Source organism: Nocardioides sp. T2.26MG-1 (assembly GCF_950101795.1).
Taxonomy (GTDB): Bacteria; Actinomycetota; Actinomycetes; order Propionibacteriales; family Nocardioidaceae; genus Nocardioides.
Genome location: NZ_CATNLZ010000007.1, coordinates 57672 through 99691 on the forward strand (window position 1 = coordinate 57672; position 42020 = coordinate 99691).

Sequence of the window (42020 nt, forward strand, 5' to 3'; positions counted from 1 at the left end):
CGGCCCGGCGGGGTCGTGCTCTACGCCACCTGCTCGCCGGTGATCTCCGAGACCCGCGGCGTGGTGTCGTCGGTGCTCGAGACCCGCGACGACGTCGTCCTCGAGGACGCCCGGGCGTTGCTCCCGGACGTCCCCCAGTGTGATGGACCGATGCCGGGCACCGTCCAGCTGTGGCCGCACCGCCACGGCACGGACGCGATGTTCCTGGCACTGCTGCGGCGTACGGCCTAGGGGCTCACGCTGCCCAGATCAACGCGGCCCCGACCTGGTCGACTTGGGCCTGGGTGCTGCCCGGGGCGGGCTGGACGGTCGCGAAGAACTCGCCGTGGACCTCGCTGACGAACGTGTGGACATGCGGGAGCACGTCGGCCTTGTCGGGGTCCTGGTAGTCGGCCCAGGTGTCGGCCGACCGCCAGTTGACGATCACCGATGCCGCACCCTGGGAGCAGCTGAACTTCTCGTCCAGCGGCTTGTCGCAGCGCCAGTCCGCCGAGTCGACGTACACGGGACCGCGCTCGAGCATGCGCAGTGCTCGTGCGTGGGCCCGGGCTTCCTGGGCCGGGCGCTGGAGCTGCTCGTCGGTCCGGGTCGACTGCGCGGAGGACGGGTCGGTGGCCAATCCCGGGTCGTGGCGGGAGGCGCCGGTCGGGTCACCCGAGCCGCCGATCATCGCCACGCCCACGGCGACCGCGGCGACCGCGCCGGCAGCTGCGAGCGCGACACCGGCCCGGCGCCGCCGGCGGATCCGGGTGCCGGCCCGGGTCGAGACCCGCACCAGCTCGTCGAGGTCCGTCCACTCGTCGTCGACCCGGTCGTGCAGCGCGGTCGCCAGTGACGTGTCGTTCATGATGCGGTCTCCTCGGTGAGGTCGGCGTCGACCAGCGGCCGGAGCCGCTGGAGCGCGCGACGGGATCTGGTGCGGACGGCGGTCTCGGTGAGGCCGAGGTCGCGTGCGGTGTCGGCGACCGACCGGTCCTCCCAGTAGCGCAGCACCACGACCGCCCGGTCGAGTCCGGAGAGCGTGGTGAGCGCGGCCAGGAGGTCGAGACGGGTCGCCGGGTCGACCGGGGCCGAGTCCGCCGGGCCGATGTGGTCGAGGTGAAGGTCGCGGGGCACCTCGCTGGAGCGGCGCAGCCGCCGGTGCGAGAGGAACGCGTTGAGCAGCGTGGTGCGTGCGTAGGCGAGCGGGTTGTCGGCCCGCGACACCCGCCGCCACGAGGCGTACACCTTGGCGTAGGTCGTCTGGGTGAGGTCCTCCGCCAGGTGGTGGTCGCCGGTCAGCAGCAGCGCCTGGCGGTGCAGCTGGGTCCCGGTGGCCCGCACGAAGTCCCCGAAGTCTTCTGCGTCCTTGCTCGTCACACCCTTTTGACTCCTCGTGTGGCCCTCGCGTTGCGTCCCTGACGGGTCAGTCCAGCACGTGGCGCAGGTAGCGGCCAGGCGCGTCGAGGTAGGCCTTCCAGTGGTAGACCAGCTCGAGCTCCGCCCAGGTGGTACGCCGGATGCCCCAGTCGCCCACCTCGAGGATCGTCGCGCCGGGCATCGCCGCGAGCACCGGCGAGTGCGTGGCGCACAGGACCTGGCCACCGCTCTCGACCACCCGGCCGAGCGCCCCGATGAGCGCGAGCGTGGACGAGAACGACAACGCGGCCTCGGGCTCGTCGAGGCAGTAGAAGCCGGGGGAGTCGAAGCGGGTGCGCAGCACCTCGAGGAACGACTCGCCGTGGCTCATCTCGTGGAACAGAGGCGCTGTTCGATCGCGGAACGGATTCACCTGCTGTTCCTCGAAGGTGTACCACCCGTGCATCGTCTCGGCGCGCAGGAAGAAGCCCCAGCGGCTGGCACCGAGTCCGCGCTGGAGGCGCAGTGATCTCGTGAGCGGCGACTCGGTGGCACGAGTGGAGTGGTGTCCCTGGGCCGACCCGCCCTCCGGCGACAGGCCGTAGGCCGCGGCGACGGCCTCGACGATCGTGGACTTCCCGGAGCCGTTCTCACCGACCAGGAACGTCACGAACGGCGAGAGCTTCAGTCCCTCGCCGGCCAGCTGCGCCACCGCCGGGATCGTCATCGGCCACTCCTCGGGGTCGAGCGGGTGCTCGCGGTCCACCGTCACCGAGACCACCGGCGGCTGGTCGAAGTCCATGGCGGGAACCTACGACCTCCCACCCCCTAGAGTCGGCCCCATGCCCGCCGCCAAGCCGCCCGCGGTCGAGATCGAGGTCGACAACCGCGTGGTACGGGTGAGCAACCCCGACCGGGTGTACTTCCCGGAGTCGGGGGCCACCAAGCTCGACCTGGTCGAGTACTACCTCTCGGTCGGGCCCGGCATCGTCAACGCGCTGTTCGAGCGGCCCTGCATGCTGCACCGCTTCCCGAAGGGCCTGGCGGGCGACAAGGTGCACCAGAAGCGGCTGCCGCAGGGCGCTCCGCCCTGGGTGGAGACCGTGCGCCTGTACTTCCCGCGCTGGGGACGCACCGCCGACGAGCTGTGTGTCACCGAGCTGGGCTCGGTGATCTGGGCGGTGCAGATGTCCACCGTCGAGTTCCACCCGTGGAACAGCCGCCGCGAGGACACCGAGAAGCCCGACGAGTGGCGCATCGACCTCGACCCCGGCCCGGAGTGCCCCTACGACCGGGTCCGCCGGGTCGCCCACGTCGCCCACGAGGTGCTCGACGAGCTCGGCGCGGTCGGCTTCCCCAAGACCAGCGGCAGCAAGGGCCTGCACGTCTACGTCCGCATCAAGCCCGAGCACGGCCACAAGGACGTACGCCGGGCGGCGCTCGCGTTCGCCCGCGAGGTCGAGCGGCGCCTGCCCGACGACGTCGACCTGACCTGGTGGCGCAAGGACCGCGACCCGACCACGGTCTTCGTCGACTACAACCAGAACGCCCGCGACCACACGATCGCCGCGGCGTACTCCGTGCGCGGCCTGCCCGACGCCCGTGTCTCCACCCCGATCCGCTGGGACGAGGTCGACGACGCCGACCCCCGCGACTTCACGATCTTCACCGTGCCCGCCCGGTTCGCCGAGCTCGGCGACCTGCACGCCGACATCGACGACGGTGGCGGTCGGGGGCCCTACGACATCACGCCCCTGCTGGAGTGGGCCGACCGCGACGAGCGCGAGGGCGCGGAGCCGCCCGCGGACCCCGAACCCTAGGATCGGTCCGTGGGCATCCAGATCACCCCGAGCATCCTCAACGCCGACTTCGCCGCCCTCGGGGCCGAGGTCGCGCGGATCGGCAGCGCCGACTGGGTGCACGTCGACGTCATGGACAACCACTTCGTCCCCAACCTCACGTTCGGCCCGACGATGGTCGAGGCGCTGGCCCGGTCGACCGACGTGCCGCTGGACGCCCACCTGATGATCGAGGACGCGGACCGCAGCGCCCTGGCGTACGTCGAGGCCGGGTGCGGCTCAGTGACGTTCCACGTCGAGGCGGCCAAGGCCCCGGTGCGGCTGGCCCGCGAGATCCGCTCCCACGGCGCCCGCGCGAGCATGGCCCTCCGGCCGGCCACGCCCGTGGAGCCCTACGAGGACCTGCTGCCCGAGCTCGACATGCTGCTGATCATGACCGTCGAACCCGGGTTCGGCGGCCAGCGGTTCCTCGACCTGTGCCTGCCCAAGATCCGCCGGGCCCGCGAGCTGATGGACAAGCACGGCATCGAGACCTGGCTCCAGGTCGACGGCGGCATCAGCCTCGACACCATCGAGCGCTGCGTCGAGGCCGGCGCGGACGTCTTCGTCGCGGGCTCCGCGGTCTACTCCGCCGACGACCCCGACCGAATGGTCGCCGAGCTGCGCGCGAAGGCCGAGGCCGCTGCCCGCTGACCCTCCACGCTCGGGCCCCGGGCCTGGAATCCCTGTGGTTTGGTCACCAACGACGGCATTTCTGGGTGCGTCCCTGTCGTTGGTGACCAAACGGCGCCTGTGGAGGAGCGGCGGAGTGGCAGCCCGGCGCTGCCGGTGCCGGGGCCGAACGTCTGTCGTTTGGTCACCAACCGCGGCACGTCGGGCCGCGTGTTGTCGTTGGTGACCAAACCGCAGCTGTGGAGTAGCACCGGGCCGCCGAGGGTCACCCTCACGGTCTCGGCCCTCGCCCGGCGGGACTCCAGCCTGCGGAGGCCTGGCAGCCACAGATCAACGCGACCCGCGCCGACCGACCGGGCACACTGCGCCGCGTGCTCCTGACCCTCTCGGCGACGCCCGCGCCCGCCCGCGACCTGGGGTACCTGCTGCACAAGCACCCCGACCGGGTCCAGGAGTTCACCCAGTCGTTCGGGGCCGCGAGCGCGACACCGGGCGCAAGGGCAGCCTCGCCCTGCGCGAGCACGGCCTCGGGCTGGAGTCGCTGAGCCTCTTCGTCGAGGGCGCGCCGCTCTGGAGGGTCCACCAGGTGGTGTTCGCGGTGCTCGCCCTCGAGTCGGAGCCGGTCGACCCCCGTCTCTAGAGGCCCGGCGTGCGCGGGCGTCTCGCTCTGTGGTCCGGCTCACGCCTGATCGCTTACGTCGCTGTGGCACACTCGACCTCGACGAGTTCTCGAACTCGCGTGCTCTGGGGTCGGTGTAATTCCGAGCCGGCGGTGACTGGGTGAGAGCCCAGAAGTCCGCGACCCGGTCACAGCCAGTGACCGGTTGACCAGGTGAGATTCCTGGACCGACGGTGAAAGTCCGGATGGGAAGCGCACGCAGGTGTCGTCCCCACGTGTCCGCACGTGCGGGTGACCCGTCGGCCCCGGAGTCCGCGAGCGGACATGAGGGGCACCGAGATGGCATTCACCGCGGCCGAGCAGGCGGCGATGTCGCGCGCCCTCGAGCTGGCGGCCACGCCGGGCGTCCCGCTCGGCCCGAACCCGCGGGTCGGGTGCGTGCTCCTCGACGCCGAGGGCCGCACGATCGCGGAGGGGCACCACCGCGGCGCCGGCACGCCGCACGCGGAGGCCGACGCCCTCGCCCGGGCCGGCGACCGGGCCCGGGGCGCCACCGCGGTGGTCACCCTCGAGCCGTGCAACCACACCGGCCGCACCGGCCCGTGCGCCGACGCACTGGTGGCCGCGGGCGTACGACGCGTGGTCTTCGCCCAGCCGGACCCCAATCCGGACGCGGCCGGTGGTGCCGCCACCCTGGCCACCGCGGGCGTCGACGTCGAGTCGGGACTCCTGACGGTCGAGTCGGGACTTCTGAACCGCTTCTGGACCTTCGGCCTCGAGCACGGCCGCCCGTTCGTGACGTGGAAGTTCGCCACGACCCTCGACGGCCGCAGCGCCGCCGCCGACGGCACCAGCCGCTGGGTGAGCTCCCCGGCCGCCCGCCTCGACACGCACCGGCTGCGCGCCACCTGCGACGTGATGCTGGTCGGCACCAACACGATCGCCGTCGACGACCCACTGCTGACCGTCCGCGACGAGCAGGACCGGCCGCCCGCGCACCAGCCGCTGCGCGCAGTGATGGGGGAGCGCGACCTCGACGCCGGGCGGCGCGTGTTTAACGCCGACGCGCCCTCGGTGCGGCTGCGCACCCGCGAGCCCGAGGAGGCGCTCGCCGAGCTGTTCGCCCGCGGCCGTCGGCACGTCTTCCTCGAGGGCGGTCCCACGCTCGCCGCCGCGTTCCTGCGCGCCGGCCTCGTCGACGAGATCGTCGTGTACGTCGCACCGATGCTGCTCGGCGCCGGCCGCAGCGCGGTCGCCGACCTCGGAATCACCACCATCGCCGACGCGTTCCGTCCTCGCGTCACCGACATCACCGTGCTCGAGGGAGAGGAGCCGAACGTGCGGCTCACCCTCGCACCAGGGAAGGACTGAGATGTTCACCGGAATCGTCGAGGAGCTCGGCACCGTCGCCGCGGTCGAGGACCAGGGCGACGCGATCCGCCTCACCATCCGCGCCTCGACGGTGCTCGAGGACGCCGGTCTCGGCGACTCGATCGCCGTCAACGGCTGCTGTCTCACCGTGGCTGCGCGCGACGGCGACACCTGGACGGCCGACGTGATGCAGGAGACGCTCGACAAGACCAGCCTGTACGGCGTACGCCCCGGCGACCGGGTCAACCTCGAGCGCGCCGTCACCGCCGACAAGCGGCTGGGCGGCCACATCGTCCAGGGCCACGTCGACGACGTGGGGACGGTGCTCAGCCGCACCCCGAGCGAGCACTGGGAGGTCGTCGAGATCTCGCTGCCCGCGGGACTCACCCGCTACCTCGTCGACAAGGGCTCGATCACCGTCGACGGCGTCAGCCTCACGGTCGTGGAGGCCCACGACGAGCGGTTCACGGTGAGCCTGATCCCCGAGACCCTGGCTCGCACCACGCTCGGCACCCGGCAGCCGGGCGACCGGGTGAACCTCGAGGCCGACATCCTCGCCAAGCACGTCGAGAAGCTGCTGGCGTACCGGAGCGAGGCGACGGGCGTGGGGAGCGACTGATGCTCGACTGGCTGCTCCACGGCACGATCCAGGTCGGCGACGGCTACCTGTCGGTCCGCGAGGTCGTCGGCAACCTGTTCGGCCTCGCGAGCGCCCTGTTCGGCATGCGGCGCGTGGTCTGGGCCTGGCCGGTGGGCCTGGTCGGCAACGTGCTGCTGTTCACGGTGTTCGTCAGCGGCGAGCTCAGCAACGCGGCCTCGGAGCCACTGTGGGGCCAGGCCGGCCGGCAGGTGATGTTCGCGGTCGCGAGCCTGTACGGCTGGTGGCGCTGGTCGCGGCTCCGGCGCGACGGGGGCGCCGCCGACGGCGGGGCGATCTCGCCGCGGTGGGCGACCGGTCCCGAGCGCGTGGCCCTGGTCGCCATGGCCGCCGCCGGCTACGCCCTCGCCTACGCGCTGCTGCAGCAGATCGGCTCGTGGGGTCCGCGCACCGAGGCCTGGATCCTCGCCGGCTCGCTGCTGGCGACCTACGGCATGGCCCGCGGCTGGGTGGAGTTCTGGCTGGTCTGGGTGGCCGTCGACGTCGTCGGCGTGACCACGCTGGTCCGAGCCGGCTACTACCCGACCGCGGGGATGTACCTGTTCTACGGCGGCTTCTGCGTGATCGGGTTCGCCGCCTGGTGGCGCGCCGAGCGCCGCACCACGAGCGCGACCCGGGCCGACCGGCCCGTCGAGCTCACCTCGAGGCAAGGAGCATCAGCATGAGCCAGCCAGGGAACCCCGTCGAGCCCGTCGAACGGGTCCGGCTCGACACGGTCGAGCGGGCCATCGCCGACATCGCCGACGGCAAGGCGGTCGTGGTCGTCGACGACGAGGACCGCGAGAACGAGGGCGACATCATCTTCGCCGCCAGCAAGGCGACGCCCGAGCTGATGGCGTTCACGATCCGCTACAGCAGCGGGGTGATCTGCGTCCCGATGCCGGCCCCGATGCTCGACCGGCTCGAGATCCCGCTGATGACCCCGCACAACAAGGACCGGCTGCGTACGGCGTACACGATCTCGGTCGACGCCCGCGACGGCGTCAGCACCGGCATCTCCGCGGCCGACCGGGCGCACACGGTGCGGGTGCTCGCCGACTCGGCGACCGAGCCGTGGGAGATCACCCGCCCGGGTCACGTGTTCCCGCTGCGCTACCGCGAGGGCGGGGTGCTGGTCCGCCGCGGGCACACCGAGGCCGCGGTCGACCTGGCCCGCCTCGCCGGGCTGACCCCCGCCGGCGTGCTCGTCGAGGTCGTCAACGACGACGGCACGATGAAGCGCGCCCCCGAGCTGCGGGCCTTCGCCGACGAGCACGGCCTCGCGATGATCTCGATCGACGACCTGGTCCGCTACCGCCGCCGCCACGAGAACCTCGTCGAGCGGGTCGCGGAGACCCGGCTGCCCACCCGGCACGGCGACTTCACGGCGTACGGCTACCGGATCACCGTCGACGACTCCGAGCACATCGCCCTCGTGCACGGGGACATCAGCGGACCCGAGCCGGTGCTGACACGCGTGCACTCCGAGTGCCTGACCGGCGACGTGTTCGGCAGCCACCGCTGCGACTGCGGGCCGCAGCTCGACGAGGCGCTGGCGCGGATCGTCGAGGAGGGGCGCGGTGTCGTGGTCTACCTGCGCGGCCACGAGGGACGCGGGATCGGCCTGGTCGCCAAGCTCCAGGCCTACCAGCTCCAGGACGGCGGCCGCGACACCGTGGACGCCAACCTCGACCTGGGGCTGCCCGCCGACGCCCGCCACTACGGGACCGCCACCCAGGTGCTGCGCGACCTCGGCGTCACCAGCGTCCGGCTGCTGACCAACAACCCCGACAAGGTGAGCAACCTCGAGGACTTCGGGATCGGTGTGGCCGCCCGCGTCCCGCTCACCCCGCACCCCAACGACCACAACATCGCCTACCTGCTCACCAAGCGCGACCGGATGGGTCACGATCTGCCCAACCTCGCCGATGGTGTTCCCGAGACCCTCGCCCAGAACGGAGCCTGACCCATGACCGGACACGGAGCACCCGTGCTCGAGACCGTCGACTGCAGTGACCTCCGGGTGGCGGTCGTCGCCTCCAGCTGGCACACGCAGGTGATGGACGGCCTGGTCGCCGGCGCCGAGCGTGCGCTGGACGACTACCACGTCGGGGAGCGCAAGCTGGTCCGCGTGCCGGGAGCCTACGAGCTGGCCGTCGTCGCCGACGCGCTCGCGCGGCAGGGGTACGACGCCGTCGTCGCCCTCGGCGTGGTCATCCGCGGCGGCACCCCACACTTCGACTACGTCTGCCAGGCCGCCACCGAGGGCCTGACCCGGGTCGCGCTCGACCGCGGCATCCCGGTGGGCTTCGGGGTCCTCACCTGCGACGGCGACCAGCAGGCGCTGGACCGGGCCGGCCTGGAGGGCTCCAAGGAGGACAAGGGCTACGAGGCCACCTCCGCGGCGCTGCTCACCGCGCGGACCCTGAGGGAGCTCGCCGCCACCGCACCGTAGGCTGACCGGGTGAAGACGTTCGACGAGCTCTGGACCGAGCTGAGCGAGAAGGCCCGGTCCCGCCCCGAGGGATCCGGCACCGTGCGCGAGCTCGACGCCGGCGTCCATGCGATCGGGAAGAAGCTGGTCGAGGAGGCTGCGGAGTCCTGGATGGCCGCGGAGCACGAGGGCCGGGACCGGACGGCGGAGGAGATCAGCCAGCTGCTCTACCACGCCCAGGTCCTGATGCTCGCGACCGGCATCGAGCTCGACGACGTCTACGCCCACCTCTGAGGAGGAGCCTCCATGGCACTGCTCCGCATCGCGGTCCCCAACAAGGGGTCGCTGTCCCAGTCCGCGTCCGAGATCCTGCGCGAGTCCGGCTACCGCCAGCGCGACGACGCCAAGCAGCTGACGCTCACCGACGCCGAGAACGGCGTGGAGTTCTTCTACCTGCGCCCGCGTGACATCGCGCTGTACGTCGGGGAGGGCACGCTCGACGTCGGCATCACCGGCCGCGACCTGCTCAAGGACTCCGGCGCCAAGGCCGAGGAGGTGCGCGGCCTCGGTTTCGGGCGTAGCCGGTTCCGGTTCGCCGGCCCGCGCGGCTCGTTCACCGACCTCACCCAGCTGGCCGGGACGCGGATCGCCACGTCGTACGTCGGCGTGGTCCGCTCGTTTCTCGAGGAGCGCGGCATCGAGGCGACCGTGATCCGCCTCGACGGCGCCGTGGAGACCAGCATCCAGCTCGGCGTCGCCGACGTGATCGCCGACGTCGTCGAGACCGGCAGCACCCTGCGGCAGGCCGGGCTCGAGACCTTCGGCGAGACCATCCTCGACTCCGAGGCGGTGCTGATCACGCGCAGCGGGTCCGTGCCCGAGGGGTTCGAGATCTTCCGCCGCCGGGTCGAGGGCGTCCTGGTGGCCCGGACCTACGTGATGATGGACTACGACATCCCCTCCGACCGGGTCGCCGACGCCGTGCGGCTGACGCCGGGCATCGAGAGCCCCACCGTGTCGCCGCTTCATCGGGCCGGGTGGTCGGCGGTGCGGGCGATGGTCCCGCGCGACGGCGCCCAGCGTCTGATGGACGAGCTCTTCGAGATCGGTGCCCGCGGCATCCTGCTCACCGACATCCATGCCTGCCGGCTCTAGCGGCGCGCCGCCGCTGCCGCGCACCTGGCGCCCGCTCGGCGTGCGCGTCGCGGGGATCGTGTTCGGGGCCGGGCTGCTGGTCTGCTTCGGCCTGGCCTGGATCGGCTTCGACCAGGAGACGCGGGACAAGTTCACCGCGTTCCAGCTAGGCACGCTGGCGTTCCTCGGGCTGCTCGCGTTCGCGGTCTGGTTCGCCCTGGTGCGCTGCCGGGTTGTCGCCGAGCCGGAGCGGCTCGTGGTGGTCAACGGCTACAAGCGCCGCGAGCTCGCCTGGGCTCAGGTCGTCGGCGTGCACATGCCGCGGGGAGCGCCGTGGGTGACGCTCGACCTTGCCGACGGGTCGACGTTGTCCGCGATGGGCATCCAGGGCTCGGACGGCGACCGTGCCCGGCGGGCGGTCCGTGAGCTGCGGGCGCTCGTCGAGAGCCAGACCCAGGTCTAGGCCAGAGCCCGGATCCCCCACGACGCGGCGAACTCGTCGCCGGGGGACCCCGCCGGCGCGAGCGTCACGAGATCGGTGCCGGTGCGGAACGCGTCGGCCGGCGCCGTCATCGGCTCGACGGCCAGCGACCGGCGTCCGGTGACCGGGACGTCGTCGGCGCTGAACACCTGGAGCCAGCGGTGCCGCTCGTCGACCCACATCGCGGCGCCGCGGCCGCCGGCGGGGTCGGTGAGCAGGACGGTGGCCACGCCGTCGGCGTCGCGGGCCAGGTCGGTGAAGCCGTCGTCGAAGCCGACGTCGCGGATCGGTCGCGCGACCCGGAAGTCGTGCGCCGTCCCGGTCACGTCCTCGTGTCCGGTGGGCAGCAGCCGGTCGTCGACGAGAGACCGGGTCGACGCGGGCAGCCTCAGCTCCCAGCCGTCGACGGGGCCGGGACCGGCCGTGAGGTAGGGGTGCGCGCCGCTCGCGTACGGCGCCGCCGTGGCCGCCAGGTTGGCCGCCGACTGGGTGACGGTCAGGCCGTCCGCCGACACGTCGTACACGACCCGGAGGTCCAGCGTCCACGGGAAGCCGGCCTGCGCCATCAGCCGATAGCCCAGGGACACCGTGTGCGTCGTGTGCTCCTCGACCGACCACGCGGCCCAGCGCACCAGCCCGTGCGAGGCGTTGTGGAGCGACGGCTCGTTGAGCGCAAGCTGGTGGTCGCGGCCGCCGAAGGAGTAGGCGCCGTCGCCGATCCGGTTGGGCCAGGGGACGAGCAGCTGCCCGCGCGCTCCCGGGGCCACCGCGTCCTCGCCGAACCGGTCGATCAGCGGCACGCCGTCGTGCTCGAGCACCCGCAGCGTCGCGCCGCTCTCCGTGACGACCGCTCGGTAGCCGCCGCCGGTGATCTCGAACTGGTCACCACTGGGCGGGAGCATGGCCGACAGACTATGGCCGACCCGTGGGGGTTCCGACGGCCAGGTCCGCGTGCTCCCGCGCGCCGGTCCGGGCGAGGTGCACGAGCTCGTCCCGGGCCCAGCGGCGCAGCTGGGGCTCGAGCGCCGCACCGTCGCGGGCGATGGTCCGGGCGAGCCGCTCCTCGGCGGGTGCGTCGAGCCAGACCAGGAGCGTGACCAGGGCGGCGTACGCCGGATCCCACGAGCCGGCGCCCTCGAGAACGAGCAGCGGGGCCGGGTCGATCGTCACGTCCTCGGCGTACCGTCCGGCCGTCCAGTCGTAGCGCCGGTAGCCGCCCGGCCGGCCCTCGGCGAGCGGTGGCAGCAGCGTCGCCAGCTGCTCGTGGACGCGGGGCAGGCCGTCCCAGCCGTCGTACAGGTCGTCCATGTGGATCACGCGGTGCTCGATGCCCGCCGCGGCGGCCTGGGTCCGCACCGCCTCGGCCAGCGTGGTCTTGCCCGCCCCGGACGGTCCGTCGATGCACAGCAGTCGGCCGGCGCCGAGGGTCGGTGCCCGCTCCTGGAGCCGGGCGAGCACGAGCCCGGCCTCGGGTCGCATCAGAATGCCTGGCCGCACCCGCGGTAGCTGGGCGCCGCGTCGACGAACCGACTGCCGGAGAGGAGCTGGACGGTGGTGGCGTGCTCGAAGGGCTCCCCGGACTTGGCGTGCCGGAACCACACCAGGTCGCCGATCTGCAGCTGGTCCGCGGGAGAGCCGGACAGTGGGGTCTGCACCTCGCCGGCGCCCTCGAGGCCGGTCAGCCGCAGGCCGGCCGGAGCCCAGGGGGTCGGCAGCCGGTCCGGACCGGCCGGACCGGAGGCGACGAGCCCGCCGCCGTGCACCGTGGCCACCCCGGGCGCGGGCCTACGCGTGACGGGGACGCCGAAGAACGCCGCCGGCACCGGCCGGAAGGACCGGTAGTGGTCGAAGAGCGTGGGGACCAGCAGACCGGAGCCCGCGGCGACTTCGGTCACCACCGGGTCCGCGGCCGAGTCCTCGACGGAGCCGGAGCCGCCGGCGTTCCAGAACTCCAGGTCGGCGAGCTCGTGCAGGGCGTCGGCGATCTCGCGGCGTCGTACGGCGAGCTGGGTCAGCGACAGCGCCTTCAGGCGTCGCACGACCATCGATCGCGATCGGGCCGTCGGGACGGAGTCCGGCAGTCCGGCCACCTGGCCCTCGTAGGTCATCGCGCCCACCAGCCGCAGGCCTTCTCGCGCGACGATCGCGCGGGCCAGGGCGACCACGGCGGCGGTGTCGTGCAGGGGCGAGCGCTTCGGCCCCACGTGCTGGCCGGCCACCCGGAGCCCCGCGTCGACGTCGATCGCGACCCGGACCGGCACGGCGGGGGAGGAGCGGACCGCGTCCACCAGGTCGAGGTGGGCGACGTCGTCCACCATGATCGTGATCGCGGCGGCTGCAGACGGCGAGGCGACCAGCTCGGCGAGCGCGCGGCGGTCGACCGTGGGGTAGGCGACGACGATGTCGTCGCAGACGCCGTTCGCGTGCAGCCAGAGCGCCTCGCGCAGCGTGTAGGCCAGCACTCCCTGGATCCCGTCACGGGCCAGGGCACGGGTGATGAGCGCCGGCACCCGGACGGACTTGGAGGCCAGCCGGATCGGCGTGCCTGCGGCGCGGCGCACCAGGTCGGTCGCATTGGCGTCGAACGCGTCCAGGTCGACCACGAACACCGGCGTCGGCAGCGGGGCGTCGTGCTCCTGCACGGCCTGGTCGAGGCGGGCCCACAGCAGGTTGCGGTCCGACACGCTCGGGGACCCGGAGCCGGAGGCGCGCGAGCCGACGGGCAGGCGGCCCATCAGTTGATGCCGCGCTTGCGCAGCAGCGCCTCGATCTCGGCCATCCCGTCGTCCTGGCCGTCGTCCTGCCTGCCCCCGATCGCCGGCGTGCCCTTGCGGTTGTCGCCCTTCTGCAGCCGCCCCTTCGATGCCCGGCCTCCGCCGGTGCCGATGCCCCGCGACCGGAGAGCGGTGGAGACGGCGAACAGGGCCCCGGACACCCCGGCGACGACGATGCCGGCCCAGGTGGTCGGGTTCCAGGCCAGGTTGAGCGCCCAGTCGCCGACCGCGTCGAAGATCCGGGTGAACATCCGCAGCGTCTTGGTGAGGTAGGCCGCCAGCGGCAGCAGCGTGACGGCGAGAGGGCGCAGTGCGGAGACCAGGCCGCGCCGGCGGAAGGTCAGCCACGTCCAGATCCCGCCGAGCACGGTGAGGCTCAGGGTCAGCGCTGCCCACGAAGCGTCGTCCACGAGGTCAAGCGTCCCACATCGCCGGTGAGCCAGGGATTGGCCTCGGCCCGGGTCCGGCCGGGACAATGGTGCGGTGACCGAGCACCGCACCACGATCCCCGACCCGGGGTTCGCCGGCGACGACGGCTCCGTGGACGAGCGGGTCTCGGCCGCCCTGGCCGCATGGGCGGCCGGCGAGGCGACGTACGCCGACGCGCTGGCCGCACTCCAGGGCACGCGGCTCCTGGTCCCGGTGGTCGCGGTGCTGGGAGAGGTCGAGCACGACGAGGCGGGCCTCGCGCACGACAAGACCAGCGACATGGCCACGGTGCTGCTCCAGGGCGCCGACGGCCGGCTCGCGCTCCTGGCCTTCACCGGCACCGGCCCGCTCGCCACGTGGAACTCCGACGGCCGGCCGGTCCCCGTCACCGCCACGGTCGCGGCCCAGGCCGCCCTCCAGGACGGTGCCGCCGCGCTCGTGGTCGACATCGCGGGCCCGACCAGGTTCGTGGTCGAGGGTGCGGACCTCGAGGGCCTCGCGCGCGGCTGGACGCTGACGCGCGTGGGTGAGCGGACCGCCTGGATTCGGCCCGACGGGGAATCGTCGGCTACGATTCAGCGTTGACCGATCAGTTCCGCCGTGCAGACGGTGGATCGGATCACGCAAGCGGAGGCTCGCACGATCGCCTCCCACCCGCATCGGCCGCCCCAGAAATGGGCCAGCACCACAGGCCGTCGGGTCCGGTCACCGAAGGCCGAGGCCTCGGAGCGTACGCCGTACGCACCGCGAGCCGGGGTCCTCGGAGGCGAACCCACCCGTGGGGGGCGTCGGACTGGCTTCCGCTTGCAGACAAGCGGAAGCCTTTGTTGATTTCGCACCACCCTTCTCGGGGGGTGTCGAGCGGCAGAGACCTCCGGCCACATTGCCACCAGGAGGACACATCAGCACCGAGCTGCGAATCAACGATCGGATCCGGGTTCCCGAGGTCCGGCTCGTTGGACCCAACGGGGAGACCGTGGGCATCGTGCCCACCGATCAGGCCCTGAAGCTTGCGCAGGAGGCGGACCTCGACCTCGTCGAGATCGCCCCGCAGGGGAAGCCACCCGTCTGCAAGCTCATGGACTACGGGAAGTTCAAGTACGAGAACGCCCAGAAGGCTCGTGAGGCCCGTCGCAACCAGACGAACGTGATCATCAAGGAGATGAAGCTTCGTCCCAAGATCGACGCGCACGACTACGAGACCAAGAAGGGCCACGTGGTGCGGTTCCTGCGCGCCGGGGACAAGGTCAAGATCACGATCATGTTCCGCGGCCGCGAGCAGCACCGGCCCGAGCTGGGCTTCCGGCTGCTCCAGCGCCTCGCCGAGGACGTCAGCGAGCTGGGCTTCGTGGAGTCCTCGCCCAAGCAGGACGGCCGCAACATGATCATGGTGCTCGGCCCGCACAAGAAGAAGGCCGACGCCAAGGTCGACATGAAGGCCGAGAAGGAGACGCGGGCCGCCGAGCGGGCCGCGCTCGAGGCGGAGGAGCGCGCCGAGCGCGACGCCGCCCACGCCGCTGGACCGGTCGCACAGAAGAAGGAGCGCGGACGCTCCGAGAACCTCGATCCCGAGATCGAGGCCTAGAACACCCTCGGGGGCAGAGGCCCCCACCGCGCGGTGGCCGAACGAGACCACCACGGCGGACGAGGTCGACGAGAAGACCACGCCCAGCAGGACGAGAAGAGAGAGCAGAGATGCCCAAGAACAAGACGCACTCCGGTGCGAGCAAGCGTTTCCGGGTGACCGGCTCCGGCAAGATCCTTCGCGAGAAGGCCGGCAAGCGCCACAACCTGGAGAAGAAGGCCTCCAAGGTCACCCGCCGGATGTCCGGCACCACCGAGGTCGCCAAGGCCGACGTCCCGCGCGCCAAGAAGATGCTGGGTCTCTGAACCAGCCCCACCCGTCGGTGTCGAGTCCCTCGTGACCCGCCGCCAGCGGTGGTCGAGCCAGTCGAGACCCCCGCACCGAACTTTGAGCAACAAGGAGTAAACAAGTGGCACGCGTCAAGCGGGCAGTGAATGCCCAGAAGAAGCGCCGGGTCGTCCTCGAGCGCGCCAGCGGCTACCGCGGGCAGCGCTCGCGGCTCTACCGCAAGGCCAAGGAGCAGGTCACCCACTCGCTGGTCTACAGCTACAACGACCGGCGCAAGAACAAGGGCAACTTCCGCAAGCTGTGGATCCAGCGGATCAACGCCGCGGCGCGCGCCCAGGGGATGACCTACAACCGGTTCATCCAGGGCCTGAACCTCGCCGGTGTCGAGGTCGACCGCAAGATCCTCGCCGAGCTGGCCGTCAACGACGTCGCCGCGTTCAACGCGCTCGTCGAGACCGCCCGGGCCGCGCTGCCCGAGGACGTCAACGCACCCAAGGTCTCGGCCTGAGCGTCGACGCGCTGTCCGCGGGCAACGCCCGCATCAAGCAGCTGCGCCGGTTGAGCCGCCGTTCGGAGCGATCCGAGCGGCGGCTCTTCCTCGCCGAGGGCCGCAATGCCGTCGAGGCCGCCCTCGAGGCGGGTGTCGTGGTCGAGGTGTTCGCCAAGCCGCACACGCACTACCTGCTGCCGGACATCCCCGACGGTGTCCGCCTCACGTTCGTCGACGAGCGCGCGCTCAAGGCGCTGAGCGACGCGGTCACCCCCGCCGGTGTCGTGGCCCTGTGCCGGTTCGTCGACGTCCCACTCGAGCAGGCGCTCGTCGGCGGGTACGTCGCGCTGTGCGCCCACGTCAGCGACCCGGGCAACGCCGGCACCGTGATCCGGTGTGCGGACGCCGCCGGCGCCGGAGGCGTGGTGCTCGCCGGCCACTCCGTCGACCTCTACAACGCCAAGACGATCCGCGCGAGCGCGGGCAGCGCCTTCCACCTGCCGGTCACCACCGAGGTGGGTGCCGAGGAGGCGGTCCTGGCGGCCCGCAGTGCCGGCTACCAGGTGCTGTCCACCGAGGCCGACGGCGACGTCGACCTCTTCGACGCCGACGAGGTCCTGGCCCGGCCCACCGTGTGGCTGCTGGGCAACGAGGCGCACGGGCTGCCGCCCGAGCTGGCGGCGCTCGCCGACCACCGGGTGCGGATCCCGATCCACGGGCGCGCCGAGAGCTTGAACCTCTCGACCGCTGCCGCGCTCTGCCTCTACGCGTCCGCCCGCGCCCAGCGGCACGCTTGACCTTCGGGTGACCTGAGGCTCGAACGTGGTGCCGTGACCTCTCCGCCGCTGCTCACCATCGGCGCCTTCGCGCGCGCCGTCGGCCTGACGCCCAGCGCCCTGCGCCACTACGACGAGTGCGGGCTCCTGGTGCCGGCCGAGATCGACGACGCCACGGGCTACCGCTACTACACCCCCCAGCTGGCGGAGCGGGCTCGGCTGATCGTCGGGATGCGCGAGGCCGGGGTCCCCATCGAGTCCATGCGCCGGGTGCTCGACGCGTCGCCGGACGAGGCAGCACGGCTGCTCTCCGGTCTGGTCGAGGAGCGGGCCGCGGACGCGGCCCGGGCGCAGGCGGCGCTGCGCGAGGTGCTCACCGCCGTCGCGAGCAGCCCGCCGGTGGAGACCGCGCACGTCCGGCTGGCCGGCCCCGTCCTCGCGGCGGCGATCCGGCAGGTGCGGGTGGCCGCGGACGGTGACGCGACCTCGGCGCTGGGCGCCGTCCTGCTGGACGCGTCTCCGGCGGGTCTGGACGTCGTCGCGACCAACCGCTACTGGATGGCCGTCCGCACGATGGAGTCGGCCGAGCCGTCGGGGGAGGGGCGGGTGGTCCTGGGCCTCGGCGAGGCCGCGGGCGTGGCCCAACGGCTGGACCACGCCGGCGAGGTCGTCCTCGATCTCGCGGGCGACCGGCTGCGGGTCGCCGGCGCGGACGACCTGACGGCCGGGCGCGACACGCCGTACCCCGCCCACCGGCTGCTGGTCGCAGGCCTGCCGCCCGCCAGGGCCACCGTGGTCGTGCACCGCGACGACCTCCTCGAGGCGATCACCCGGGTCGGTCGGGCCGAGGTCACGCTCGTCCTCTCCGCCGACGGGCTGGGAGTGGGCGGGGACGGACCCCCGACCGTCGCGGTCGGCGGCGCGGTCCGGGGGGACGAGCAGACGGTCCGCATGGGCAGCGCGCTGCTCAAGCGGGCGCTGGGGGCCTGCCTCGGCGCGCACGCGCAGCTCGCGGTCGCCGGCGAGCACGAGGCGGTGCGGCTGAGCTCGCCGTACCAGCCGGGGTTCGTGGCCCTCGTCATGCCGTCGCCCCGGTGACCCGACCCCGGCCGTTCCGGGTCTGGCTCGCGGCCGCCACGGTCTCCACGACCGGCGACTCGGTCTCGTTCTTCGCGCTCGCCTGGTTCGCGACGGCGTACGGCCCCGGCGCCGCCTCGCTCGTGCTGACGGTCGAGAGCATCCCGCTGTGCGCCCTGATCCTGGCCGGAGGAGCCTTCGCCGACCGGTACGGCGCGCGCCGCATGATGATCGGCTGCGACGCGGCCATGGTCGGGGTGATGGGGCTCCTCGCGCTCGCGACCGTGCGCGGCGTCCCGTTGTGGGCGCTGGTGGTCGGCGCGGCCCTGGCCGGCACCGCGGCGGCGCTGCGGCGTCCCGCCGAGGGGGTGTTCCCCCGGCTGTTCTCGACCGGCGACGAGCTCGCCCGGCGGATGGCCGTTGTCGGCGGGTGCCTGCAGGTCGCGCGCGTCGCGGGCCCGGGCCTCGGCGGCGTCCTCGTGGCGGGTGCGGGCATGCCCGGTGCCGCCGCCTTCGACGCGGTCACCTTCGTCGGCGTGCTGCTGGTCCTCCTCCGGGTGCGTCCCCCGCGCGAGGCCGACCATGTCGCCGGTCCGCGTGGGCGGACGTGGGCCGCGATCGCTGACGGGGTCCGGGCAGCGGCGGCCGCGCCCCGGGTCCCGACGACGGTGCTCGCGGTGATGGGCCTGGCCTCGTCCGTGCTGCCGCTGGTGATGTTGTGTGTCCCCCTCCTCGGCCGCGAGCGGCAGTGGAGCCCGGCCGCGGTCGGGATCGTGTCGGCGGCCTGGGTCGCGGGCGGCCTCCTCGTGACGGTCGTCGTCGCCCGGCGGGGTGTGCCCCGCGCCCGGGTCGCGGCCGCGGGCCCGGTCCTGGCGGCGACCGGGGTCGTGCTCCTCGCCGTGGTCGACGACGTGCTGCCCGCCGTCCTGGCGCTCGCCACGGTGGGAGCCGGTGTGACGCTGGTGACCGCCCGGCTGCTGCCGGCGTTCGTGGAGCGGACCCCGCCCGACATGCTCGCGCGGTTCCAGTCCCTGCTCGGTCTCGCACAGACGGGTCCGGTGCTGGTGGCGACCCCGCTCCTCGGGTTGGTCGCGCACGGCGCCGGCCTGGGGTGGGCGCTCGTCGCCGTCGCGGCGCTGCTCGTGGCCACCGCCGTTCCGGTGGCTCTGCTGGGCTGACCCGCGAGCCTCTAGAGTGGCGCGAGTGACGCGCCTCGACCTCGACGCACTCGCGGACGGCGCCGTACTCGCCGGCCCCGACGGCACGGTCACGGCCGTCAACGTCGTGGCGGCGCGGTTCCTGGGAACGGACCCCGAGGAGGCAGTCGGACGTCGCCTCGGGCAGGTGCTCGCCCTCCGCGACCAGGACGGCCGCGACTGGTGCACGGTCAACCACCCCTACGACGGGCTGCGCACGCGCACCGCCATCCCGGAGCAGAGCTGGCTGCTGCCCGACGGGACCGAGGTGCTGGTCGTCGCGCGGATCCATCGGCCGGCGCTCGACCGGCCCGTCGAGCGGGTCGCGGTGAGCCTGCGCTCGGGCCGTGGGCGCGCACGGCTGGACCGCGAGCGCTCGGACCTGGTCGCCACGGTCGCCCACGAGCTGCGCTCGCCGCTGACCGGCGTGAAGGGCTTCGTGCAGGCCCTGCTCAACCGCTGGGACAAGCTCAGCGACGACCAGAAGAAGCTGATGCTGACCACGGTCAGCGCCGACTCCGACCGGCTCAGCCGGCTGATCGCCGAGCTCCTCGACGTCGCCCGCATCGACACCGGCCGGCTGCAGCTCTACCCGCGCCCCTCCGACCCGGCGATGCTGGCGAGGCGGGTCGTCGACTCCGTCGGTGCGAGCACCAGCCGGCTCCTGGTGCTCGAGGCGGCCGCGACCGTGCCCGAGGTCCTGGTCGACCCCGACAAGTACACCCAGGTCGTGACCAACCTGGTCGAGAACGCCGTCCGGCACGGGTCCGGGACGGTGCGCATCCGGATCGAGCCGGTGCCCGGCCCGGATCCCGCCACCGGGGTGCGCCTCGTCGTCGAGGACGAGGGCGACGGGATCCCACCCGAGCTCCGACGCCGGGTGTTCACGAAGTTCTGGAAGGGCGGCGCGACCGGCGGCTCGGGTCTCGGGCTCTACCTGGTCAACGGCCTGGTCGACGCCCACGGCGGCACGGTCACGATCGGCGACACCGAGGTCGGCGGCGCCCGGATCACCGTGGTGCTGCCGGTCGAGCCGCCCTCGTAGGAGCCGCCGCGGGGTCCCGGCCGACTCAGCGAGCGGGCGGCCGCCAGCCGGCGTCCCGGCCGTACCAGCCCAGCAGCCGGTCGTACGCCGGGGCGTCGTCCGCCACCGGCACGACCGGGCCGAACGGCATCGCGTCGCGCGGCTCCGCGGGCAGGAAGCCCCGGATCGGCCCCAGGCAGGCGGCGGCGAGGTCCTGGTCGAGGGCGTCGACCCGGTCGAGCGCTGCGGCCAGGTCCCAGCCGTGGGCGGCCAGCTCACCGGCGTACACCGCGAGCGCCAGGGGCGCGGGGACGGTGCCCAGCGGGTGCGCGACGTCGCGCTCCAGCACCCCCGGCTGCTCGAGCACCTCGGCGAGCCGCGCGGCCGAGGTGCGCCAGGCGGCAGCCCAGGCGTCCTGCTCGACGTCGGTGACCTGTGAGGGGACGTCGAACGGGTGGCCGCCCTCGACGATGTGGGCGATCCGCCGCTCGACCGCGACCAGGTGGGCCAGCAGGCCGCGCACGGTCCAGTCCGTGCATGGGGTCGGTCGGCCCAGGTCGGCCTCGGTGACGCCCTGAACGATCGGGGTCAGCTGCTCGATGGCGCGGCGGACCGTCGGGCGGGGGTCGGCCGCGGGAGAGGTGGGCGTGGCGGGTGTCTGAGTCGTCATGGCACCAGCCTGCCGGCCAAACCTGACACCTTGTGTCAGGAAAAGATGGCAGGATCGTCGCCGTGCGCGCCGACCGACTGCTGCAGCTGCTGCACCTCCTGCAGCGGCACGGCCGGCTGCCCGCGCGGCGTCTGGCCGAGCTGCTCGAGGTCTCCGAGCGGACCGTGCTCCGCGACATGGAGGCGCTCTCGGCCGCCGGAGTTCCCGTCTACCTGCAGCGCGGCCGTGGCGGCGGGTGCGCGCTCGTCGAGGGCTACCGCACCGACGTCAGCGGCCTCTCCACCGCGGAGGCGCAGGCGCTGTTCGTGTGGGGCGGTCGCGACTCCGCCGACGCGCTCGGCCTCGGCCCGGCCCTGGCGACGGGCATGGCCAAGCTGGCCGCCACCGTGCCGTCGGCCGCCCTGAACAAGGCGGACGAGCTGGCGTCGGTGCTCGTGGTCGACCGGCGGCGGTGGTTCGCCGCGGCCGAGGAGGTCCCGGTGCTGCCCGTCCTGCGCCAGGCCGCGACCGACGGCCGCCGGGTCCGGCTGCGCTACACCTCCGCCGGCAGCGAGGGCCCGGCCGTGCGGACCGTCGACCCGTACGGCCTCGTCGAGAACGCCGGCCGCTGGTACCTCCTCGGCGCCCACCGCGGCGGTGCCCGGATGTTCCGGGTCTCGCGGATCGCGTCCGCCGAGATCCTCGCGGACGCCGCCACCCGACCGGCGGATCTCGACCTGGCGGCGGAGTGGGCGCGGCTGCGTGGCCGTCTCGAGACCGGGGAGGCGGTGGCCGTCGACGTGGCGGTCGTGGCCGACGAGGTGGAGCTGTTCCGGCGGCTGGCGTCGTTCCAGGTCCTGCCCGACAGCGTGATCGAGGACCTCGGTGTCGAGGACCGCACCGGCCGGGTGCTGCTGCGGCTCACCATGCGGGCGCGGCGCCAGGCGATCGGGCTGCTGCTCACCTTCGCCGGGGCTGCGGAGCTCCTCGCTCCGGCCGATCTGCGGGCCGACCTGGTGGAGCGCGCCGCCGCCGCGCTGCGCAGGCACGGCGCGCTCACCGGAACCGGTTAGCCGCCGCGCCGCCGACCTCCATAGACTCCGCGGTGAGACCGGACATCAAGTGAAGCAGGGAAGAGGCGTGCCTTGTCGGGCCCCAACACCGATTACGACCCCGTGGAGGTCACCCCGTTGAAGCCCGAGGAGGTCGACGCCGCGCGAGACGCAGCGCTTGCCGCGATCGCCGCTGCCCTGGACCTCGCCGCGCTCAAGCAGGTGCGGATCGAGCACACCGGCGACCGCTCGCCGCTCGCGCTCGCGAACCGCGAGATCGGCGCGCTGCCGCCCCAGGCCCGCAAGGAGGCAGGCCAGCGCATCGGCCAGGCCCGCGGCGCGGTCAACCAGGCCCTCTCCGCACGGCAGGTGGTGCTCGAGGCCGAGCACGAGGAGCGGATGCTGGCCGAGGAGACCGTCGACGTGACGCTCCCCACCGACCGGGTGCCGACCGGTGCCCGCCACCCGCTCACCACGGGTTCCGAGCTGATCGCCGACATCTTCGTCGCGATGGGCTGGGAGGTCGCCGAGGGACCGGTGATCGAGGCCGAGTGGCTGAACTTCGACGCGCTCAACCTCGGCCCCGACCACCCGGCCCGGACCATGCAGGACACGTTCTGGACCGAGCCGGCCGACCACGGCATCGTGCTGCGCACGCACACCTCGCCCGTGCAGGCCCGCACGATGCTCTCGCGCAAGCCGCCGATCTACGTCGTCTGCCCCGGGCGCGTGTTCCGCACCGACGAGTACGACGCCACCCACAGCCCGGTCTTCCACCAGGTCGAGGGCCTGGCGATCGACGAGGGCATCAGCCTGGCCCACCTCAAGGGCACGCTCGACCACTTCGCGGCGGCGATGTTCGGCGAGGGCATCAGCACCCGGTTCCGTCCGTCGTACTTCCCGTTCACCGAGCCGAGCGCCGAGGTCGACCTGGTCTGCTTCGTGTGCCGCGGTGCCGGCGAGCTCGACGGTGCGCCCTGCCGCACCTGTCGCGGCGAGGGCTGGATCGAGTGGGGCGGCTGCGGCGTGGTCAACCCCCGCGTGCTGCGGGCCTGCGGCGTGGACGCCGAGCGCTACACCGGCTTCGCGTTCGGCATGGGCATCGACCGCACGCTGATGTTCCGCCACGGCATCGAGGACCTGCGCGAGCTCTTCGAGGGCGACGTCCGGTTCACCACCGCCTTCGGAACGGAGCTCTGAGGACACCGATGAAGACCCCTGTCTCCTGGATCCGCGAGTACGTCGACCTCCCCGACGGGCTCTCGACCGAGGACCTGACCCACCGGCTCACCGCGCTCGGGCTCAAGCTCGAGGCGATCCAGCGCGCCGGCGCGGACATCCGCGGTCCGCTCGTCGTCGGCCGCGTGCTGACGATGGACGCCGAGCCGCAGAAGAACGGCAAGACCATCAACTGGTGCACGGTCGACGTCGGAGCCGCCAACGGCTCCGGTGAGCCGCAGGGCATCGTCTGCGGTGCGCACAACTTCGCACCAGGCGACCTCGTCGTCGTGGTGCTGCCCGGCGGCGTGCTGCCCGGCGGGTTCGAGATCTCCGCGCGCAAGACCTACGGCCACGTCTCCTCCGGCATGATCTGCTCGGCCCGCGAGCTGGGCCTGGGGGAGGACCACGACGGCATCATCGTGCTCCCCGCCGACGCTGGCACGCCGGGCGACGACGCGTTCGACGTGCTCGGCCTCCGCGAGGAGGTCATCGAGTTCGAGATCAACCCGGACCGTGCCTACGCGCTCTCGCTGCGCGGTGTCGCCCGCGAGGCGGCGCTGGCGTACGGCGCGCCGTACCGCGACCCCGCCGACCGGCCGGTCCCCGCGGCCAACGCCGACGGCTACCCGGTCGAGATCGACGACCCGGCCGGCTGCCCGGTGTTCGTGGCGCGGAAGGTGACCGGCTTCGACCCGGGCGCGCCGACCCCGGACTGGATGGCCCGCCGGCTGACCCAGTCGGGCATGCGCCCGATCTCGCTGGCCGTCGACGTCACCAACTACGTGATGCTCGAGATCGGCCGGCCGATCCACGGCTACGACGCCGACAAGCTGCAGGGCCCGATCCGGGTCCGCCGGGCCCGCGAGGGCGAACGGCTCACCACGCTCGACGGTGTCGACCGTGCCCTGTCGGTCGAGGACCTGGTGGTCACCGACGACTCCGGGATCATCGGCCTCGGCGGCGTCATGGGCGGCGAGACCACCGAGATGTCCGGCACCACCACGAACGTGCTCGTCGAGGCCGCGCACTGGGACGCCGTCTCGATGTTCCGCACCGGCAAGCGTCACAAGATCGCCTCCGAGGCCGGCAAGCGCAACGAGCGCGGCGTCGACCCGGTCGTCACCGAGGCCGCTGCCGACCGGGTGGTCGAGCTGCTCACGACGTACGGCGGCGGCACCGCCGACTCCGGCGTGACGGTGGTCGGCACGCCGCCGGAGCCACCCTCGATCACGATCGCCTACGACCTGCCGGCGCGGGTGAGCGGCATGCCGATCGACGCCCCGACGACGGTCGCCAACCTGGAGGCCGTCGGCTGCGCGGTGCAGCGGGCGGAGGCGACGCTGACCGCGACGCCGCCGCCGTGGCGGCCCGACCTCAACGACCCGTTCGACCTGGTCGAGGAGGTCGCCCGGATTGTCGGCTACGACCAGGTGCCGTCGGTGCTGCCGAGGGAGGCCGCCGGCCGTGGCCTGACTCGCGAGCAGCGGCTGCGGCGCCGTGTGGGCCGCACGCTCGCAGGCGCGGGCTGCGTCGAGGTGATCAGCTTCCCGTTCGTCGGTGACGCCGCGTTCGACGCGCTCGGACTGGCCGCCGACGACCCGCTGCGGCACACCGTGCGGCTCGCCAACCCGCTGTCGAGCGAGGAGCCGTCGTACACGACGACGCTGTTGCCGGGCCTGCTGCGCGCCGCCGCGCGCAACCTGGGCCGGGGCGCGTCCGGGGTGTCACTGTTCGAGACCGCCACGGTCGCGTTCCCCGTCGACCGTGGCCCAGCGCCGATCTACGGCGTCGACTGGCGGCCGACCGACGACGAGCTGGCCAAGCTCGTCGAGGCGCTCCCGGACCAGCCGCTGCACCTCGCGGTGGCGTTGGCCGGCGAGCGGGAGCGCGCCGGATGGTGGGGCGCCGGACGCGCATCCGGCTGGGCCGACGCGATCGGGATCGTGCGCCGTCTCGGCACCGAGCTCGGCGTGGAGGTCGAGGTCGGGGCCGCGACCCGGATGCCCTGGCACCCCGGGCGCTGCGCGGTGCTCTCGGTGGCCGGCGAGGTCCTCGGGCACGCCGGCGAGCTGCACCCCAAGGTCTGCCAGGCGTTCGGCCTGCCGCAGCGCAGCGCTGCGGTCGAGGTCGACCTCGACGCGCTGATGCGGCACGCCCGCGACGTCACCCCGGGGCCGGACTTCTCGACGTACCCGCTCGCGAAGGAGGACGTCGCGCTGGTCGTCGGCGAGGAGGTGACGGCCGCCGAGGTGGAGGCTGCGCTCCGTGCGGGCGCCGGCGACCTCCTGGAGTCGATCCGGCTCTTCGACGTCTACACCGGCGAACAGGTGGGCGCGGGGCACAAGTCGCTGGCGTTCGCACTGCGTTTCCGGGCGCCGGACCGCACGCTGACCGAGGAGGAGACGGCGGCCGCTCGTGATGCGGCGGTCGCGCTCGCCGCCGAGCGGACCGGTGCCGTCCAGCGCAGCTGAGGACGCCGGTGCCGCGGGAGCGGCGCTGACGCTGCTCGGCGACGTCCGCTGGCGGGGTGCTCCCGTCGCGGGCGAGCGCACCCAGGCGCTGCTCGCCGCCCTCGTGGCCGCGCAGGACGACGGGGTCAGCGAGGGGCGCCTGATCGAGGAGATCTGGGGCGACGACGCGCCGGCCAACCCGACCAAGGCCCTCCAGGTGGTGGTCTCCCGGGCCCGGGCGGCCACCGACGCGAGCGTCGTCGACCGCACGCCGCACGGGTACCGGCTCGGCGGCGTCACCACCGACGTCGGCTGGATGCTCGACCGGCACGAGTCCGCCGTACGCGCCGAGATGGCCGGTGACTGGCGGGCGGCCGCCGACCACGCCGAGCCCCTCGCGCACCTGGCCGTCTCGGACGCCGGTGACGGCGAGCTCGCGCGGCTGCGGGATCGTGCCCGATCGGTGCGCTCGGACGCGCGGGGCGTGCTCGGCCGGGCGCTGTCCGCACTCGGCCACCACGCCCGGGCCCTGCCGCTGCTGGAGGAGCGGGTCCTCGAGCAGCCCTCCCTCGCGGCACTCCTGCGCAGCGAGGCCGCGGTCCGCGGGGTGCCCGCCGCGCTGGAGCGGTACGCCGCGGTCCGCGAACGGCTGGCCGACGAGCTCGGCGTCGACCCCGGTCCCGAGCTGCAGGCGCTGCACCTGGAGCTCCTGGCCCAGGACCGGCCGGTCCGCGAGGGCCTGCTCTACGAGGCGTCCCCGCTGATCGGCCGGGACGAGGACGTCGTCGCCCTCGCCGAGACCATCCACAGCTCGCGGGTGACATCGATCGTCGGTGCGGGCGGCCTCGGCAAGACCCGGCTCGCCCACCTGATGGGCCGGCTCGCGGAGCAACCCGTGGTGCACTTCGTCGAGCTCGCCGGCGTCACCAGCCCGGAGGGCGTGGCGGTCGAGATCGGCGACGTGCTCGGGGTGCGCGAGTCCGTCGCCGGACGGCTGACCTCCGCGGCAGCCCGGCGTACCGACCTGGTCACCCGCATCGTCGACCAGATCGGCACGGCGCCGTCCCTGCTGATCCTCGACAACTGCGAGCACCTGGTCGAGGCCGTCGCAGACCTCGTCTCCGTGCTCGTGCTCCGCACGCCGTCGCTGCGGGTGCTGACGACCACCCGGGCGCCGCTGGGCATCGCCGCCGAGCGGGTCTACCAGCTGCCGCAGCTCGGGCTCGACGACGCCGCGGAGCTGTTCCGCGAGCGGGCCACGGCCGCCCGGCCCGGCGTACGTCTCGAGGATGCGGAGGTGCGTTCACTGGTCTCCCGGCTCGACGGCCTCCCGCTCGCGGTCGAGCTCGCCGCCGCGAAGGTTCGGGTGATGTCGGTCGCCGAGATCGAGCGGCGGGTGGAGGATCGGTTCGCCCTCCTGCGCGGCGGCTCGCGCGACGCACCCGAGCGCCACCAGACGCTGCTGGCCGTGATCGACTGGAGCTGGAACCTACTCCACGACGAGGAGCGGGTCGCGCTGCGGCGGCTCTCGGTGTTCCGGGACGGGTTCTCGCTGGGCGGAGCGGAGGCGGTCGTCGGCGGAGACGCCCTCGATGCGGTGGCCAACCTCGTCGACCAGTCGCTCGTGACCGTCGTCGAGGGGTCCGGCGAGCTGCGCTACCGGCTGCTCGAGACCGTGCGGGAGTTCGGCCAGATGCAGCTGGTCGGCGCCGGCGACGACACCGAGACCATCGCCCGGTTCCGTGGGTGGGGGCTGGACTTCGCAACCCGCTGCGCGCAGCGGCTCTTCGGCCCGGACCAGGTCGAGACGATGACGGCGATCCGCACCGAGGAGGGCAACCTGGTCGATCTGCTCCGCCGGTCCCTGCGCGAGCCGGATGCCGACGCGGCGATCGTCCTGGTTGCCTGTCTCTCGGACTTCTGGACGATCGAGGGGAGCCACCTCAAGGTCGTCAACATCTCTCCGGACGTGGAGGACCTCGTCGTCGCCGCCGAGGTCCCCGCCGAGCTGGAGGAGGCCTACCGCACGACACTGGTCGCGATCGCCTTCAACTCGCTGATCTTCTCCGACTCCGTCTCCGGTCGGGCCTTCGACCGGCTCGAGGAGCTCGGGGTGGGCAGGCACGGGACCCGCAGCGATATCGCGGCCACGGTCCTGCTCGCCGCCCGGCGGAGCATCGGCGAGAACCGCGCCGACATCCTGGAGGAGCTCTGCGCCCACGAGGACCGCAGGGTCGCCCAGCTCGCCCTGCAGTGGTCGAGCCAGTTCTACGAGAACCTGGGCGAGGTCCGACTCGCGCACGAGCGGGCGCTGCAGGCGCTCGCGCTCGCCGACGACCAGCACGGACCCTGGGGGGCGGCCCTGATCCGCGCCCAGCTCGCCGGCCTCACCATGCAGGTCGGCGACATGGACGAGGCCAGGGTGTACGCCCGCGACGCGATCCCGGTGCTGGACGCGTTGGGTGCCCGCGAGGACGTCGCCCAGCTCAAGGCCGTCGCCGCCTTGGGTGCCATGGGGGAGGGCCGGATCGCCGAGGCTGAGCGCATCTTCGACGAGATCGAGGCCGAGGACGCAGGCTCGGGCATCTTCGGCGCCGCGATCGTCCTGCTCTGCGGACGCCCCGAGCTCGACCTGGCCGCCGGCCGCACCGAGGCCGGCCTCCGGCGCTACCGCGACGCAGTGACGACGCTGTCCGCCCGCTCGTTCCCCGGCCTGGAGTCGATGCTCGGCTACGAGCCCTGGACGTTGTACGCGACCGCCGGGGCACTCGCCGCGCACGTCCTCCACGGTCAGCAGGACGAGGTCGAGTACCTCCGCCGCGATCTGTTGCGCCGGGCTCCGGAGATCCTCGCCGGGGTGGTCGGCTTCCTCGACTACCCGGTGTTCGGATCCGTCCTGTTCGCGCTGGCCGAGTGGGAGCTCGCCGACTGCGCCCGCTCCGACCACCCCGACCCGGATCGCGCCGCGCTCGCCGTACGCCTGCTCGTGTACGCCGACCGTTTCGGCTACAACCGGCAGCTGCCGAGCCTGGCGTGGGCGCCGGGTCTGGCGCTCGCCGAGGCTGCGCTCCCCGGGGAGGAGGCGCGGGTGCGAGCCGAGGTCACCGACCGGAAGACGACCGAGCTGCGTGACGAGGTTCAGCGGCTGGTGGCGGACCTGGCTGGCGCGGGGGCCTGATCGAGGCGTGGGCCGCGTCAGCTCGCCGAGTGGGTGGCCACGGCGACCCGGCCGGTGCGCAGCGAGGTGCGGGCCCGCGGCGCCATGCCGAGCCGGGCCGCCTCGGTCAGGAGGTCGGTGTCGGTCTCGATCGCGAAGCCCGCGCGATTCAGCATCGAGGTGACCTGCTGCGGCTCCAGCAGGGTGCGCCACGGCTCACGGGCCAGCGGCGATCGCCCGCGTCCGACGGCGCCGACGAGGCCGGCCAGACGCCGGCCGACCGACGCGCGCAGCGAATGGGACTGGTAGTTGAGCACCAGCGTGCTGCCGGGCGCCGAGCGGCGGGCAACGAGCTCCAGCGTCGTGCGCACCTGCTCGGTCGTCAGGTAGGGCACGACCCCCTCCCAGAGCCAGGTGGTCGGGGTGGTGGGATCGTGCCCCGAGGCCTCGAGCGCGGTGGCGAGGTCGTCGCGGGCGAAGTCGACGGGGCAGAAGTGGATCGTCTGCGTGAGCGGCGGGAGGCCGTCGGACCGGTCCCGCTTGTCCTGCTGGGAGGCGGGATGGTCAACCTCCCAGACCACGGTCTCGCCGAGCTCGGCCAGGCGCCAGGCGCGGTCGTCGAGACCGGCGCCCAGGATGACCAGCTGTCGAGCGGGGTGGCTACGGATCGCGTCGTCGATGGCCACGGTCCGGGGCGCCATCACCTCGGCGCACGCCCGCACGGTCTCGTACGCCGAGCGCTCGGACCAGCCCGTCGGTGGCTGCCCTGCGCGCACCTGCTCCACGACCGCGCGCTCCTCCTCGCGGAGCAGCCTCACGGCGACGGGATCGGCGAACCGTCCGGGGGCGTGCCGCCCGTCGGCAGCGGCACGCCCCTGGCACACGAGCACGGCAGTGGTGCTCGCGGGCCGCCCGTCTTCGCGATCCGTCGTCACATCTTCCGAGCATACGAACGCACCGACAGCGGGAGGAACACGGCGACGACGGCCGCGCAGCCCAGCACCGCCCAGGCGACGTCGGTCGTCAGCTGGCCGGCGGTCGCGAGGTCCCGGATCGCCGAGATCACGTGGGAGACCGGGTTGACGTCGGCGAAGGCCCGCAGCCAGCCCGGCATGGTGTCCGTCGGCACGAACGCGTTCGACAGGAACGTGAGCGGGAACATCACCATCAGCGAGATGCCCTGCACGCCCTGCGCGCTGCGGCCGACGGTGCCGAACCAGGTGAAGATCCAGGCGATCGACCAGCCGGCGAACACCGCGAGCACGATCGCGGCGGCGAGCCCGAGCGGGTCCGGCCGGTAGCCCATCGCGATGCCGACACCGAACGTCAGTACGGTGGCGATCAGGTAGCGGAGCATGTCGGCCAGCGCCGGCCCGGCCAGCGGTGCGATCCGGGCGATCGGCAACGCCTTGAACCGGTCGAACACGCCCTTGTCCATGTCCTCGCGGAGCTGGACGCCGGTCGCGACGCAGGCGGTGAGGATCGTCTGGCCGATCAGGCCGGGGATGATCACCGGGAGGTAGCTGTCGACGTCCCCGGCGACCGCGCCGCCGAAGATGTAGGCGAACATCGCGGTGAACAGCAGCGGCTGGATCGTCACGTCGAACATCTGCTCGAAGTTGCGCTGCATCTTCTTGACCGCGCGCCACGCCATCGTCAGGGTCTGGTCGACGGTGTCGCGGAGCGTGGGGTGCGGGGCGAGCACCGGGCCGGGGGCCACGGTCTCGGTCTCCGTCAGGGTGGTGGTCATGCGGGCACCTCCATCTGGGGCACGGTGAGGGGGTCGGGCTCCTCGGCGCCGTGGCCGGTGATCGCCATGAACACCTCGTCGAGGGTCGGCTTCTGGACGGTCGCACTGACGATCGAGAGGCCGGCCTGGCGCAGCGCGATCAGCACCTCGGCGGCCTGGTTGGCGTCGGTCAGGGCGACGTTGAGCCCGCCCGCCTCCGGGGTGAGGACCGGCTCCTCCGCGAGGATGCGGCGTACGACGCCGGCGGCGCCGTCCGTGTCGAGCGGCTCGGTCATGCGCAACTGGAGCGTGGAGCTGCCCACCGAGGTCTTGAGCTCGTCGGGAGTGCCCTCGGCCACCTTGCGGCCGCGGTCGATCACCGCGACCCGGTCGGCGAGCTGGTCGGCCTCGTCGAGGTACTGCGTGGTCAGCAGCACCGTGCTGCCGTCGCGAACCAGGTCGCGGATCGTGCCCCACATCTGACCCCGCGTGCGCGGGTCGAGGCCGGTGGTCGGCTCGTCGAGGAAGATCAGCGGGGGACGGGCGATCAGGCTGGCCGCCAGGTCGAGCCGGCGGCGCATCCCGCCGGAGAACGCCGAGATCTGCTTGTCGGCGGCCTCGGTGAGACCGAACCGCTCGAGCAGCTCGGCGGCGGTGGCCTTCGCCCGGGCCGACCGCAGCCCGAGCAGACGACCGAACAGCCAGAGGTTCTCGCGGCCGGTGAGGTTCTCGTCGACCGAGGCGTACTGCCCGGTCACGCCGACGAGCTGGCGGATCATGTGCGGCTGACGACGGACGTCGACGCCGAAGATGCTGGCCTCGCCGCCGTCGATCGGCAGCAGGGTGGCGAGCATCTTGAGCATGGTGGTCTTGCCCGCGCCGTTGGGGCCGAGCACGCCGAAGACCTCGCCGCGGCGCACCTCGAGGTCGATCTCGTCGACCGCGCGCTGCGTCCCGAAGGTCTTGACGAGCCCGGCGGCCGCGACGGCCAGGTCGGTGCTTGTGGTAACTGTCATGCCCCCAAGTTGGGCGTGCCCGGTTTCAATTGGCCTTCACCGTGGTTTCAGTGGGTGGCCCGGGCGCGCGTGGACGCCCCGCGTGCGTGGAACCGGGTCAGGTGATCGGCTGGTCGACCGCGCGCCGGAAGTGCGCGTAGACCTCCCGGTCGCCCGCGACCCGGATCTCGGCGTCGTCGCCGCGCCGCCAAAGCCAGGCGTCCACCGCGCCCGCCGGCCCGTCGACGACCACGTCGGGCTCCTCGCCGGGGTCGGACACCACGGCGATGTCCTCGATCGACTCGTGGCTCCGGCCGCTCTCCGGGTCGGTGCCGGTGAAGTGGCCGATCTGCACCCAGACCGACTCGTCGCGGTCGGTGAGGTCGACGCGCAGGTGCTGGGGGAGCGGGGTGAACTCACCCCACGGCGGCGTGCCCCCGAACATCACGGCCAGCGCCTCGTCCACGCCGTCGGCGGCCAGCTCGGGGTCGAGCGGGGTCATGTCACCGGCCGTCTGCTCGGCGTCGAGGCGGTGGATGAGCGCCTCGTGGGCCTGCCGGCGGAAGGTGAACCCCACGGTCTGCTCGTCGGACCACGACCAGGCGGGCTCGGCCGGGTCGGCGGCCTCGAGCGCGCCGATGAACGCGGCGGAGTGCTCGTCGAAGGCCGCGAGCAGCGCGTCGTACGATGAGGGTCGCTCCGGCCCGACCTGGTCCTCCGCGGGCGCCGCCGGTCGGTCCCGGACCACGCACGTCCAGAAGTGCTGCCCGGCCGTCAGGTGCCAGAGCAGGTCGGCCGCCGTCCAGTCGGGGCAGCCGGGCACCCGCGCATCCGGGGTGCAGCCGGCGAGCACCTCACGGAAGCGCGCCGACTCGCCGCGGAGATGGTCCAGGTAGCCATCGAACGCCAGTCTCGCCATGATGGTGAACCTAGACGGCGCCGTCGACGCTGCCCAACCGGTTTCGGGCTGGACCTACCGGTTGCACATAGACATACGAATGTCTGTATAGTCATGCACATGACGAGCAAGCGGATCGCGGTCGCCGGAGCCAGTGGGTACGCCGGGGGCGAGCTGCTGCGCCTGCTCCTGGGCCACCCGGGCGTCGAGATCGGCGCCCTCACCGCGGCCTCCAACGCCGGCCAGCCGCTCGGAGGGCTGCAGCCCCACCTGGTGCCGCTCGCCGACCGGGTGCTGGTGCAGACGTCGCTCGACACCCTCCGCGGCCACGACGTGGTGTTCCTCGCCCTCCCGCACGGCCAGTCCGGCGAGATCGCGGCGCAGCTGGGGGAGGACGACCCCAGCACCGTGGTGATCGACTGCGGTGCCGACTTCCGGCTCGCCGATCCGGCCGCCTGGGAGAAGTTCTACGGCGGCACGCACGCCGGCACCTGGCCCTATGGCCTGCCGGAGCTCCCCGGCCAGCGGGCCCGGCTCGCCGGTGCACGGCGGATCGCCGTTCCCGGCTGCTACCCGACCGTCTCGACGCTGTCGCTCGCGCCCGCCGTGGCCGCCGGGCTCGTCGAGCCCGACGTGGTCGTGGTCGCGGCGTCCGGCACCAGCGGCGCCGGCAAGGCGGCCAAGCCGCACCTGCTCGGCAGCGAGGTGATGGGCAACGCGAGCGCGTACGGCGTGGGGGGCACCCACCGGCACACCCCCGAGATCACCCAGAACCTCTCCGCCCTCATCGACGGCACCGTGCGGGTCAGCTTCACCCCGCTGCTCGTCCCGATGCCCCGCGGGATCCTCGCCACGTGCTCGGCCCCGCTGCGCGGCGACGTCAGTGCCGAGGACGCCTACGCGGTCTACGCCAAGGCCTACGCCGACGAGGCGTTCGTCCACCTGCTCCCGGCCGGCCAGTGGCCCCAGACCAAGTCGGTGACCGGGTCCAACGCCGTACACCTGCAGGTGGCGGTCGACGAGGACGCGCGACGACTCGTCGCCGTCGGTGCGGTGGACAACCTGGCCAAGGGCACCGCCGGCGCCGCCGTCCAGTGCATGAACCTCGCGCTCGGCCTCGACGAAGGCCTGGGCCTCACGACCGTAGGAGTTGCTCCCTGATGAGCGTCACCACCCCCCAGGGCTTCCGGGCCGCCGGCGTCGCCGCCGGGCTCAAGTCGACCGGAGCGAAGGACGTCGCGCTCGTCGTCAACGACGGCCCCCGCTTCGACTCCGCCAGCGTCTTCACCGCCAACCGCTGCAAGGCCAACCCCGTGCTCTGGAGCCAGGAGGCCGTCAAGGACGGCACGATCCGCGCCGTCGTCCTCAACTCCGGCGGAGCCAACTGCTACACCGGCCCCGAGGGCTTCCAGACCACCCACGCGGTGGCCGAGCGGGTGGCCGAGCACCTCGGGTTCGGCCCGATCGACGTGGTCGTCTGCTCGACCGGCCTGATCGGGCTGACCAACGACCGCGGGCAGGTGCTCGCGGGCGTGGACGCGGCGTACGCCGCGCTCGCCGGCGACGGCGGCGGCACGCAGGCGGCCGAGGCGATCATGACCACCGACTCGGTGAGCAAGCAGGTCGTCGTCGAGGGCGCCGGCTGGTCGATCGGCGGGATGGCGAAGGGCGCGGGCATGCTCGCCCCGCAGCTGGCGACGATGCTCGTGGTGCTCACCACCGACGCCGTCGTCCCGGCCGCCGACCTCGACACCGCGCTGCGCCAGGCGACGGCGGTGTCGTTCGACCGGCTCGACTCCGACGGCTGCATGTCCACCAACGACACCGTGACCGTGCTGGCCAGCGGCGCCAGCGGCATCACGCCCTCGCTCCCGGACTTCGCCGACGCGCTCACCCGGGCCTGCACCGACCTGGCCATGCAGTTGCTGCGCGACGCCGAGGGCGCCGACCACGAGATCGCGATCACCGTGCTCAACGCCGCGACCGAGGCCGAGGCGGTCGAGGTCGGACGCAGCGTGGCCCGGTCCAACCTGTTCAAGGCCGCGGTGTTCGGCAACGACCCCAACTGGGGCCGCGTCCTGGCCAGCATCGGCACCACCAGCGCTCAGTTCGACCCCGCCGACCTCGACGTGGCGATGAACGGCGTCTGGGTCTGCAGGCAGTCCACCCCGCACGCCGACCCCTCCGAGGTGGATCTCAAGCCGCGGGAGGTCAGCGTGACCATCGACCTCAAGGCCGGCTCCGAGCGGGCCACGGTCTGGACCAACGACCTCACCCACGCCTACGTCCACGAGAACAGCGCGTACTCCTCATGACCGACATCCAGAGCATCCAGCACACGCACCACGACCCGAGCAAGCCCGACCCCGCCAAGGCGCGCACGCTCGCCGCGGCGCTGCCGTGGCTCAAGCGCTACCACGGCAAGATCGTGGTGGTGAAGTACGGCGGCAACGCGATGACCGACGACACGCTCAAGCGGGCGTTCGCCGAGGACATCGCCTTCCTCCGGTTCGCCGGCTTCAAGCCCGTGGTCGTCCACGGCGGTGGCCCGCAGATCTCGACGATGCTCGACCGGCTCGGCATCGAGTCGGAGTTCCGCGGCGGCCTGCGGGTCACCACCCCCGAGGCGATGGACGTCGTCCGGATGGTGCTGGTCGGGCAGGTGCAGCGCGAGCTCGTCGGCCTGATCAACGAGCACGGCCCGCTGGCGGTCGGCTGCTCCGGCGAGGACGCCGGCCTGTTCACCGCCGAGCCCACCAACACGATCGTCGACGGCGAGGAGGTCGACCTCGGCCTGGTCGGTGAGGTGGCGCGGGTCCGGCCCGAGTCGGTGCTCGACCTGATCGAGGCCGGTCGCATCCCCGTGGTCTCCAGCGTCGCCCCGGACGTCGACGGCCAGGTGCACAACGTCAACGCCGACTCGGCCGCCGCGGCGCTCGCCGTCGCGCTGGGCGCGGAGAAGCTGCTGGTCCTCACCGACGTCGAGGGGCTGTTCCTCGACTGGCCGAGCTCCGAGGACGTGATCGGCGAGATCAGCCCCGAGGCGCTCGAGGAGATCCTGCCGACGCTCGCGTCGGGCATGGTGCCCAAGATGGGGGCCTGCCTCCAGGCGGTCAAGAACGGCGTGCCCCGCGCCACCGTCGTCGACGGCCGCGAGCCGCACGCGGTCCTGCTGGAGCTGTTCACCAGCGAGGGCGTCGGCACGCAGGTGCTGCCCGGCGTCGAGACCAAGACCCGGAAGGCGAGGGACGCCCAGTCATGACGAGCTACCAGGAGCGGTACACCGCGAGCCTGATGAACACGTTCGGGCCACCCAGGCTCGTGCTGGTGCGCGGCGAGGGCGCCCACGTCTGGGACGCCGACGGCCGGGAGTACGTCGACCTGCTGGGCGGCATCGCCGTCAACGCGCTCGGCCACGCCCACCCGGCGCTGGTCGAGGCGGTGACGACCCAGCTGCAGACCCTCGGGCACGTCTCCAACTTCTTCACCAGCACCCCGCAGGTCGAGCTGGCAGAGAAGCTCCTCGAGCTGCTCGGCGTCGGCGCCGGCGGCGGCAAGGTCTTCCTCACCAACTCCGGCACCGAGGCCAACGAGGCCGCGTTCAAGCTCACCCGGCGTACCGGCCGCACCCACGTCGTGGTCGCCGAGGGCAGCTTCCACGGCCGCACGATGGGCGCGCTCGCGCTCACGTCGAAGGCCGCCTACCGCACCCCGTTCGAGCCGTTGCCCGGCGACGTCACGTTCGTCCCGTACGGCGACGCCGACGCGCTCGCCGCCGCGGTGAGCGACGAGACCGCCGCGGTGCTGCTCGAGCCGATCCAGGGCGAGGCCGGCGTCGTCGTACCTCCCGACGGCTACCTGGCCGCCGCCCGCGCGATCGCCGACCAGCACGGCGCGCTGCTCTGGTTCGACGAGGTGCAGACCGGCATGGGCCGCACCGGTGGGTGGTTCGCCCACCTGCGCACCGGGGTCCGGCCCGACGTCGTGACGGTCGCCAAGGGACTCGGCGGCGGCTTCCCGATCGGCGCCTGCATCGGCGTCGGCGACGCCGGCACGCTGCTCGAGCCCGGCAACCACGGCACGACCTTCGGCGGCAACCCGGTGGCGTGCGCGGCCGCGCTCGCCGTGATCGGCACCATCGAGTCCGAGGGCCTGCTCGAGCACGTGACCGTGCTCGGGCAGAAGCTCCGCGACGGCCTGGGCGCCGACCCCCGCGTCACCGAGGTGCGCGGCGAGGGCCTGCTGATCGGCCTCGACCTGTCGGCCGACGTCTCGGCAGGAGCGGTGAGCGCGGCCCAGGAGGCCGGGTTCATCGTCAACGCCCCCACCCCGGGCCGGATCCGCCTGGCGCCGCCGCTGGTGCTCACCACCGACGACGCCGGCGCGTTCCTCGCGGCGTGGCCGGCGATCCTCGACGAGGCGTTCGCGGAGGCGGAGGCATGAGGCACTTCCTGGCGGACGACGACCTCACCCCGGCCGAGCAGGCCCGGGTTCTCGACCTGGCGGCCGAGCTCAAGCGCGCGCCGTACGACGCCAAGCCGCTCGCCGGCCCGCGCACGGTCGCGATGATCTTCGACAAGCAGACGCTGCGCACGCAGGCGTCGTTCGCGGCAGGCATCGCCGAGCTCGGCGGCCACCCGATGCTCGTCGACGGCGCGCTCGCCGGCATCGGCGTCCGCGAGTCGGTCCACGACGTGGCGCGGGTCCTCGGCCGGCAGGCCTCGATGGTCGTGTGGCGCACCTACGCGCAGGCCCGCCTCGAGGAGATGGCCAAGTACGCCGGCGTGCCGGTGGTCAACGCGCTGACCGACGACTTCCACCCCTGCCAGCTGCTCGCCGACCTGCTCACGATCCGCGAGCACAAGCAGCAGCTCGCCGGCCTGACCGTGGCGTTCGTCGGCGACGGCGCGTGCAACATGGGCAACTCCTGGCTGCTCGCCGGAGCCACCGCCGGTCTGCACGTCCGGGTCAGCTCGCCCGACGGCTTCGCGCCCGCACCGGAGATGGTCGAGCGGGCCGCGGCCATCGCGTCCGGCACCGGCGGGTCGGCGACCCTCGAGGCCGACCCCGTCGCCGCGGTGACGGGTGCCGACGTCGTCGTCACCGACACCTGGATCTCGATGGGCAAGGAGGAGGAGTCCGCGGCCCGGGCCGCCGTGCTCGCGCCGTACTCCCTGACCGCCGCGCTCCTCGCCCACGCCGCACCCGACGCGATCGTGCTGCACTGCCTGCCGGCCTACCGCGGCAAGGAGATCGCCGCCGAGGTGCTCGACGGCCCCCAGAGCGTCGTGTGGGACGAGGCGGAGAACCGCCGCCACGCCCAGAAGGCGATCCTGTCGTTCCTGCTGGAGGCCCGATGAGCTCGACCATGCGTCCGACCACCAAGAACGCCCGGCACCAGCGCATCGTCGAGCTGGTCACCCAGCGCGAGGTGCACTCCCAGGGGGAGCTCGCCGACCTGCTCGCGGAGAGCGGGCTGCGCGTCACCCAGGCGACGCTCTCGCGCGACCTCGTCGAGCTCGACGCGATCAAGGTGCGCTCACCCAACGGCTCCCTGGTGTACGCCGTGCCCGCGGAGGGCGGTGACCGACGACCGAGCGCGCCGGGGGAGACCGCCGCGGCGACCGCCCGTCTGGCCCGGCTGTGCGGTGAGCTCCTCGTGAGCGCCGACCACAGCGCCAACATGGTGGTCCTGCGCACTCCTCCCGGCGCGGCCCAGTTCCTGGCCTCGGCCTTCGACAAGGCCGAGCTCCCCGAGATCCTCGGCACCATCGCCGGTGACGACACCGTGCTGGTGATCGGCCGCGGCCCGGACAGCGGCGACGAGCTCGCCCGTCGGTTCCTGGCCCTCGCCGACGCCCACCCGCACTCCGAGCACCAGCCCCCATCCCAGCAGAAGGAAGAGCATCCGTGAGCAAGGTCCTGACGTCCCTCCCGGTCGGCCAGCGTGTCGGCATCGCGTTCTCGGGAGGCCTGGACACCTCGGTGGCGGTGGCCTGGATGCGCGACAAGGGCGCGATCCCGTGCACCTACACCGCCGACATCGGCCAGTACGACGAGCCCGACATCAGCGGGGTCCCCGACCGTGCGCTGCTGTACGGCGCCGAGATCGCCCGCGCCGTCGACTGCCGGCATCAGCTCGTCGAGGAGGGACTGGCCGCGATGGTCTGCGGCGCCTTCCACATCCGCTCGGGCGGGCGTGCCTACTTCAACACCACGCCCCTGGGCCGCGCGGTCACCGGCACGATGCTGGTCCGCGCGATGCACGAGGACGGCGTCGACATCTGGGGCGACGGCTCGACGTTCAAGGGCAACGACATCGAGCGCTTCTACCGCTACGGGCTGCTTGCCAACCCGTCGCTGCTGATCTACAAGCCGTGGCTGGACGCCGACTTCGTCCACGAGCTCGGCGGCCGCGCCGAGATGAGCCACTGGCTGAGCGAGCACGACCTGCCCTACCGCGACAGCCAGGAGAAGGCCTACTCCACCGACGCCAACATCTGGGGTGCCACCCACGAGGCTAAGACGCTCGAGCACCTCGACGTCTCCCTCGAGGTCGTCAGCCCGATCATGGGCGTCCGGTTCTGGGACCCGGCCGTCGAGATCGCCACCGAGGACGTCACGGTCCGCTACGAGAACGGCCGTCCGGTCGCCATCAACGGGATGCGCTACGACGACCCGGTCGCGCTCGTCCACGAGGCGAACGCGATCGGCGGGCGGCACGGCCTGGGCATGTCCGACCAGATCGAGAACCGGATCATCGAGGCCAAGTCTCGCGGCGTCTACGAGGCCCCCGGCATGGCGCTGCTCTGGATCGCCTACGAGCGGCTGCTGAACGCCATCCACAACGAGGACACGATCGCGCTCTACCACTCCGAGGGCCGCCGCCTCGGCCGGCTGCTGTACGAGGGCCGGTGGCTCGACCCGCAGGCGCTGATGCTGCGGGAGTCGATCCAGCGCTGGATCGCCTCGCTGGTGACCGGCGAGGTCACGCTGCGGCTGCGCCGGGGTGAGGACTACACGATCCTGCGCACCGACGGCCCGTCGTTCTCCTACCACCCCGACAAGCTGTCGATGGAGCGCACGGAGAACGCCGTCTTCGGTCCCACCGACCGGATCGGTCAGCTCACGATGCGCAACCTCGACATCGCGGACTCCCGCTCCAAGCTGGAGGCGTACGCCGGCCAGCCGCTCGACCAGGGCACCGTGCTCGTCGAGAACGGCACCCTGTTCGGCGAGATCGAGTCCGGCGGCGGCGACCGGATCGCGAGCAACCCGACGCTCGAGCACGGCGGGGGCGAGGACGTCCTCGACCACGTGGCGATGGAGTCGGGGACCGACTGATGGCCAAGCACGCCGCAGGCGGCACCAACACCGGCAAGCTCTGGGGCGGCCGCTTCGCGGGCGGCCCGGCCCCGGAGCTGGACGCGCTCTCGCGCTCCACGCACTTCGACTGGCGGCTCACGCCGTACGACCTCGCGGGGTCGCGGGCGCACGCCAACGCCCTGCACCGCGCCGGGCTGCTGAGCGACGCCGACCTCGCAGAGCTCCAGCGCGGCCTGCAGGTGCTGGGGGAGCGGTACGCCGCCGGCACGCTGCACCCCGACCCGACCGACGAGGACGTCCACGGCGCCCTCGAGCGGCTCCTGGTCGAGGAGGTCGGCGCCGAGGTGGGCGGCCGGCTGCGCGCCGGACGCAGCCGCAACGACCAGATCGCGACGCTGTTCAAGGTGTTCCTGCGCGACCACGCACGGGTGATCTCCGGCCAGCTGCTCGACCTCGTCGACGCGCTGGCGGGGCAGGCCGGTGCGCATCTGGCGGGCGACCGGCCGAGCGTGATGCCGGGCCGCACGCACCTCCAGCACGCCCAGCCGGTGCTCCTCTCGCACCACCTGCTCGCCCAGGCGTGGCCGCTGCTCCGCGACCTCCACCGACTCCGTGACTGGGACGCCCGGGTCGCCGCGGACTCGCCGTACGGCTCGGGGGCGCTGGCCGGCTCGAGCCTCGGTCTCGACCCCGAGGGCGTCGCCGCCGAGCTCGGCTTCACCGGCTCGAGCGCCAACTCGCTCGACGGCACCGCGTCGCGTGACTTCGTGGCCGAGTTCGCCTACATCGCGGCGCAGATCGGCGTCGACGTCAGCCGGATCGCCGAGGACGTCATCATCTGGTCGACCCGCGAGTTCGGGTTCGTCACGCTCCACGACTCGTGGTCGACGGGGTCGAGCATCATGCCGCAGAAGAAGAACCCCGACATCGCCGAGCTGGCCCGCGGCAAGGCCGGGCGGCTCATCGGCAACCTGGCGGGCCTGATGGCTACGCTCAAGGCGCTGCCGCTGGCCTACAACCGCGACCTCCAGGAGGACAAGGAGCCGGTGTTCGACTCGGTCGACACCCTCGAGGTCCTGCTCCCGGCGTTCACCGGCCTGATGGCCACGCTCGTGTTCGACACCGAGCGGATGGCCGCCCTCGCGCCCCAGGGCTTCTCGCTCGCGACCGACGTCGCCGAGTGGCTGGTCCGCGAGGGCGTCCCGTTCCGCGTGGCCCACGAGGTGGCCGGCGCGTGCGTGCGGCGGTGCGAGGAGCTGGGCATCGAGCTGGCGGACCTCACCGACGAGCAGTTCGCGGAGATCTCCCCGGCGCTGACGCCCTCCGTCCGTGAGGTCCTGACCGTCGAGGGCTCGGTGTCGTCCCGGGTCGGTCGCGGAGGCACGGCGCCGGTCCGCGTGCGCGAGCAGCTCGCCGAGCTCACCGACCTGGTGACCGCCCACCGTGACCGGATCGCCTGAGCTGCCCGAGGTCCTGGCGGGCCCGGCGCTGGAGGTGGCGCCGCGGCTGCTGAACGCCGTGCTCCGCCACAGCGGCGTCGCTGTGCGGCTCACCGAGGTCGAGGCGTACGCCGGTGAGGCCGACCCCGGATCGCACGCGTTCCGCGGGCGGACCCGCCGCAACGCCGTGATGTTCGGCCCGCCCGGTCACCTGTACTGCTACTTCACCTACGGGATGCACGTGTGCTGCAACGTGGTCTGCGGTCCCGAGGGCACCGCCAGCGCGGTGCTGCTGCGCGCCGGGGAGGTGGTCGAGGGTCGCGACCTCGCGCGTGAGCGCCGGCCGAGGTCCACCGACCGCGACCTCGCGCGGGGGCCGGCCCGGCTCTGCACCGCCCTCGGGATCGAGCTGGGACACGACGGCACGGACCTCGTCGCGGGCCCCGTCACGCTCACCCTGGGCGACCCGCCCGGATCGGTCTCCACCGGCCCACGGGTGGGGCTGCGGGGCGCCCCCGACCGGCCGTGGCGGTTCTGGACGACGGGGGATCCCACCGTCTCCGTCTACCGTCCGGCAGCGCCCCTCAAGCGTCGCTGACCCTCCGGTTTGGCACGACCACAGACCGCTGGTAACGTTCCTCCTCGCCGCGGTTCGCGGCTCCCACTCGGGCCGAGAGGCCAAGATCGAGCGGGAGCGGTGCGCCCGGCCTCGGTCTCCGAGATGCCCGGTCAGCGCAAGTTGACCTGGAGGATCAGAACCGGTAAGTTTCTGCAGGTTGCCCCGCAGCCGGTCTCGCAAGGGCCTGGTTCGGTGTGCGTCTGATTCTTGAGAACTCAACAGTGTGTCATAGTCGACGAATTAGTTTGTAATGCCCCGTTGACTGATGTTTCTGCCTGGTGGCCTTTTGGGGTTGGTGGGTGGGGGTGTTGGTTGATGGTTTCTTTGACAATGATTCTGGCAATTTTTTGTCAGTGATCTC

General features: G+C 73.0%; 46 protein-coding genes and 1 riboswitch (1 of these 47 only partly in view). Of the genes, 34 read left to right on the forward strand and 12 right to left on the reverse strand.

The genetic code is table 11. The features are described from left to right. On the forward strand, window positions 1–231 hold the 3' end of the coding sequence (locus QQZ14_RS08035; RefSeq protein ID WP_284533729.1) for an RsmB/NOP family class I SAM-dependent RNA methyltransferase. The gene continues 1167 nt to the left of window position 1, outside the view; the window shows 231 of its 1398 coding nt (coding positions 1168–1398); its start codon lies beyond the left edge, outside the window; its stop codon occupies window positions 229–231. Window positions 232–235: 4 nt separating this feature from the next. On the opposite strand, the gene QQZ14_RS08040 is transcribed toward QQZ14_RS08035, so the two are convergent. From QQZ14_RS08040 to QQZ14_RS08050, 3 genes are read right to left on the reverse strand one after another with little or no spacing between them, the layout of a single operon-like run. Beyond that, the gene (locus tag QQZ14_RS08040; protein WP_284533730.1) at window positions 236–847 is read right to left on the reverse strand and encodes a hypothetical protein; all 612 of its coding nucleotides are present in this window, start codon (window positions 845–847) and stop codon (window positions 236–238) included. Then, window positions 844–1359 carry a SigE family RNA polymerase sigma factor gene (locus QQZ14_RS08045; RefSeq protein WP_284533731.1) on the reverse strand — a complete coding sequence of 172 codons (516 nt, stop codon included), beginning with the start codon at window positions 1357–1359 and terminating at the stop codon, window positions 844–846. Before QQZ14_RS08045 ends, QQZ14_RS08040 begins: the two co-directional genes overlap by 4 nt. Before the next feature lie 46 nt (window positions 1360–1405). Beyond that, entirely contained in the window at window positions 1406–2140 is a 735-nt protein-coding gene (locus QQZ14_RS08050; RefSeq protein ID WP_284533732.1) for an AAA family ATPase, read from the reverse strand. Window positions 2141–2180: 40 nt separating this feature from the next. On the opposite strand from QQZ14_RS08050, the gene ligD reads away from it, so the two are divergent. The 12 genes from ligD to QQZ14_RS08110 all read left to right on the forward strand — a co-directional run bounded on the left by ligD (window position 2181) and on the right by QQZ14_RS08110 (window position 10467). Then, a complete protein-coding gene (gene ligD, locus QQZ14_RS08055; RefSeq protein WP_284533733.1) occupies window positions 2181–3158 on the forward strand; it encodes a non-homologous end-joining DNA ligase in 978 nt (325 codons plus the stop codon). 9 nt (window positions 3159–3167) lie between these two features. Next, entirely contained in the window at window positions 3168–3830 is a 663-nt protein-coding gene (gene rpe / locus QQZ14_RS08060) for a ribulose-phosphate 3-epimerase (protein WP_284533734.1), read from the forward strand. 350 nt (window positions 3831–4180) lie between these two features. Beyond that, window positions 4181–4354: a hypothetical protein gene (locus tag QQZ14_RS08065; protein WP_284533735.1), complete on the forward strand. Its 174-nt coding sequence runs from the start codon at window positions 4181–4183 to the stop codon at window positions 4352–4354. After that, a complete protein-coding gene (locus QQZ14_RS08070; RefSeq protein WP_284533779.1) occupies window positions 4321–4449 on the forward strand; it encodes a hypothetical protein in 129 nt (42 codons plus the stop codon). Before QQZ14_RS08065 ends, QQZ14_RS08070 begins: the two co-directional genes overlap by 34 nt. Before the next feature lie 95 nt (window positions 4450–4544). After that, a riboswitch (FMN riboswitch) is annotated at window positions 4545–4690 on the forward strand. Between the two features lie 77 nt (window positions 4691–4767). After that, window positions 4768–5799: a bifunctional diaminohydroxyphosphoribosylaminopyrimidine deaminase/5-amino-6-(5-phosphoribosylamino)uracil reductase RibD gene (gene ribD, locus QQZ14_RS08075; RefSeq protein ID WP_284533736.1), complete on the forward strand. Its 1032-nt coding sequence runs from the start codon at window positions 4768–4770 to the stop codon at window positions 5797–5799. Window position 5800: 1 nt separating this feature from the next. Then, complete coding sequence (locus QQZ14_RS08080) at window positions 5801–6418, forward strand: riboflavin synthase (protein WP_284533737.1); 618 nt, start codon at window positions 5801–5803, stop codon at window positions 6416–6418. Continuing rightward, entirely contained in the window at window positions 6418–7122 is a 705-nt protein-coding gene (gene pnuC, locus QQZ14_RS08085; protein ID WP_284533738.1) for a nicotinamide riboside transporter PnuC, read from the forward strand. The genes QQZ14_RS08080 and pnuC overlap by 1 nt, the downstream gene beginning before the upstream one ends. Next, entirely contained in the window at window positions 7119–8402 is a 1284-nt protein-coding gene (locus QQZ14_RS08090; protein ID WP_284533739.1) for a bifunctional 3,4-dihydroxy-2-butanone-4-phosphate synthase/GTP cyclohydrolase II, read from the forward strand. The genes pnuC and QQZ14_RS08090 overlap by 4 nt, the downstream gene beginning before the upstream one ends. Window positions 8403–8405: 3 nt before the next feature. After that, complete coding sequence (gene ribH / locus QQZ14_RS08095) at window positions 8406–8891, forward strand: 6,7-dimethyl-8-ribityllumazine synthase (RefSeq protein ID WP_284533740.1); 486 nt, start codon at window positions 8406–8408, stop codon at window positions 8889–8891. Between the two features lie 9 nt (window positions 8892–8900). After that, on the forward strand, window positions 8901–9164 hold the full coding sequence (locus QQZ14_RS08100) for a phosphoribosyl-ATP diphosphatase (protein ID WP_284533741.1): 264 nt from the start codon (window positions 8901–8903) through the stop codon (window positions 9162–9164). Between the two features lie 12 nt (window positions 9165–9176). Then, window positions 9177–10025: an ATP phosphoribosyltransferase gene (gene hisG, locus QQZ14_RS08105; protein WP_284533742.1), complete on the forward strand. Its 849-nt coding sequence runs from the start codon at window positions 9177–9179 to the stop codon at window positions 10023–10025. Then, window positions 10009–10467 (forward strand): PH domain-containing protein, encoded by a 459-nt coding sequence (locus QQZ14_RS08110; protein WP_284533743.1) that lies wholly within the window; start codon window positions 10009–10011, stop codon window positions 10465–10467. The genes hisG and QQZ14_RS08110 overlap by 17 nt, the downstream gene beginning before the upstream one ends. Here QQZ14_RS08110 and QQZ14_RS08115 read toward each other — a convergent pair. From QQZ14_RS08115 to QQZ14_RS08130, 4 genes are read right to left on the reverse strand one after another with little or no spacing between them, the layout of a single operon-like run. Further along, window positions 10464–11387 carry an aldose 1-epimerase family protein gene (locus tag QQZ14_RS08115; protein WP_284533744.1) on the reverse strand — a complete coding sequence of 308 codons (924 nt, stop codon included), beginning with the start codon at window positions 11385–11387 and terminating at the stop codon, window positions 10464–10466. The two genes, QQZ14_RS08110 and QQZ14_RS08115, sit on opposite strands and share 4 nt — an antisense overlap. A gap of 10 nt (window positions 11388–11397) precedes the next feature. Then, a complete protein-coding gene (locus tag QQZ14_RS08120) occupies window positions 11398–11964 on the reverse strand; it encodes a uridine kinase family protein (protein ID WP_284533745.1) in 567 nt (188 codons plus the stop codon). Further along, window positions 11964–13220, reverse strand: coding sequence for an amino acid deaminase/aldolase (locus QQZ14_RS08125; RefSeq protein ID WP_284533746.1), 1257 nt, complete (start codon window positions 13218–13220; stop codon window positions 11964–11966). Before QQZ14_RS08125 ends, QQZ14_RS08120 begins: the two co-directional genes overlap by 1 nt. Continuing rightward, a complete protein-coding gene (locus tag QQZ14_RS08130) occupies window positions 13220–13669 on the reverse strand; it encodes a hypothetical protein (RefSeq protein WP_284533747.1) in 450 nt (149 codons plus the stop codon). The genes QQZ14_RS08125 and QQZ14_RS08130 overlap by 1 nt, the downstream gene beginning before the upstream one ends. A 73-nt stretch (window positions 13670–13742) precedes the next feature. On the opposite strand from QQZ14_RS08130, the gene QQZ14_RS08135 reads away from it, so the two are divergent. The 8 genes from QQZ14_RS08135 (at window position 13743) to QQZ14_RS08170 (ending at window position 20145) form a co-directional block, all read left to right on the forward strand. Beyond that, window positions 13743–14273 carry an SseB family protein gene (locus QQZ14_RS08135; protein WP_284533748.1) on the forward strand — a complete coding sequence of 177 codons (531 nt, stop codon included), beginning with the start codon at window positions 13743–13745 and terminating at the stop codon, window positions 14271–14273. A gap of 298 nt (window positions 14274–14571) precedes the next feature. Continuing rightward, window positions 14572–15273 carry a translation initiation factor IF-3 gene (gene infC, locus QQZ14_RS08140; protein WP_284533749.1) on the forward strand — a complete coding sequence of 234 codons (702 nt, stop codon included), beginning with the start codon at window positions 14572–14574 and terminating at the stop codon, window positions 15271–15273. 110 nt (window positions 15274–15383) lie between these two features. Further along, window positions 15384–15578: a 50S ribosomal protein L35 gene (gene rpmI, locus QQZ14_RS08145; RefSeq protein ID WP_284533750.1), complete on the forward strand. Its 195-nt coding sequence runs from the start codon at window positions 15384–15386 to the stop codon at window positions 15576–15578. A 104-nt stretch (window positions 15579–15682) separates the two neighbouring features. Then, window positions 15683–16069, forward strand: a complete 387-nt coding sequence (gene rplT, locus QQZ14_RS08150) for a 50S ribosomal protein L20 (RefSeq protein ID WP_284533751.1) — start codon at window positions 15683–15685, stop codon at window positions 16067–16069. Window positions 16070–16101: 32 nt separating this feature from the next. Then, the gene (locus tag QQZ14_RS08155) at window positions 16102–16848 is read left to right on the forward strand and encodes a TrmH family RNA methyltransferase (protein WP_446740483.1); all 747 of its coding nucleotides are present in this window, start codon (window positions 16102–16104) and stop codon (window positions 16846–16848) included. 33 nt (window positions 16849–16881) lie between these two features. Further along, complete coding sequence (locus tag QQZ14_RS08160; RefSeq protein WP_284533753.1) at window positions 16882–17925, forward strand: MerR family transcriptional regulator; 1044 nt, start codon at window positions 16882–16884, stop codon at window positions 17923–17925. Next, complete coding sequence (locus QQZ14_RS08165) at window positions 17922–19082, forward strand: MFS transporter (RefSeq protein ID WP_284533754.1); 1161 nt, start codon at window positions 17922–17924, stop codon at window positions 19080–19082. The genes QQZ14_RS08160 and QQZ14_RS08165 overlap by 4 nt, the downstream gene beginning before the upstream one ends. Window positions 19083–19107: 25 nt before the next feature. Continuing rightward, on the forward strand, window positions 19108–20145 hold the full coding sequence (locus QQZ14_RS08170) for a sensor histidine kinase (protein WP_284533755.1): 1038 nt from the start codon (window positions 19108–19110) through the stop codon (window positions 20143–20145). Between the two features lie 25 nt (window positions 20146–20170). Here QQZ14_RS08170 and QQZ14_RS08175 read toward each other — a convergent pair whose 3' ends face one another. Next, a complete protein-coding gene (locus QQZ14_RS08175; protein ID WP_284533756.1) occupies window positions 20171–20794 on the reverse strand; it encodes a TIGR03086 family metal-binding protein in 624 nt (207 codons plus the stop codon). Between the two features lie 62 nt (window positions 20795–20856). On the opposite strand from QQZ14_RS08175, the gene QQZ14_RS08180 reads away from it, so the two are divergent. From QQZ14_RS08180 to QQZ14_RS08195, 4 genes are all read left to right on the forward strand, one after another. Beyond that, window positions 20857–21846 (forward strand): helix-turn-helix transcriptional regulator, encoded by a 990-nt coding sequence (locus QQZ14_RS08180; RefSeq protein ID WP_284533757.1) that lies wholly within the window; start codon window positions 20857–20859, stop codon window positions 21844–21846. A gap of 72 nt (window positions 21847–21918) precedes the next feature. Further along, entirely contained in the window at window positions 21919–23025 is a 1107-nt protein-coding gene (gene pheS / locus QQZ14_RS08185; protein WP_284533758.1) for a phenylalanine--tRNA ligase subunit alpha, read from the forward strand. 8 nt (window positions 23026–23033) lie between these two features. Then, on the forward strand, window positions 23034–25517 hold the full coding sequence (gene pheT / locus QQZ14_RS08190) for a phenylalanine--tRNA ligase subunit beta (RefSeq protein WP_284533759.1): 2484 nt from the start codon (window positions 23034–23036) through the stop codon (window positions 25515–25517). After that, window positions 25498–28674: an ATP-binding protein gene (locus QQZ14_RS08195; RefSeq protein ID WP_284533760.1), complete on the forward strand. Its 3177-nt coding sequence runs from the start codon at window positions 25498–25500 to the stop codon at window positions 28672–28674. Before pheT ends, QQZ14_RS08195 begins: the two co-directional genes overlap by 20 nt. Window positions 28675–28691: 17 nt before the next feature. Here the strand turns inward: QQZ14_RS08195 and QQZ14_RS08200 are convergent, their stop codons facing one another. The 4 genes from QQZ14_RS08200 to QQZ14_RS08215 all read right to left on the reverse strand — a co-directional run bounded on the left by QQZ14_RS08200 (window position 28692) and on the right by QQZ14_RS08215 (window position 32296). After that, entirely contained in the window at window positions 28692–29588 is an 897-nt protein-coding gene (locus QQZ14_RS08200; protein WP_284533761.1) for a class I SAM-dependent methyltransferase, read from the reverse strand. Next, complete coding sequence (locus tag QQZ14_RS08205; RefSeq protein ID WP_284533762.1) at window positions 29585–30403, reverse strand: ABC transporter permease; 819 nt, start codon at window positions 30401–30403, stop codon at window positions 29585–29587. The genes QQZ14_RS08200 and QQZ14_RS08205 overlap by 4 nt, the downstream gene beginning before the upstream one ends. Beyond that, window positions 30400–31398, reverse strand: a complete 999-nt coding sequence (locus QQZ14_RS08210; protein WP_284533763.1) for an ATP-binding cassette domain-containing protein — start codon at window positions 31396–31398, stop codon at window positions 30400–30402. Before QQZ14_RS08210 ends, QQZ14_RS08205 begins: the two co-directional genes overlap by 4 nt. Window positions 31399–31495: 97 nt before the next feature. After that, on the reverse strand, window positions 31496–32296 hold the full coding sequence (locus QQZ14_RS08215) for a maleylpyruvate isomerase family mycothiol-dependent enzyme (RefSeq protein WP_284533764.1): 801 nt from the start codon (window positions 32294–32296) through the stop codon (window positions 31496–31498). Window positions 32297–32389: 93 nt separating this feature from the next. On the opposite strand from QQZ14_RS08215, the gene argC reads away from it, so the two are divergent. The 9 genes from argC to QQZ14_RS08260 are packed head-to-tail and all read left to right on the forward strand — an operon-like array spanning window position 32390 to window position 41638. Then, window positions 32390–33436, forward strand: a complete 1047-nt coding sequence (gene argC, locus QQZ14_RS08220) for an N-acetyl-gamma-glutamyl-phosphate reductase (RefSeq protein ID WP_284533765.1) — start codon at window positions 32390–32392, stop codon at window positions 33434–33436. Beyond that, a complete protein-coding gene (gene argJ / locus QQZ14_RS08225) occupies window positions 33436–34590 on the forward strand; it encodes a bifunctional glutamate N-acetyltransferase/amino-acid acetyltransferase ArgJ (protein WP_284533766.1) in 1155 nt (384 codons plus the stop codon). The genes argC and argJ overlap by 1 nt, the downstream gene beginning before the upstream one ends. After that, window positions 34587–35537 (forward strand): acetylglutamate kinase, encoded by a 951-nt coding sequence (gene argB, locus QQZ14_RS08230; RefSeq protein ID WP_284533767.1) that lies wholly within the window; start codon window positions 34587–34589, stop codon window positions 35535–35537. The genes argJ and argB overlap by 4 nt, the downstream gene beginning before the upstream one ends. Next, a complete protein-coding gene (locus QQZ14_RS08235; protein ID WP_284533769.1) occupies window positions 35534–36718 on the forward strand; it encodes an acetylornithine transaminase in 1185 nt (394 codons plus the stop codon). Before argB ends, QQZ14_RS08235 begins: the two co-directional genes overlap by 4 nt. Further along, window positions 36715–37635 (forward strand): ornithine carbamoyltransferase, encoded by a 921-nt coding sequence (argF, locus tag QQZ14_RS08240; protein WP_284533770.1) that lies wholly within the window; start codon window positions 36715–36717, stop codon window positions 37633–37635. The genes QQZ14_RS08235 and argF overlap by 4 nt, the downstream gene beginning before the upstream one ends. 8 nt (window positions 37636–37643) lie before the next feature. Then, on the forward strand, window positions 37644–38189 hold the full coding sequence (locus QQZ14_RS08245; protein WP_284533771.1) for an arginine repressor: 546 nt from the start codon (window positions 37644–37646) through the stop codon (window positions 38187–38189). Further along, on the forward strand, window positions 38186–39619 hold the full coding sequence (gene argG / locus QQZ14_RS08250; protein ID WP_284533772.1) for an argininosuccinate synthase: 1434 nt from the start codon (window positions 38186–38188) through the stop codon (window positions 39617–39619). The genes QQZ14_RS08245 and argG overlap by 4 nt, the downstream gene beginning before the upstream one ends. Continuing rightward, a complete protein-coding gene (argH, locus tag QQZ14_RS08255; protein WP_284533773.1) occupies window positions 39619–41061 on the forward strand; it encodes an argininosuccinate lyase in 1443 nt (480 codons plus the stop codon). Before argG ends, argH begins: the two co-directional genes overlap by 1 nt. Then, on the forward strand, window positions 41045–41638 hold the full coding sequence (locus tag QQZ14_RS08260) for a DNA-3-methyladenine glycosylase (RefSeq protein ID WP_284533774.1): 594 nt from the start codon (window positions 41045–41047) through the stop codon (window positions 41636–41638). The genes argH and QQZ14_RS08260 overlap by 17 nt, the downstream gene beginning before the upstream one ends. Window positions 41639–42020: the final 382 nt, after the last annotated feature.

Coding starts and splice junctions, on each gene's coding strand:
- QQZ14_RS08040 (WP_284533730.1), bottom strand. CDS start 847: ATGAACGACACGTCACTGGCGACCGCGCTGCACGACCGGGTCGACGAC.
- QQZ14_RS08050 (WP_284533732.1), bottom strand. CDS start 2,140: ATGGACTTCGACCAGCCGCCGGTGGTCTCGGTGACGGTGGACCGCGAG.
- ligD (WP_284533733.1), top strand. CDS start 2,181: ATGCCCGCCGCCAAGCCGCCCGCGGTCGAGATCGAGGTCGACAACCGC.
- ribD (WP_284533736.1), top strand. CDS start 4,768: ATGGCATTCACCGCGGCCGAGCAGGCGGCGATGTCGCGCGCCCTCGAG.
- QQZ14_RS08080 (WP_284533737.1), top strand. CDS start 5,801: ATGTTCACCGGAATCGTCGAGGAGCTCGGCACCGTCGCCGCGGTCGAG.
- pnuC (WP_284533738.1), top strand. CDS start 6,418: ATGCTCGACTGGCTGCTCCACGGCACGATCCAGGTCGGCGACGGCTAC.
- QQZ14_RS08090 (WP_284533739.1), top strand. CDS start 7,119: ATGAGCCAGCCAGGGAACCCCGTCGAGCCCGTCGAACGGGTCCGGCTC.
- ribH (WP_284533740.1), top strand. CDS start 8,406: ATGACCGGACACGGAGCACCCGTGCTCGAGACCGTCGACTGCAGTGAC.
- hisG (WP_284533742.1), top strand. CDS start 9,177: ATGGCACTGCTCCGCATCGCGGTCCCCAACAAGGGGTCGCTGTCCCAG.
- QQZ14_RS08110 (WP_284533743.1), top strand. CDS start 10,009: ATGCCTGCCGGCTCTAGCGGCGCGCCGCCGCTGCCGCGCACCTGGCGC.
- QQZ14_RS08115 (WP_284533744.1), bottom strand. CDS start 11,387: ATGCTCCCGCCCAGTGGTGACCAGTTCGAGATCACCGGCGGCGGCTAC.
- QQZ14_RS08120 (WP_284533745.1), bottom strand. CDS start 11,964: ATGCGACCCGAGGCCGGGCTCGTGCTCGCCCGGCTCCAGGAGCGGGCA.
- QQZ14_RS08125 (WP_284533746.1), bottom strand. CDS start 13,220: ATGGGCCGCCTGCCCGTCGGCTCGCGCGCCTCCGGCTCCGGGTCCCCG.
- rpmI (WP_284533750.1), top strand. CDS start 15,384: ATGCCCAAGAACAAGACGCACTCCGGTGCGAGCAAGCGTTTCCGGGTG.
- QQZ14_RS08175 (WP_284533756.1), bottom strand. CDS start 20,794: ATGACGACTCAGACACCCGCCACGCCCACCTCTCCCGCGGCCGACCCC.
- pheT (WP_284533759.1), top strand. CDS start 23,034: ATGAAGACCCCTGTCTCCTGGATCCGCGAGTACGTCGACCTCCCCGAC.
- QQZ14_RS08205 (WP_284533762.1), bottom strand. CDS start 30,403: ATGACCACCACCCTGACGGAGACCGAGACCGTGGCCCCCGGCCCGGTG.
- QQZ14_RS08210 (WP_284533763.1), bottom strand. CDS start 31,398: ATGACAGTTACCACAAGCACCGACCTGGCCGTCGCGGCCGCCGGGCTC.
- QQZ14_RS08215 (WP_284533764.1), bottom strand. CDS start 32,296: ATGGCGAGACTGGCGTTCGATGGCTACCTGGACCATCTCCGCGGCGAG.
- argC (WP_284533765.1), top strand. CDS start 32,390: ATGCACATGACGAGCAAGCGGATCGCGGTCGCCGGAGCCAGTGGGTAC.
- argJ (WP_284533766.1), top strand. CDS start 33,436: ATGAGCGTCACCACCCCCCAGGGCTTCCGGGCCGCCGGCGTCGCCGCC.
- argB (WP_284533767.1), top strand. CDS start 34,587: ATGACCGACATCCAGAGCATCCAGCACACGCACCACGACCCGAGCAAG.
- QQZ14_RS08235 (WP_284533769.1), top strand. CDS start 35,534: ATGACGAGCTACCAGGAGCGGTACACCGCGAGCCTGATGAACACGTTC.
- argF (WP_284533770.1), top strand. CDS start 36,715: ATGAGGCACTTCCTGGCGGACGACGACCTCACCCCGGCCGAGCAGGCC.
- QQZ14_RS08245 (WP_284533771.1), top strand. CDS start 37,644: ATGCGTCCGACCACCAAGAACGCCCGGCACCAGCGCATCGTCGAGCTG.
- argH (WP_284533773.1), top strand. CDS start 39,619: ATGGCCAAGCACGCCGCAGGCGGCACCAACACCGGCAAGCTCTGGGGC.